The organism is Bradyrhizobium sp. CSA207 (assembly GCF_029051685.1).
In the GTDB taxonomy this organism is placed as follows: Bacteria; Pseudomonadota; Alphaproteobacteria; order Rhizobiales; family Xanthobacteraceae; genus Bradyrhizobium.
In genome coordinates, this window is the sequence record NZ_JAACFT010000040.1 from 1 (window position 1) to 57,671 (window position 57,671).

General features: G+C 63.4%; 48 protein-coding genes and 2 pseudogenes (1 of these 50 running past the window's edge). 30 read left to right on the forward strand and 20 right to left on the reverse strand.

The annotated features are described in order from the left end of the window. Positions 1-199 precede the first annotated feature (199 nt). A complete protein-coding gene (locus GWG65_RS33470; protein ID WP_275199756.1) occupies positions 200-826 on the reverse strand; it encodes a glutathione S-transferase family protein in 627 nt (208 codons plus the stop codon). A gap of 211 nt (positions 827-1,037) precedes the next feature. On the opposite strand from GWG65_RS33470, the gene pyrE reads away from it, so the two are divergent. Further along, entirely contained in the window at positions 1,038-1,601 is a 564-nt protein-coding gene (gene pyrE, locus GWG65_RS33475) for an orotate phosphoribosyltransferase (RefSeq protein ID WP_275199757.1), read from the forward strand. A gap of 178 nt (positions 1,602-1,779) precedes the next feature. Then, positions 1,780-2,553, forward strand: a complete 774-nt coding sequence (locus GWG65_RS33480) for a DUF2865 domain-containing protein (RefSeq protein ID WP_275199758.1) — start codon at positions 1,780-1,782, stop codon at positions 2,551-2,553. 126 nt (positions 2,554-2,679) lie between these two features. Here the strand turns inward: GWG65_RS33480 and GWG65_RS33485 are convergent, their stop codons facing one another. Further along, positions 2,680-3,111, reverse strand: coding sequence for a hypothetical protein (locus tag GWG65_RS33485; protein ID WP_275199759.1), 432 nt, complete (start codon positions 3,109-3,111; stop codon positions 2,680-2,682). Between the two features lie 183 nt (positions 3,112-3,294). Here GWG65_RS33485 and GWG65_RS33490 point away from each other — a divergent pair, with 183 nt between their 5' ends. After that, positions 3,295-3,588, forward strand: coding sequence for a GIY-YIG nuclease family protein (locus tag GWG65_RS33490; protein ID WP_275199760.1), 294 nt, complete (start codon positions 3,295-3,297; stop codon positions 3,586-3,588). Positions 3,589-3,651: 63 nt separating this feature from the next. On the opposite strand, the gene GWG65_RS33495 is transcribed toward GWG65_RS33490, so the two are convergent. Beyond that, positions 3,652-3,909 carry a hypothetical protein gene (locus GWG65_RS33495; RefSeq protein WP_275199761.1) on the reverse strand — a complete coding sequence of 86 codons (258 nt, stop codon included), beginning with the start codon at positions 3,907-3,909 and terminating at the stop codon, positions 3,652-3,654. Between the two features lie 205 nt (positions 3,910-4,114). Here GWG65_RS33495 and GWG65_RS33500 point away from each other — a divergent pair, with 205 nt between their 5' ends. Both GWG65_RS33500 and GWG65_RS33505 read left to right on the forward strand, forming a co-directional pair. Beyond that, positions 4,115-6,631 carry a glycogen/starch/alpha-glucan phosphorylase gene (locus GWG65_RS33500; RefSeq protein WP_275199762.1) on the forward strand — a complete coding sequence of 839 codons (2,517 nt, stop codon included), beginning with the start codon at positions 4,115-4,117 and terminating at the stop codon, positions 6,629-6,631. 226 nt (positions 6,632-6,857) lie between these two features. Then, positions 6,858-7,673 (forward strand): thioesterase family protein, encoded by an 816-nt coding sequence (locus tag GWG65_RS33505; RefSeq protein ID WP_275199763.1) that lies wholly within the window; start codon positions 6,858-6,860, stop codon positions 7,671-7,673. A 216-nt stretch (positions 7,674-7,889) separates the two neighbouring features. On the opposite strand, the gene GWG65_RS33510 is transcribed toward GWG65_RS33505, so the two are convergent. The 3 genes from GWG65_RS33510 to GWG65_RS33520 all read right to left on the reverse strand — a co-directional run bounded on the left by GWG65_RS33510 (position 7,890) and on the right by GWG65_RS33520 (position 13,192). After that, entirely contained in the window at positions 7,890-9,506 is a 1,617-nt protein-coding gene (locus tag GWG65_RS33510; protein WP_275199764.1) for a phosphoenolpyruvate carboxykinase, read from the reverse strand. A 283-nt stretch (positions 9,507-9,789) separates the two neighbouring features. Then, entirely contained in the window at positions 9,790-12,384 is a 2,595-nt protein-coding gene (locus GWG65_RS33515; RefSeq protein WP_275199765.1) for a CHAT domain-containing tetratricopeptide repeat protein, read from the reverse strand. A 73-nt stretch (positions 12,385-12,457) separates the two neighbouring features. Continuing rightward, on the reverse strand, positions 12,458-13,192 hold the full coding sequence (locus GWG65_RS33520) for a DUF2470 domain-containing protein (protein WP_275199766.1): 735 nt from the start codon (positions 13,190-13,192) through the stop codon (positions 12,458-12,460). Positions 13,193-13,446: 254 nt separating this feature from the next. On the opposite strand from GWG65_RS33520, the gene GWG65_RS33525 reads away from it, so the two are divergent. From GWG65_RS33525 to GWG65_RS33545, 5 genes are all read left to right on the forward strand, one after another. Further along, on the forward strand, positions 13,447-14,148 hold the full coding sequence (locus GWG65_RS33525; protein ID WP_008542552.1) for a response regulator transcription factor: 702 nt from the start codon (positions 13,447-13,449) through the stop codon (positions 14,146-14,148). Positions 14,149-14,263: 115 nt separating this feature from the next. Continuing rightward, on the forward strand, positions 14,264-16,069 hold the full coding sequence (locus tag GWG65_RS33530; protein ID WP_275199767.1) for a sensor histidine kinase: 1,806 nt from the start codon (positions 14,264-14,266) through the stop codon (positions 16,067-16,069). After that, a complete protein-coding gene (locus tag GWG65_RS33535) occupies positions 16,066-16,590 on the forward strand; it encodes an HPr kinase/phosphatase C-terminal domain-containing protein (RefSeq protein ID WP_275199768.1) in 525 nt (174 codons plus the stop codon). The genes GWG65_RS33530 and GWG65_RS33535 overlap by 4 nt, the downstream gene beginning before the upstream one ends. 134 nt (positions 16,591-16,724) lie before the next feature. Next, on the forward strand, positions 16,725-17,126 hold the full coding sequence (locus GWG65_RS33540; protein WP_024339151.1) for a PTS sugar transporter subunit IIA: 402 nt from the start codon (positions 16,725-16,727) through the stop codon (positions 17,124-17,126). Further along, a complete protein-coding gene (locus GWG65_RS33545) occupies positions 17,123-17,449 on the forward strand; it encodes an HPr family phosphocarrier protein (protein ID WP_275199769.1) in 327 nt (108 codons plus the stop codon). The genes GWG65_RS33540 and GWG65_RS33545 overlap by 4 nt, the downstream gene beginning before the upstream one ends. 57 nt (positions 17,450-17,506) lie before the next feature. Here the strand turns inward: GWG65_RS33545 and GWG65_RS33550 are convergent, their stop codons facing one another. Next, on the reverse strand, positions 17,507-19,132 hold the full coding sequence (locus GWG65_RS33550; protein WP_275199770.1) for a glycosyltransferase family 39 protein: 1,626 nt from the start codon (positions 19,130-19,132) through the stop codon (positions 17,507-17,509). 114 nt (positions 19,133-19,246) lie between these two features. Between GWG65_RS33550 and lepA the strand changes: the two genes are divergently transcribed. Beyond that, positions 19,247-21,058 carry a translation elongation factor 4 gene (gene lepA / locus GWG65_RS33555; RefSeq protein ID WP_275199771.1) on the forward strand — a complete coding sequence of 604 codons (1,812 nt, stop codon included), beginning with the start codon at positions 19,247-19,249 and terminating at the stop codon, positions 21,056-21,058. Positions 21,059-21,580: 522 nt separating this feature from the next. Beyond that, positions 21,581-22,138, forward strand: a complete 558-nt coding sequence (locus tag GWG65_RS33560; RefSeq protein ID WP_275199772.1) for a hypothetical protein — start codon at positions 21,581-21,583, stop codon at positions 22,136-22,138. A 213-nt stretch (positions 22,139-22,351) separates the two neighbouring features. On the opposite strand, the pseudogene GWG65_RS33565 reads toward GWG65_RS33560, so the two are convergent. Next, a pseudogene (locus tag GWG65_RS33565) lies at positions 22,352-23,224 on the reverse strand (adenylate/guanylate cyclase domain-containing protein); the annotation flags it as partial. Positions 23,225-23,596: 372 nt separating this feature from the next. Continuing rightward, positions 23,597-24,754, reverse strand: coding sequence for an FIST N-terminal domain-containing protein (locus GWG65_RS33570; protein WP_275199773.1), 1,158 nt, complete (start codon positions 24,752-24,754; stop codon positions 23,597-23,599). A gap of 361 nt (positions 24,755-25,115) precedes the next feature. Here GWG65_RS33570 and GWG65_RS33575 point away from each other — a divergent pair, with 361 nt between their 5' ends. From GWG65_RS33575 to GWG65_RS33590, 4 genes are all read left to right on the forward strand, one after another. Beyond that, entirely contained in the window at positions 25,116-25,415 is a 300-nt protein-coding gene (locus GWG65_RS33575; RefSeq protein WP_275199774.1) for a hypothetical protein, read from the forward strand. A 613-nt stretch (positions 25,416-26,028) separates the two neighbouring features. Continuing rightward, positions 26,029-29,070, forward strand: a complete 3,042-nt coding sequence (locus tag GWG65_RS33580) for a GAF domain-containing protein (RefSeq protein ID WP_275199775.1) — start codon at positions 26,029-26,031, stop codon at positions 29,068-29,070. Beyond that, a complete protein-coding gene (locus GWG65_RS33585; RefSeq protein ID WP_275199776.1) occupies positions 29,067-29,456 on the forward strand; it encodes a response regulator in 390 nt (129 codons plus the stop codon). The genes GWG65_RS33580 and GWG65_RS33585 overlap by 4 nt, the downstream gene beginning before the upstream one ends. Positions 29,457-29,579: 123 nt before the next feature. Continuing rightward, a complete protein-coding gene (locus GWG65_RS33590; RefSeq protein ID WP_275199777.1) occupies positions 29,580-30,419 on the forward strand; it encodes a universal stress protein in 840 nt (279 codons plus the stop codon). Positions 30,420-30,743: 324 nt separating this feature from the next. On the opposite strand, the gene GWG65_RS33595 is transcribed toward GWG65_RS33590, so the two are convergent. Both GWG65_RS33595 and GWG65_RS33600 read right to left on the reverse strand, forming a co-directional pair. Then, positions 30,744-31,787 (reverse strand): medium chain dehydrogenase/reductase family protein, encoded by a 1,044-nt coding sequence (locus GWG65_RS33595; protein ID WP_275199778.1) that lies wholly within the window; start codon positions 31,785-31,787, stop codon positions 30,744-30,746. Between the two features lie 362 nt (positions 31,788-32,149). Next, complete coding sequence (locus GWG65_RS33600) at positions 32,150-33,058, reverse strand: LysR substrate-binding domain-containing protein (protein ID WP_275199779.1); 909 nt, start codon at positions 33,056-33,058, stop codon at positions 32,150-32,152. Positions 33,059-33,165: 107 nt separating this feature from the next. Here GWG65_RS33600 and GWG65_RS33605 point away from each other — a divergent pair, with 107 nt between their 5' ends. Both GWG65_RS33605 and GWG65_RS33610 read left to right on the forward strand, forming a co-directional pair. Then, positions 33,166-34,542 carry an FAD-binding oxidoreductase gene (locus GWG65_RS33605; RefSeq protein ID WP_275199780.1) on the forward strand — a complete coding sequence of 459 codons (1,377 nt, stop codon included), beginning with the start codon at positions 33,166-33,168 and terminating at the stop codon, positions 34,540-34,542. A 95-nt stretch (positions 34,543-34,637) separates the two neighbouring features. Next, on the forward strand, positions 34,638-35,537 hold the full coding sequence (locus GWG65_RS33610) for a GNAT family N-acetyltransferase (protein ID WP_275199781.1): 900 nt from the start codon (positions 34,638-34,640) through the stop codon (positions 35,535-35,537). Between the two features lie 36 nt (positions 35,538-35,573). On the opposite strand, the gene GWG65_RS33615 is transcribed toward GWG65_RS33610, so the two are convergent. Genes GWG65_RS33615 through GWG65_RS33635 form a run of 5 tightly spaced genes read right to left on the reverse strand, consistent with a single transcriptional unit; the run spans position 35,574 to position 40,868 of the window. Next, complete coding sequence (locus tag GWG65_RS33615) at positions 35,574-36,812, reverse strand: HlyD family efflux transporter periplasmic adaptor subunit (protein WP_275199782.1); 1,239 nt, start codon at positions 36,810-36,812, stop codon at positions 35,574-35,576. Between the two features lie 2 nt (positions 36,813-36,814). Next, positions 36,815-39,178 carry an FtsX-like permease family protein gene (locus GWG65_RS33620; protein ID WP_275199783.1) on the reverse strand — a complete coding sequence of 788 codons (2,364 nt, stop codon included), beginning with the start codon at positions 39,176-39,178 and terminating at the stop codon, positions 36,815-36,817. A gap of 4 nt (positions 39,179-39,182) precedes the next feature. Further along, positions 39,183-39,890: an ABC transporter ATP-binding protein gene (locus GWG65_RS33625; protein WP_275199784.1), complete on the reverse strand. Its 708-nt coding sequence runs from the start codon at positions 39,888-39,890 to the stop codon at positions 39,183-39,185. A 49-nt stretch (positions 39,891-39,939) separates the two neighbouring features. Beyond that, positions 39,940-40,614, reverse strand: coding sequence for an isoprenylcysteine carboxylmethyltransferase family protein (locus GWG65_RS33630; protein WP_275199785.1), 675 nt, complete (start codon positions 40,612-40,614; stop codon positions 39,940-39,942). Next, the gene (locus GWG65_RS33635) at positions 40,614-40,868 is read right to left on the reverse strand and encodes a DUF2933 domain-containing protein (protein ID WP_275199786.1); all 255 of its coding nucleotides are present in this window, start codon (positions 40,866-40,868) and stop codon (positions 40,614-40,616) included. The genes GWG65_RS33630 and GWG65_RS33635 overlap by 1 nt, the downstream gene beginning before the upstream one ends. Positions 40,869-41,099: 231 nt before the next feature. Between GWG65_RS33635 and GWG65_RS33640 the strand changes: the two genes are divergently transcribed. Next, positions 41,100-41,306 (forward strand): hypothetical protein, encoded by a 207-nt coding sequence (locus GWG65_RS33640; RefSeq protein ID WP_342760691.1) that lies wholly within the window; start codon positions 41,100-41,102, stop codon positions 41,304-41,306. A 201-nt stretch (positions 41,307-41,507) separates the two neighbouring features. On the opposite strand, the gene GWG65_RS33645 is transcribed toward GWG65_RS33640, so the two are convergent. Together GWG65_RS33645 and GWG65_RS33650 are read right to left on the reverse strand one after the other, a co-directional pair. Then, positions 41,508-42,908 carry a TAXI family TRAP transporter solute-binding subunit gene (locus GWG65_RS33645; RefSeq protein WP_275199821.1) on the reverse strand — a complete coding sequence of 467 codons (1,401 nt, stop codon included), beginning with the start codon at positions 42,906-42,908 and terminating at the stop codon, positions 41,508-41,510. Positions 42,909-43,122: 214 nt separating this feature from the next. Further along, positions 43,123-44,766: an amidase family protein gene (locus GWG65_RS33650; RefSeq protein ID WP_275199787.1), complete on the reverse strand. Its 1,644-nt coding sequence runs from the start codon at positions 44,764-44,766 to the stop codon at positions 43,123-43,125. 132 nt (positions 44,767-44,898) lie between these two features. On the opposite strand from GWG65_RS33650, the gene GWG65_RS33655 reads away from it, so the two are divergent. Together GWG65_RS33655 and GWG65_RS33660 are read left to right on the forward strand one after the other, a co-directional pair. Continuing rightward, positions 44,899-45,372: a GNAT family N-acetyltransferase gene (locus tag GWG65_RS33655; protein ID WP_275199788.1), complete on the forward strand. Its 474-nt coding sequence runs from the start codon at positions 44,899-44,901 to the stop codon at positions 45,370-45,372. A 33-nt stretch (positions 45,373-45,405) separates the two neighbouring features. Continuing rightward, positions 45,406-45,678, forward strand: a pseudogene (locus GWG65_RS33660) (acyl-CoA dehydrogenase); the annotation flags it as partial. A 213-nt stretch (positions 45,679-45,891) separates the two neighbouring features. Here the strand turns inward: GWG65_RS33660 and GWG65_RS33665 are convergent. Further along, on the reverse strand, positions 45,892-48,057 hold the full coding sequence (locus GWG65_RS33665; RefSeq protein WP_275199789.1) for an EAL domain-containing protein: 2,166 nt from the start codon (positions 48,055-48,057) through the stop codon (positions 45,892-45,894). A gap of 466 nt (positions 48,058-48,523) precedes the next feature. On the opposite strand from GWG65_RS33665, the gene mepA reads away from it, so the two are divergent. From mepA to modC, 4 genes are all read left to right on the forward strand, one after another. Next, the gene (gene mepA / locus GWG65_RS33670; protein WP_275199790.1) at positions 48,524-49,468 is read left to right on the forward strand and encodes a penicillin-insensitive murein endopeptidase; all 945 of its coding nucleotides are present in this window, start codon (positions 48,524-48,526) and stop codon (positions 49,466-49,468) included. 283 nt (positions 49,469-49,751) lie between these two features. Continuing rightward, positions 49,752-50,534, forward strand: a complete 783-nt coding sequence (modA, locus tag GWG65_RS33675; RefSeq protein WP_275199791.1) for a molybdate ABC transporter substrate-binding protein — start codon at positions 49,752-49,754, stop codon at positions 50,532-50,534. A 43-nt stretch (positions 50,535-50,577) separates the two neighbouring features. Then, positions 50,578-51,273, forward strand: coding sequence for a molybdate ABC transporter permease subunit (gene modB / locus GWG65_RS33680; RefSeq protein WP_275199792.1), 696 nt, complete (start codon positions 50,578-50,580; stop codon positions 51,271-51,273). 2 nt (positions 51,274-51,275) lie between these two features. Continuing rightward, positions 51,276-51,938 carry a molybdenum ABC transporter ATP-binding protein gene (modC, locus tag GWG65_RS33685; RefSeq protein ID WP_275199793.1) on the forward strand — a complete coding sequence of 221 codons (663 nt, stop codon included), beginning with the start codon at positions 51,276-51,278 and terminating at the stop codon, positions 51,936-51,938. Positions 51,939-52,111: 173 nt separating this feature from the next. Here the strand turns inward: modC and GWG65_RS33690 are convergent, their stop codons facing one another. Continuing rightward, the gene (locus GWG65_RS33690) at positions 52,112-52,855 is read right to left on the reverse strand and encodes a GntR family transcriptional regulator (protein ID WP_275199794.1); all 744 of its coding nucleotides are present in this window, start codon (positions 52,853-52,855) and stop codon (positions 52,112-52,114) included. Between the two features lie 197 nt (positions 52,856-53,052). Between GWG65_RS33690 and GWG65_RS33695 the strand changes: the two genes are divergently transcribed. The 5 genes in view from GWG65_RS33695 to GWG65_RS33715 are tightly spaced (at most 3 nt apart) and all read left to right on the forward strand, a layout consistent with a single transcriptional unit that may run on beyond the window. Next, positions 53,053-54,087 (forward strand): extracellular solute-binding protein, encoded by a 1,035-nt coding sequence (locus GWG65_RS33695; protein WP_275199795.1) that lies wholly within the window; start codon positions 53,053-53,055, stop codon positions 54,085-54,087. Beyond that, positions 54,084-55,163 carry an ABC transporter ATP-binding protein gene (locus tag GWG65_RS33700; protein ID WP_275199796.1) on the forward strand — a complete coding sequence of 360 codons (1,080 nt, stop codon included), beginning with the start codon at positions 54,084-54,086 and terminating at the stop codon, positions 55,161-55,163. Before GWG65_RS33695 ends, GWG65_RS33700 begins: the two co-directional genes overlap by 4 nt. After that, positions 55,160-56,023, forward strand: a complete 864-nt coding sequence (locus tag GWG65_RS33705) for an ABC transporter permease (RefSeq protein ID WP_275199797.1) — start codon at positions 55,160-55,162, stop codon at positions 56,021-56,023. Before GWG65_RS33700 ends, GWG65_RS33705 begins: the two co-directional genes overlap by 4 nt. Next, on the forward strand, positions 56,023-56,820 hold the full coding sequence (locus GWG65_RS33710) for an ABC transporter permease (protein WP_275199798.1): 798 nt from the start codon (positions 56,023-56,025) through the stop codon (positions 56,818-56,820). Before GWG65_RS33705 ends, GWG65_RS33710 begins: the two co-directional genes overlap by 1 nt. Positions 56,821-56,823: 3 nt before the next feature. Continuing rightward, a protein-coding gene (locus GWG65_RS33715; protein WP_275199799.1) for a polysaccharide deacetylase family protein crosses the window boundary here: on the forward strand, positions 56,824-57,671 show its 5' portion. The gene runs 79 nt beyond the window's last position; 848 of the gene's 927 nt are visible here — the first part of the coding sequence; the start codon lies at positions 56,824-56,826; the stop codon falls past the right edge of the window.

Genomic DNA, 57,671 nt, shown 5'->3' on the forward strand with positions numbered 1-57,671 from the left:
AACAGCATCTCTGTCAAATCGTGCTGTGCTTGGTTCTTCCGAGGATCGACCAACGACGAAAAGCATTCCGTGAAGCGCTCCAAAATAGTCCCCTCTCGAGTCAGGAGACACTGTCAGAATCAAATTTCCTCGCCTTGGCAATAGCTTGGACGCGCCGACATGCGATTCCCCTGCCCCTCCAGGGGAGGGTAAGCGTCCCTCAATCCAGCTTCGCCTCCATCCCCCGCTTCACCGCGGGGCGCGCCATCAGGGCTTCGTACCAGCGCTTGACGTTGGGGAAATCGGCCAACTCAACCTTGTGGCGAGGATGGCGCCAGGCCCAGCCCAGGATGGCGAAATCGGCCACCGAGAGATCGCCGGCGACGAAATCACGCCCATCGAGGCGCCGGTCCAGCACGCCGTAGAGCCGGCGCGTCTCCGCCATGAAGCGCTTCAGGCCATAGGCGCGGTCCTGCTCGTTCTCCAGCGCGATGAAATGATGCACCTGGCCCGGCATCGGCCCGAAGCCACCCATCTGCCACATCAGCCATTCGTAGACGGGAATGCGGCCCGCCAGCGGCTTCGGCAGGAATTTGCCGGTCTTTTCGCCGAGATAGAGCAGGATCGCACCGGATTCGAACACGTTGACAGGCTTGCCGTCCGGCCCGTCGGGGTCGACGATGGCGGGGATCTTGTTGTTGGGGGACAGCTTGAGGAACTCGGGCGCCATCTGCTCGCCCTTGGTGATGTTCACCGGGATCACCTTGTAAGGCAGCCCCATCTCCTCCAGCGCGACCGAGATTTTCCGGCCGTTCGGCGTGTTCCAGGTGTGCAGCTCGATGGTCATTACCTTATTTCCTTGCCCAGTTTTCTTGCCCGGTTTTCTTGCCCGACAGACCTGCCGCCTCACCTACTCCAGAAGGTTGCACCCCTACAACCGGCGGACCGGGATGGCCGACCGTCAGCCGATCCCTGTTGACTGGACTTGTCTCCTCTGGAATGTCGCGGCCGTGGCGGATAAATTCCGCCACTTCCAAAAATGCTCCCGAGGGACCGCCGTGTCGAAATCAGCCTCCCGCGCCCGCCTGTTCGAAATCATCCGCCGCCGCTCGTTCGGCCGCGGTGACGTGACGCTCGCGTCGGGCCGCAAGAGCGATTTCTATTTCAACCTCAAGCCGACCATGCTGGACCCGGAGGGCGCCACACTGCTCGCCGAGCTCACCTATGAGACGCTGAAGGACGACCAGCTCGATTTCATCGGCGGGCTCGAGATGGGTGCGGTGCCGCTTGCCGGCGCGCTGGCGCAGATCTCCTGGATCAAGGGCCATCCCATCGCGGCGTTCTTCGTCCGCAAGAAGCCGAAGGAGCACGGCGCAAAGCTCGCGATCGAGGGGCTTCCCAAGGGCGAGACGCTTCAAGGCAAGCGTGTGGTGATCATCGAGGACGTCACCACCACCGGCGGCTCGGCGATGAAGGCGGTGGAATCCGTGCGGGAGACCGGCGCCGAGGTGGTGCTAGTGCTGACCATGGTCGATCGCGAGGAAGGCGCCACCGACACGTTCGGCGCGGCCGGCCTGCCGTTCCGCTCGCTGTACAAGGCGTCGGAGTTTTTGAAGGCGTAATTTTCTCTCCCTCCCCGCAAGCGGGCGAGACGAAGCGCCCCCAGTCACCGCTCATTTACCATCACCCTTTATGGTGAATCGGAAGCTGAGACGCGTTTGCTCTCGGCGGGTTGCGTTGCGTCGGGTGGAGTGAGCGTTGCGTACAGTCGTGTCCCATGCGCGCCGGCGGCGTCGCGCGATGCTTGTGGCTGCCATTCTTGCAGCACCGCTGCTCGCGGATCCGGCCCCGGTTTCGGCCGAAGGCCTGTTCGACTTCTTGTTCGGTGGCGCGCAGCAGCAGCGGCCGCAGCGCGAGGTGCCGCAGGCGAGCTCCTACGCTGATCCCTTCACCGGCCAGCAGAATGTCGCAAGCCCGCAATATGTCCCGCCGACGCGCGCGGCTGCCGCCGGCGGATCAGGCCCGGCGTTCTGCGTGCGCAGCTGTGACGGGAAATATTTTCCGCTGATGCGCGGCCTCGCCTCGCCGGCGCAGATGTGTCAGGCGTTCTGTCCTGCCAGCGCAACAAAAGTGTATTTCGGCTCCAGCATCGACGGCGCCACCGCGCAGACCGGCGAGCGCTACGCCGACAGCGAGAACGCGTTCGCCTACCGCAAGGCGCTGCGTTCGGATTGCACCTGTAACGGCCGCGAGCCGGTCGGGCTTGCCCCGATCGATCTGGCGCTGGACTCGTCGCTCAAGGCCGGCGACGTCATCGCGACCACCGACGGCCTGGTCGCCTACACCGGCATTCGCGTCGGCAACGACCAGACCGCAGATTTCACCCCGGTCGCCTCCTATCCCGGCCTCACCGCGCAGGTCCGCGCACGCCTCGGCGAAATGAAGGTGGCCCCGGTGCGCGCAGAGACCGTGGCGGCGGATGCGCCGTCAGCGGAGATTGTGCATGGGGCGTTGCCTGATGTGACGGTGCCGAAGACGCAGGCGAAGCCAGCGAAGCGGGCAGGGCTGGATTAGCTCAGTCTCGTGTCCCGGACGCGGCGCGGCATGAAATGACGCGACGCTGAGCCGGGACCCAGAATACCGCAAAGATGGGCCCCGGCTCTGCAGCGCACCGCGTTGCGCTTTGTCCGGGGCACGAGACTACCTTACGATGATCACCCCGATCACGTTCGGCGCCGCCAGATATTTCTCCTCGATCGCGGCGCGCGCGGCGGCGCGGTTGTCCGGGGTCAACAGGCCGCGCTTCTCAGCCAAAATCATCCAGCAGAAACCCCACCAGTCCGTCAGCATGCCCGCCTCGTCGATAAGGTCATAGCCCTGCTCGGCCGCGAAAATCCGCGCATGTGCTTCGTCCAGCGTGTCGAGAAACAGATGGTCCTCGGACGAGAACAAATCGTCGCTGACGTCGTCGATGGTGTAGCCCCAGATCGACTGGCACACCGCGTTGAACTCGCGGTCGAATTGGTCGTCGTCCACCGCGTAGCGCCGCGCCGTCCGATGCAGCCGCGACAGCGACCGCGCGAAATCGGCGATCCTGGTGAGGGCAAATTGATCGAAGGCAATGGTGGACATGTAGACCTCGCGACGTCTGACAGACCCTAGATATTGTGTCGGCAACGCACCGAATCACAATGATATATCAGAGACTTGCTAAAGTGTTCCTAATTTGTTCCGATGCCTCCACAGAGTCGTCCCGGCGAAGGCCGGGACCCATAACCACCGCTGTCGGACGTTTTCGGAAACGGGCGCCCCGCAATGAATGCACCAGCCGCATACTATGTCTACATTCTCGCGAGCCGACGTTATGGCACGTTGTACATCGGTGTTTGCAACAACCTTAGCAATCGACTGGCGTTACATCGCTCCGGACGCGGTTCAAAGTTCGTCACGAAGTATGGTGTGACGCGGCTCGTCTATGTCGAAACATATGCGACGCCGTCCGAAGCGATCGCACGTGAGAAGGCGCTGAAGGAGTGGCAGCGTGACTGGAAGATTCGCTTGATCGAGAAGGAAAATCCGGATTGGCGCGATCTGTCGCATCTTCTTTGACGGCGGTGGTTATGGGTCCCGGCCTTCGCCGGGACGACACCAATTTTGTGGCGAGCGATTCCCTCAATTCACCGCCGACATCAGCCTATCCCCGCATGCGCTCGCGTAAAACTTGCCGCCGCATTGGCGCTTGATGGCGGTGCAGCGGGCGGCGGGGGAGGCATTTTGCGGGACGGTGAAACCGCAGCTCAGGCCGTCGGCGCTGCGGCCCGGCTTGCCCGCGGCAAATGCAGCGCTGGAAGCGGTGATGCAGACGACGAGCAGGGCCGCGGTGGCGATTTCGATCAGCAGTCGCATCTGCTGTTTCACCCGCAATTTCATGGGCATCTCCTCCACACTGATGGCCGAATTGGCCTCTAATGTAGCACTGAATCCACGCTTTCCCGTGCTGATCCGGGTTCCCAAACCGGCCCATTCCTTGCATAAATTTGCGCCAGTGCAATGCACGGCGGCGCCTGTGATGGTTTCGGTCCGGAAGCATGACGCGTAGGGTTAGTGGTGTTCTCGCGACCAGGAAGTAACGGCCTTGCAAGATTCATCGTTCCAGCCAAATTTTCCTGCCCCCGACCAGCCCATCGACGAACTCGCGCTGGCCGAGATCAAGGGCGCGATCCTGGCGAAGCTGCGTCTTGCCATCGGCAAGGACGCAGGCATGGCGACCAAGCACGACTGGTATCAGGCCGCGGCGCTGGCGCTGCGCGACCGCATCGTGCATCGCTGGCTCAGCGCCGAGAAGCGCAGCTACGACGCGGGCCGCAAGCGCGTCTACTATCTCTCGCTCGAATTCCTGATCGGCCGCCTCTTCACCGATGCGCTCAACAACATGGGCCTCTTGAAGATCTTCGAGGTCGCGCTCGGCGATCTCGGCGTCTCCTTGCCTGAGCTGCGCAAATGCGAGCCGGATGCGGCGCTCGGCAATGGCGGCCTCGGTCGGCTCGCCGCCTGTTTCATGGAGAGCATGGCGACGCTGTCGATCCCCGCGATCGGCTACGGCATCCGCTACGATTACGGCCTGTTCCGCCAGATCATCAATCAGGGCTGGCAGCAGGAATATCCGGACGAATGGCTCGGCTTCGGCAACCCCTGGGAATTGCAGCGGCCCGAGGTGATCTATGACGTTCGCTTCGGCGGCGGCGTCGAGCATGTCGACGACAAGGGCCGCGACCGCGCGATCTGGCATCCGTCCGAGACCGTGCAGGCGTTGGCCTATGACACGCCGATCGTCGGCTGGCGCGGCCAGCACGTCAATGCGCTGCGGCTATGGTCGGCGCGCTCGCCCGACCCCTTGAAGCTCGACGCCTTCAACACCGGCGATTATGTCAGCGCCAGCGCCGAGCAGTCGCGTGCCGAAGCGATCTGCAAATTCCTCTATCCGAACGACGAGAGCCCGGCCGGCCGCGAACTGCGCCTGCGCCAGGAATATTTCTTCGTCTCGGCCTCGCTTCAGGACCTGGTCAAGCGCCATCTCGCCTCCGACGGCCAGCTGCGCAGCCTGTCGAACAAGGTCGCGGTGCAGCTCAACGACACCCATCCGAGCCTTGCCGTCACCGAGCTGATGCGGATCCTGATCGACGATCACAATTTCCGCTGGGACGAGGCCTGGAAGATCACGGTCGCGACGCTGTCCTACACCAACCACACGCTGCTGCCGGAAGCATTGGAGACCTGGCCGGTCGAGCTGTTCGAGCGCCTGCTGCCGCGGCATCTCGAGATCATCTACCGCATCAACGTCCAGCACCTCGCGCTGGCGGAAGCGCGCGCCCCCGGTGACATCGACTTCCGCGCCTCGGTCTCGCTGATCGACGAGAAGAGCGGGCGCCGCGTGCGCATGGGCCAGCTCGCCTTCGTCGGCTCGCACCGCATCAACGGCGTCTCGGCGATGCATTCGGACCTGATGCGCGAGACCGTATTCCACGATCTCAATCATCTCTATCCCGGCCGCATCACCAACAAGACCAACGGCATCACCTTTCGCCGCTGGCTGATGCTGGCGAACCCGAAGCTGACCGACCTGTTGCGCGAGGCCTGCGGCGAAGCCGTGCTCGACGATCCGACGCAGCTCAGCCTGATCGAGGCGCGTGCCAGCGACGTCGAATTCCAGAAGAAATTCCGCAGCGTCAAGCTTCACAACAAGACGGCGCTGGCGCGCCTGATCGGCGAGCGGCTCGGCATCAAGGTCGACCCGAACGCGCTGTTCGACGTGCAGATCAAGCGCATCCATGAATACAAGCGCCAACTGCTCAACGTCATCGAGACGGTGGCGCTGTACCAAGCGATCAAGGACGACCCCAACGGCAATTGGGTACCGCGGGTCAAGATCTTCGCCGGCAAGGCGGCGGCGAGCTACCGCTACGCCAAGCTGATCATCAAGCTGATCAACGACGTTGCGGAGGTCGTCAACAACGATCCCTCGATCGGCGGCAAGCTCAAGGTCGTGTTCCTGCCCGACTACAATGTCAGCCTCGCGGAAGTGATCATTCCCGCGGCCGACCTGTCCGAGCAGATCTCGACCGCCGGCATGGAAGCCTCCGGCACCGGCAACATGAAGCTGTCACTGAACGGCGCCCTCACCATCGGCACGCTCGATGGCGCCAACATCGAGATCCGCGACCATGTCGGCGCAGAGAACATCGCCATCTTCGGCATGGAGGCCGGCGACGTGATGATCCGGCGCAAGCAGGGCCTGGATGCCTCCGACGTGATCCGCAGATCGCCAAAGCTCCAGCGCGCCATCAACTCGATCGGTGGCGGCGAGTTCTCGCCCGGCGATCCCGGGCGTTTCGAGTCGATCGCGCATGCCCTGCGCTATCTCGACCACTACATGGTCAGCGCCGATTTCGATTCCTATTACGAGGCGCAGCGCAGCGTCGATGCGCGCTGGCAGGTGGCGCCGGCCTGGACGCGCGCCAGTATCCTCAATGTCGCGCGCATGGCGTGGTTCTCGTCGGACCGCACCATCCGCGAATACGCCGAGGAGATCTGGAACGTGCCGGTGAATCCGTCCACGCCCTTGCTGCCAAACCTGCGCGACGTGGCGGGCTGATTTCCCACGCGACGAAATCGGCGTTACCTGCGAGGTTATTGCATCTCGCAGGATGGATGATGATATGATCGCCATCATCCCCAAGGCGGGGTCGGCGATATGGACGCCGTAACCTCGAGCACCGTCATTGCGAGCGCAGCGAAGCAATCCAGATTCTTTCCGCGGCGACAGTCTGGATTGCTTCGCTGCGCTCGCAATGACGGTGGGGTCGGTATCGAGGACAGCAATGCACGCCAAGCTCCCGCACCCTTTCGACGATGCCACGCGCGTCACCGCCGGCGACAGTAGCTGGCAGGGGCACACCAGCGACGATTACTGGGCCTTTGTCGGTCCGTTCGGCGGCGTCACCGCCGCAACCATCCTGCGCGCGTTGATCGACCATCCGCAAGCCGTCGGCGATCCGCTGGCGGTCACCGTCAACTATTGCGCGCCGATCGCCAAGGGACCATTCGATCTCGACGTCCGGCTGGTGAAGGCCAACCGCTCGAACCAGCACTGGAGCGTCGAACTGTCGCAAGGCGGCGGCGAGGTCGCAACGCTCGCCACCGCCGTGTTTGCCGAGCGCCGACCGTCCTGGGAGCACGGGGTGGCGAAATGTCCGGACGCCAGTTCGTTCGAGAACACACTGCCTTTCCCGAAGATCTCGGCGTCCTGGGCCAATCAGTATGATTTCCGATTCGTCGAGGGCGAGATGCGCGTCGGGCCGCCGCAGGTCGAGCTCGCCAGCACCTATTCGAAAGTCTGGATCGGCGACCGCACGCCGCGCAAGCTCGACATGCTGTCGCTGATGGCGATGTCAGACGCATTCTTCGGCCGCATCTTCCATGCACGGCGCGAGCTGGTGCCGTTCGGCACGGTGTCGCTGACGACATATTTCCACACCGACGCGGAAGAGCTCGCGGCCGAAGACATCACCCGCGTGCTCGCGACAGCTGACGCAAAGATCTTCCACAAGAGCTATGGCGATCAGAACGGCGAGCTGTGGTCCCCGAGCGGCCGCCTGCTCGCGACCACGACGCAGATCGCGTATTTCAAGGCGTGAACTTCTTTCCCTCTCCCCTTGTGGGAGAGGGTCGCTCGCCGCGCTAGCGGCGAGACGGGTGAGGGTCTCTCTCCGCACGTCACTGTCGCGGTTGAGTTCGCGGACACAACCCCTCATCCGGCGCTTCGCGCCACCTTCTCCCACAAGGGGAGAAGGGACAACCCAAACAAAAAGGGCGGCCTCACGGCCGCCCCTTCGCGTTTCAAGTAGGAAAAATTACTCCGCCGCGAGCTTGACGTCCGGCGCGGCTGCACGCACCTCGGCGTCCACCTGGGCTTCGAACTTTGCAAAATTCTTCTGGAACATGCCGACCAGCGCGCGGGCGGTCTTGTCGAACTCGTCCTTGTCCTTCCAGGTGTTGACCGGGTTGAGGATCTCAGCCGGCACGCCCGGCAGCGCGGTCGGGACCGCGAAGCCGAAATACTTGTCGGTGCGGAATTCGACGTTGCGCAAGGAACCGTCGAGCGCCGCGGTGAGCAGCGCGCGCGTCACCTTGATCGGCATGCGCGAGCCGACACCATACTTGCCGCCGGTCCAGCCGGTGTTGACCAGCCAGCAGTCGACATTGTGCTGGGCGATCAGGTCGCGCAGCATGTTGCCGTAGACGGATGGATCGAGCGGCAGGAACGGCGAGCCGAAGCAGGTGGAGAATTCCGGCTGCGGCTCGTTGCCGAGACCGCGCTCGGTGCCGGCAACCTTGGCGGTGTAGCCGGAGAGGAAGTGATACATCGCCTGCGCCGGCGACAGCTTGGCGATCGGCGGCAGCACGCCGAAGGCGTCGGCGGCGAGCATCACTACGTTCTTCGGCTGCGGCGCGCGGCCGGTGCGCGAGGCGTTCGGGATGAAGTCGAGCGGATAGGCCGAGCGCGTGTTCTCGGTCTTGGAGCCGTCGTCGAAATCGACCACGCGGGTGTCCTCGTCGAGCACGCAATTCTCGAGCACCGCGCCGAAGCGCGTCGAGGCGGCGTAGATCTGGGGCTCGGCTTCCTGCGACAGTTTGATGCACTTGGCGTAGCAGCCGCCTTCGAAGTTGAACACGCCGTTCGGGCCCCAGCCGTGCTCGTCGTCACCGATCAGCGTGCGGTTGGGATCGGCGGATAGCGTCGTCTTGCCGGTGCCTGACAAGCCGAAGAAGACCGCGGTGTCGTCCTTGGCACCGACATTGGCCGAGCAATGCATCGGCATCACGCCGCGCTCGGGCAGGTAGTAGTTCAGCGTGGTGAAGACCGACTTCTTCATCTCGCCGGCGTAATAGGAGCCGCCGATCAGCACGATCTTGCGGGCGAAGTCGATCGCAACGACGTTCTCTGAACGCACACCGTGGCGCTTGGGATCGGCGCGGAAGCTCGGCATGTCGATGATGGTGAGCTCCGGCACGAAGCTCGACAGCTCGATCGCCTCGGGGCGGATCAGGAGCGTGCGGATAAACAGCGAATGCCAGGCCAGCTCGGTGAAGACGCGGGTCTTGATCCGGTAGGCGGGATCGGCGCCGCCATAGAGGTCTTGCGCGAACAGCGACTTGCCTTCGGCGTGCTTGAGGAAGTCCTGGTAGAGCGTCTCGAACTGCTCGGCGGTGATCGACTGGTTGCCGGCCCACCACATCTTCTTGTCGGTGGTGGCGTCACGCACCGTGAACTTGTCCTTCGGACTGCGGCCGGTGAACTCGCCGGTGTCGGCGCAGAGCGCGCCGTCGGCGGACAGCACCGTCTCACCCTCGGAGAGCGAATATTGATAAAGCTGTGGCGCGCCGAGATTCCAGTGAACCCGTTTGAGATTCTTTAAGCCGAATTTGTCGGCGCCGAAGGCACCGTTGCGCACGCCCGTCTCTTGCACGAAAAATCCTCCTCGAAGCCGCGACACTCAGCGCGATCATGGTTTGGCGCCGCCGCGGTCACCGTGAATAATAGGCCATCCGGCCTCGGCTGGACGACCTAATAATGATGAACGCTGGCGTTGCCAAGCTGATCCCGCAGGATTTGGTTTATTCAAGGACCGCGCCAAACGTCGCGCATGTCTGCTCTGAGCAGGCGCATCGAGAAATTGCGGATGATCGCGCAACCAAATGCGCGATTCAGCGTTACATGTGGTTATTGCGACGCACAATCGCGAGACCGGTCTAGCGTACTGCACCTTCACCGATGAGCGCGAACGGCGCCCAGATGGCGGGATAAGCATTGCGCGGTGACGACGTGTCCTCGAGATAGGCCAGCATCGCACGCCGCAACGCTTCAGCACGACCCAATCCAGGTTCGTTTTTGAGCAGATCGAAAGTCGACGTGGTCAAGCGGGTGGCAGCTTCCGAATCCACGGCCCAATGCGAAGCCAAGAGCGCGCGCGCACCGGCATAGAAGAACGACCGCGCCAATCCCGACAGGGCCTCGGCGCCCGGCTTGTCGCCGGCGATGGTGTTACAGGCCGACAGCACCACCCAATCCGCATTGAGCTTGAGCTGGGCGACTTCGCTTGCTGTCAGCAGGCCGTCGTCGAGCTCCGAGGGCTGATCGGGAATGGACAGCGCGAGCGACGGCTCGCCAAGACCCTTGACGTCGCCGGCGACGAGGCCGTGGGTCGCAAAGTAGATGATGCCGTATTGAGCAAGCGCTGCACGCTTGAGCGTCGTTTCGCTGGCGTCGCGGCCGAGATGAATATCGGCCTCGGCCGCGCCGACATCCCTGGCCACCGCGATCAGCTCGTCCGCGGTATCGGGCAGTTGCGGCAACGCCTGCGCAAGCCGCGCGCGATCGACACCCGCGCCCCGCCAGAAATCCGTATAGGCCACGGTCGCGATGCTGCGCACGGCCATCTTGCTGTTTGCAGCACGCCGGTCGGCGGGACCTTCCTGCGCGGGGTTGAACACGGGATCGCCAAAGCCCGTCATCGGCTTGGCGCCTTGGTCCTTGCGCGCGAACGCGCGGAGCGATTTGAGGCTGACGACCGACGGCAGCACCGACACGGCCTGACGCCGCAACAGCCAGGCGGCGTTGCGATAGCCTTCGAGCTTGTCCGGGATGGCAGCTTGCGGTCTCTCCGTGACAAGCAAATGAAACGGCAACGCGGTCAGCGCACCGGACGGCACGACCAGCAGGCTGCGTTTCTGCCTGGTCAGCGTCTCGACCGGGCCAAGCAGCGCGACATAGAGCTCGCTCGCGAGCGCAAGATCGAACAACCCCGATTTGTCGGAGGCGTCGCGCGCCTTGCCGACGTCGAGCCCTCTGCGGAATGCAGACAGTTTCTGTGCCAGCGCATCCGCACCCAGCGGGATTTCCTTCCAGTCGACACCCTCGCGCGTGATCGCGATGACATAGCTTTGCTTGTCCACCACGGAGTAGAGCACCATCGCTTCGTCGGCCGACAGCAGCGGCTGGATGTCCTTCACCGTCAGCGGCAGCGGGTTCGAGAGCGAGGCATAGTCTGGAAACTCGACGGCGAGCGTCTTCTGCAAGCCCGCGCGCTCGTTTGCGATCGCCACGAGCCGGGCGCGGCTGCGTTGCTCGGACGCGACGTCGCGCTGTGCCGATTGCCTCGACACGGCAGTGATGATCGCCTTGTCGAGCGCCTCGGTCTCGGCCGCCAGATCCTGGTCCCGGCGCACGAGCTCGGCGAGCCGGTCGCTGCCGGCGGCGAGCCGCACCGCCAGCTTGTTCACGGCAGATGCGGCGGAGGATTGCGTGCCGCGCTGGATCGCCGCCAGCGCCTCATCCAGCGCTTTGTCGTCGGGTAACAGGTATTGCTCCCGCGCAGCCAACAGGACAGGCAGCACGACGCGCAACTGCGCCCGATTGCTGGCGAGCGTCTTTTCGGCGAACGGCAAAGCAGCGGCGTTCCGCCCAGATGCATAGAGAAAATAGGCGAGGTTGCTGGTCGAGGTCGCAACGTCAGGATGATCCGGCCCGAGCGCGCGCTCGCGAATGATAAGCGCGCGGCGATAGAGCGGCTCGGCATCGGCATAGCGCAGCTGGTGCTCGTAAAGCCCGGCAAGATTGTTGAGGGAGCGCGCGACGTCGGGGTGATCCGGCCCCAGCACCTTCTCGCGGATCGCGAGCGAGCGCTTGATCGGCGCTTCGGCATCCGCATCGCGGTTGAGATCGCGATAGAGCTGGCCGAGATTGTTCAGGAGCGTCGCGACCGCCGGATGCTCGGGGCCGCCGGCCTTCTGGTAGATCGCGAGCGCGCGCTGAAACAGCGGCTCGGCGTCCGCATAGTGCTCCTGCTTCACATAGAGCGTGGCGAGATTGTTACGGGACTGACCGACATCGGGATGCTCGCGCGACAGCGCCCTTTCGCGAATCGCGAGCGCGCGCCTGAACAGCGGCTCAGCCTCGGCGAAGCGGCTTTGCCGCTGATCGAGCGCGGCGAGATTGTTCAGCAGGGGCGCGATTTCGACGCTGTCGAGACCGACCGCCTTCTCCATCAGCGCGATGGCGCGCTTGTACAGCAGTTCGGCCTGATCGTCGTGACCCTGGTCGGCGTAGATCTGGGCAAGGTTGTTGAGCGCGGCGGAAAGATCGCGGTTGTTGCTGGTCTTCTCGAGGCTCGCCACCATGGCCTGCGCCAGCGGCAGCGCCTCCGAATATTTGCCGGCGCTCCTAAGCCCGTTGATCCGCGCGCTCTGCGCCGAGAGATCGCCCTTCTGGGCACGGCTGGGCGTGACCTGCGATGCGGTGATCGCAAGCGCCAGACCCGCGACCAGTGCCAAACGACGACGCGTCATGAATCCTCTCGCTGCCAATCAGACCGGCTACGGTCTTGGGTCGCGGCGATGCACGGGAGCGTTCAATTTATCGCTAGTCGGCTTTTGCGCGCGCTTCGCCCGCCAGGCGGACCAACATCTTCCGCAGCGCCGTGCCGCTGGTCACCCGCTCCGGGAACTCCAGCCGCAGCGCGGTCTGGCCATCCTGCATGTCGAGGCCCTCGGGGTCGCAGCCTGTGCAGCGCCAGTCGCCCTCGGCCGCGCCGAGGAGCTTTGTCGCATAGAGGCCCATGGTGTCGCGATGGTCGGCATTCATGTGCTCGACTGCTCCCTCCTCTGCCGCTAGCAGATCCTCGGCGCCCGTGAGGTCCGTCAGGAATTGCTCAGGCTTGAGATCGACGATGCGGCCAAAGCCGGCGACCAGATGGGTTGCCGTGGGCCGAACCCGGAAGAAAGAGAAATCCTTAAAAGAAACAAAGGCTTCTGCCGACGGATGGGCATTGAGATACCGCCGCTGCAGCAGGTCCGTCTCGGCGTCGGCCTGTTCCGCCCGGCCGGACAGCATGATCCGGGCGCCTTCAAGCGGATCGCCCGCCGCCCGCTCGTCCAGCATCAGGGAGACCCTGGGGTCGGCCAGGATATTTCTGGTGTGAACGGCCAGGCGCGAGATCAGGAGGATGGGAGAGCCGTCGGGGTGGCTGGCCAGATTGACCAGGGAACAATAGGGATCGCCGCTTCCGGCCATCAGAGTGGCTAAGGCCCCCTGCCGGGAACGCCTGAGCAGCGATTTGGCGAGCTTTCCAGGGTCGAAATCGGGGGTCGGTTCCATGGCTTTCTCGGGTCAGGTGGTTGCAAGGGGGGTCTTTTTTCGGGTAAACGGGGATCCGGTTATGGGTCGACATGCGGCGGATCTGCCGTGTTTCGCGGAACTTGGTCACACTTCAGCCCAGCTTGCATTGCTCGGTGACAAAGTTCGAACTCCAAGTTCGGGACCACTCCAAGTTCGGGACCCATGTATGCGGCGCATCACTGGATTGCTCGCCGTTTAAGCCACGATCCAAACGGAAAGCAGAAAGCAGGCTCATGCCCACAATCGCTTTGGTCGACGACGACCGCAACATTCTCACATCCGTCTCGATCGCGCTGGAAGCGGAAGGCTACCGCATCATGACCTACACCGACGGCGCCTCTGCGCTGGACGGTTTCCGCACCACCCAGCCCGATCTTGCCATCCTCGACATCAAGATGCCGCGCATGGACGGCATGGAGACGCTGCGCCGGCTGCGGCAGAAATCCGACCTGCCGGTGATTTTCCTCACCTCCAAGGACGAGGAGATCGACGAACTGTTCGGTCTCAAGATGGGCGCCGACGATTTCATCCGCAAACCGTTCTCGCAGCGCCTGCTGGTCGAGCGTGTCAAGGCGGTGCTGCGCCGCTCGGCGCCGAAGGACCCGACCGTCGCCCCGAAGGAGAACGACGCCAAGGCACTCGATCGCGGCCTGCTGCGCATGGATCCGGAACGGCATACCTGCACCTGGAAGAACGAGCCGGTGACGCTGACCGTTACCGAATTCCTGATCCTCCAGGCGCTGGCGACCCGGCCCGGCGTGGTGAAGAGCCGCAACGCGCTGATGGACGCCGCCTATGACGACCAAGTCTATGTCGACGACCGCACCATTGACAGCCACATCAAGCGGCTGCGCAAGAAGTTCAAGGTGGTCGACAACGAGTTCGAGATGATCGAGACGCTCTACGGCGTCGGTTACCGTTTCAAGGAAGCCTGAGGCGCGCGCCTTCACGAACCACGAGGGCATCGCCGGTTCTGATTCCATCGGAACCGGGATGGCTCTAGGATGCGGGGACTTGATCGCACGAGCTGTGCCAACGCGGGCGTAAGCATTGCTTGACCGAACGCAGCCTCATTCGAACCGGAACGCCCGGGATGTCGCATCCGATGGCGGCCCGGAGCACGTGGCCGAGGACAAGCCGGTCGCGCAGGGCTGGCGGCCGCTCAACTGGCTGAAGCGCGCCGGGCAGTTCTTCTTCGCGCTGTCCTTCTCGAGCCTGACCCGCCGTATCGTCTCGCTCAACCTGGCGGGCCTCGTCGCGCTGGTCGCGAGCATCCTGTACCTGTCGCAGTTCCGCGCCGGCCTGATCGACGCGCGCGCGCAGAGCCTGCTGGTGCAGGCCGAGATCATCGCCGGCGCGATCGCGGCCTCCGCAACCGTGCAGACCAATGCCATCACCATCGACCCGGACCGGCTGCTCGACCTCAAGCCGGGCGAGACCTATGGCGGGCCGGACGACTATTCGCCGCTGGACTTCCCGATCAATCCGGAGCGCGTGGCGCCGGTGCTGCGCACGCTGATCTCGCCGACCAAGACGCGCGCCCGCATCTACGATCCCAACGGCAGCCTGCTGCTCGACAGCCGCAACCTCGAAAACGTGCTGCGCTACGATCTGCCGCCGCCCTCCGCCGAGAAGCCCGGCATCGTCGAGCGCGGCATGGTCGCGGTGCGCACCTGGCTGAACCGCGGCGACCTGCCGCTCTATCGCGAGCTCGGGCCCGAGAACGGCAACGGCTATGCGGAAGTGGGCGATGCGCTCCAGGGCCAGAAGCGCTCGATGGTGCGGGTCAATCCGCGCGGCGAGGTGATCGTCTCGGTCGCGGTCCCCGTGCTGCGCTCGCGTGCCATCCATGGCGCGCTGATGCTGTCGACGCAGGGCGACGATATCGACCAGATGGTCACCGCCGAGCGCCTGGCGATCCTCAAGGTGGGCGGCGTCGCCGCCGCCGTCATGATCATGCTGTCGCTGCTGCTCGCCAGCACCATCGCGGGCCCGGTGCGCCGGCTCGCCGACAGCGCCGAGCGCGTCCGCCGCCGCATCAAGAGCCGCGTCGAGATCCCCGACTTCACCCGCCGCCGCGACGAGATCGGCCATCTCTCCGGCGCGCTGCGCGACATGACCAACGCGCTCTACAAGCGGATCGAGGCGATCGAGATGTTCGCCGCCGACGTCGCCCATGAGCTGAAGAACCCGCTGACCTCGCTGCGCTCCGCGGTCGAGACGCTGCCGCTTGCCCGCAACGAGAACAGCCGCGCCCGCCTGCTCGAAGTGATCGAGCATGACGTCAAGCGGCTGGACCGGCTGATCTCCGACATCTCGGATGCGAGCCGGCTCGATGCCGAATTGCAGCGGCAGGACGCCATTCCGGTCGATCTGCGCCGCCTGCTGACGACGCTCGTGTCGGTCGCCAACGAGACCAAACTCGGTCACGACGTTGCGGTCGAAGCGCGCTTCGAGGGCCGCAGCCCGACCGACATTTTCGCCGTGACTGGTCATGATTCACGGCTCGGGCAGGTCGTCTCCAACCTGCTTTCCAACGCACAGTCCTTCTCCGAGCCCGGCAGCAGGGTGCGCCTCACCTGCCGCCGCGTGCGCGGAGAAATCGAAATCGTGATCGACGACGACGGCCCCGGCATCCGCGACGACGCGCTGGAGCGCATCTTCGAGCGCTTCTACACCGACCGTCCGCATCAGGGTTTCGGCCAGAACTCCGGCCTCGGGCTGTCGATCTCCAAGCAGATCGTCGACGCCCATGGCGGGCGCATCTGGGCCGAGAATCGCGCAGGTCCCGCGGACGCTGACGGCGCGCCGACGGTTGCTGGCGCGCACTTCGTGGTGAGGCTGCCGGCGCTATGAGCGAAGGCGGCCCCAGCGTTCACGCCTCCGCCGTCAGGGTCGGGAATCTGGCGGTGCTGATCCGCGGGCCCTCGGGCGCCGGCAAGTCGCGGCTAGCCTTCGATTTGATCATGGCAGGGCGCGCGGGGGTGGTCGAAAGGGCCGTTCTGGTCGGCGACGACCGTGTCCATCTTGCGACAGTCGGCGATGAAATTGTGGTTCGCCCCGTCCACGTGTTGGCCGGGCTGATCGAGGTCCGGGGGCTGGGAATCCGGCGCTGCGACTTCGTGGAGCATGCGACGGTCGGCCTCGTTGTCGATCTGGACGCGGACGACGCGGAGCGCCTGCCGCCGCCCGAATCGCTGAAAATAAGCCTCTCCGGTGTCGAAATACCGCGAATCCCGGTCGCTCGCGGCTATTCGCCCCTCCCACTGGTTGTTGCGGCCTTGACCACTACCAAGAGTTCATCTTCGGTTAACGCTCCCGGCGATTGTTTGAAGGGAAATGGTAACCATATGAACCCCACTATCGCGACCGAGTAGACCGGCGCAGCTCCCCTCATCCATCCGTCTAGATTCAGGGAGATACGCAACATCCCCTCTTGCGCGGGGGCTCTGGATGGTCAAAGTGGCGCGTTCGTGCGGTGCACCAAAAGCGCCCGCGAGGAGTTTTTCCGATGATTGGTCTAGTACTTGTGACCCACGGGCGCCTTGCCGACGAATTCAAGGCAGCGCTTGAACATGTCATGGGCCCGCAAAAGCAAATCGAAGCGATCACGATCGGTGCCGAGGATGATTCCGATCTCTGTCGAAGCGACATCATCGAGGCGGTTAACCGCGTCGATTCCGGCGACGGGGTTGCGATCCTCACCGACATGTTCGGCGGCACCCCATCCAACCTTGCAATATCCTGTATGAGCCGGCCGAAGGTCGAGGTGCTCGCGGGCATCAACCTTCCCATGCTGGTGAAGCTCGCCAAGGTGCGCGAGGAGCGTTCGCTGCCCGATGCGATCGCGATGGCTCAGGAAGCGGGCCGCAAATACGTCACCATCGCCAGCCGCGTGCTCGCCGGCAAATGAGCGACGACGCGCCGCTCGGAAACCAGACCGGGACAGGCGTGCCCGCGGGCGCGATTTCCAAAGAGCTCCTGATCATCAACAAGCGCGGCCTGCACGCCCGCGCGTCCGCAAAATTCGTCCAGGCGGTCGAGCGCTTCAATGCGCAGGTCTGGGTGACGCGCGGCGGCGAGACCGTCGGCGGCACCTCGATCATGGGCCTGATGATGCTGGCCGCTGGGCCCGGCACCACGATCACGGTGGCGGCCGCCGGCGATGATGCTGAAGCCGCACTCGCGGCGATCACCGAGCTGGTCGAGAGCAAGTTCAACGAGGAAGGCACCTAGCGCCTCGGATACAGGTGCGTGCCCTCGCCCCGCGCTTCGCGCAGCGAGCCGAAGCGATCACTTCTGCGGCGGCGCGATGTAGATGTTCCAGGTCATCGACGGGCCGGGCTTGCCGTGGGTGAAGCGGCGCGTCGTCATGACGATACGCTCGGCATTCGGCGCGGTCTCGGAGATCCACTTCTCGAACGCAGGCAGGCGGCCGTCGGTTGGATCGAACACGCCGATGAAGCCGAGCGTGTTGACGTCCTCGAGCGAGGTCAGCCCTGAATTCCAGGCCTCGTTCGGCGTGAACGCGCCGGGATGATCCGGGCTGTAGAACACCATCGGCTGAATCGATTCCATGGTGCCGGCGACGACTGCCCAGCGCGAGGCGAAGCGCGCATGCCAGGCCTGCGTCAGTTCGCGTGCGAGCTCCGAGCGCGCGCCATAGGTCGCGGTATTGTCGGCATTGACCGCCATCTCGCGCGCGGCGATCCAGGGCGAAGCGGCGAGCGTCGCGGCGCTGAGCACGAGCCAGATCGCGGCGATGTTGAACAGGACCGCACTCTGCACCCGCAACGCGGGGATCGCGACCAGCGCCAGCGGCACCAGGAAGAACAGCGAGATGCCCCAGTCGGTCTTCAAGTAGATGCTGAAGACCAGCGCACCGAGCGGCGGGCCGACCGCGACGATGATCTGGACGATCCAGACATTCAGCGCCTGCGAAAGGTTGACGCCGGGATTGGTGCCGCGCGCCCAGTCCCGCGTGACGATGCGCAGCGGCGCGCGCAGCAGCAGCGTGAACCAATGCGGCACCAGCGCCATCGCCAGCGCTGCGAGCGCCACCGGCAAGGCCAGCAGCGCGACATTGTGCAGGACATAGCCGAGCACGAGCTGATGCACCTGGCCGCGGTCCTCGATGCTGTAGGTGTCGCCGGCATAGGTCAGCGGCACGAAATGCGCGTCCGCGAGCCAGACGATGTGCGGGATCATCGCGACGCCAAGCGTCGCGATCGCGAACCAGGGCGCGGGCGACAACAGGAATTTCAGCCGCTCGGGATGCATCAGCGCGGCAAGCCCGATGGCGCCGATCATGGTCAGCACCCAGTATTTGGTCATCAGCGCCAGCGCGCCGGCGAGCCCGAGCAAGATTCCGGACTGCCAGCTGCGCTTCTCGAAGGCGTTGAGATAAGCGAGCACGAGCAGCGGCAGGGTGACGAGCTGCAACAGGTCCGGATTGTACTTGAAACCCTTGAAATTGAAGATCGGGTAGAGCGCGACCATCACCACGACCAGGAACGCGCGACGTGCGTCGACGACGCGCAAGCTCACCAGCCAGCAGATCACCATGCCGACGCCGACCGTCGCCATCGCGAGCGCATAGGTCGCCCAATCCGCCGCAGGGAACACCTTGAACCAGAGGCCGGCGATCCAGCCCGACAACGGCGGATGCTTGCCGTAGCCGAGCAGGAATTTCTGGCCCCAGCCATAGGCTTCCGCGACGTCCATATGAACGTCCTGCGCTGCCTTGAGATTGATCAGGATGAAGGTCCAGAGCACCGCATGCAGGATGGCAAGCTGGATCACCAGCCAGAGGCGGGCCTCCGGGCGGGTCGCGCAGGCGACCAGCCAGGCCCGGAAGCGGCCAAAGCTCACCCGGGTCTTCGCGCGCGCCCGGGCCGATGGGATCGAAGTGATGGACATGGGCCGTTGCGTAGCGCGTTTTGGCCTTTCGTGGAATCAGCTTGGCGTGAAGAAAGCCCCTGAAAATACAGCAATATGGTTGCCGCACGGGGATGTGAGTGGTATCCCGCGCCCATGACGACCGTCCCCATTTCCAACATCCGCAATTTCTCCATCGTCGCCCATATCGACCATGGCAAATCGACGCTGGCCGACCGCCTGATCCAGATGACCGGCGGGCTCACCGACCGCGAGATGGCGGGCAAGGAGCAGGTGCTCGATTCCATGGACATCGAGCGCGAGCGCGGCATCACCATCAAGGCGCAGACGGTCCGGCTCGCCTACCGCGCCAAGGACGGCAAGGATTACATCTTCAACCTGATGGACACGCCCGGCCATGTCGACTTCGCCTACGAGGTCTCGCGGTCGCTGGCGGCGTGCGAAGGTTCCCTGCTGGTGGTCGACGCCAGCCAGGGCGTGGAAGCGCAGACGCTCGCCAACGTCTACCAGGCGCTCGACAATAATCACGAGATCGTGCCGGTCCTGAACAAGGTCGACCTTCCCGCCGCAGAGCCCGAGAAGGTCAAACAGCAGATCGAGGACGTCATCGGCATCGACGCCTCCGACGCGGTGATGATCTCGGCCAAGACCGGCCTTGGCGTGCCCGATGTGCTGGAAGCGATCGTCACCCGCCTGCCGCCGCCGAAGGGCGACCGCGAGGCGACCTTGAAGGCGCTGCTGGTCGACAGCTGGTACGACGTCTATCTCGGCGTCGTCGTGCTGATCCGCGTCGTCGACGGTGTCATGAAGAAGGGCAGCCGCGTCCGCATGATGGGCACGGGCGCTGCCTACGACGTCGAGCGCGTCGGCTTCTTCACGCCGAAGATGCAGCAGGTCGACGAGCTCGGCCCCGGCGAGATCGGCTTCATCACTGCCGCGATCAAGGAAGTCGCCGACACCCGCGTCGGCGACACCATCACCGACGACAGGAAGCCGGTCACCGACATGCTGCCGGGCTTCAAGCCGGCGATCCCCGTGGTGTTCTGCGGCCTGTTCCCGGTCGACGCTGACGACTTCGAGACGCTGCGCGCCGCGATGGGCAAGCTGCGCCTCAACGACGCCAGCTTCTCGTTCGAGATGGAGACCTCGGCCGCGCTTGGCTTCGGCTTCCGCTGCGGCTTCCTCGGACTGCTGCACCTGGAGATCATCCAGGAGCGGCTGTCGCGCGAGTTCGATCTCAATTTGATCGCGACCGCGCCGAGCGTGATCTACAAGATGAAGCTGACCGACGGCAGCGAGCTCGAGATCCACAATCCCGTCGACATGCCCGACGTGGTCAAGATCGCCGAGATCCAGGAGCCGTGGATCGAGGCGACGATCCTGACCCCCGACGATTATCTCGGCAGCGTCCTGAAGCTGTGCCAGGACCGCCGCGGCTCGCAGAAGGAGCTGACTTACGTCGGCGCCCGCGCCATGGTGAAATACGATCTGCCGCTCAACGAAGTCGTGTTCGATTTCTACGACCGCCTCAAGTCGGTCTCCAAGGGCTACGCCTCGTTCGACTATCATCTGACCGACTACAAGCCGGCCGATCTCGTCAAGATGCAGATCCTGGTCAACAACGAGCCGGTCGATGCGCTCTCGATGCTGGTGCATCGGACCCGCGCGGAGGGGCGCGGCCGCGCCATGGTCGAGCGGATGAAGGAGCTGATCCCGCCGCACATGTTCCAGATCCCGATCCAGGCGGCGATCGGCGGCAAGGTGATTGCCCGCGAGACCGTGCGCGCGCTGCGCAAGGACGTCACCGCGAAGTGCTATGGCGGCGACATCACGCGCAAGCGCAAGCTTCTGGAGAAGCAGAAGGAAGGCAAGAAGAAGATGCGGCAGTTCGGCAAGGTCGACATCCCGCAGGAAGCTTTCATTGCCGCGCTGAAGGTGGATAGCTGAGGCGAAGGCTCAGTCTGCGCTCGGCGCGGCGGGAGTGGATCCGGCCCGGGACTTCGGCAACCGACAAACCAAAAGCGCGAAAACAACCCCATGCACAGTAGCCAGGGGCTTGGCGGGATTGATCTTTTTCGATTTTACGAAATCCCGTTTGCTCCGTCGGGCAAAACAGGGGCATGATGGCATGGTCGCCGGGCCGTGGATGGAAGGACCGGCAGCAAGCTGATCCGCGTGCGCCTCCAGGAAGCACGAATCCGCAGCGGGAAACACAACCGGCCAGACGCCAAACACCCAAGCGGAGCAATTCGCCCCGGGCGGGTGTTTTTGTCGATTCCGCGGCACCTTGCTTCGGCTTGTGCCCGCGCGGCGAACATCTCCGGGGTGAGAACCCGGAAGTTGGTAGCGCGCAACCAAAAACGACGCGAATGACGCGGAACGGACGTACTGAGGAGGCTTGCCTCCGCTAACTTGGTCAGTTTGAATTGCCTGCGGCCAAGTCGCGCCCTGACGTGCAGGGGTAAACGAATGAACCAATCCAAAGCCATCAATGCCGCCGACGCAATACGGACCTACGTATTTGCAAAGGATGGAAATCGACCGGAGGTGATGAAAGATGCCTTCGCCGGGGATTGCGAGTTAGAGATGGTCGTAAGGACTGACGTCATCTCGTTTCCAAGATCTGCACAGGGACTGGAGCAAGTCACCAAAGTACTGGTCACGAACTTCGGTGATCAATACGAGAATGTCCGCACATTTTGCTTTTCCCGCCCCGAGTCGGAGCACCTACCACATTTCCGTTGCGACTGGCTCGTCGGAATGTCGGCAAAGGAAGGGGGCGCAGTTCGTGTCGGGTGCGGCCACTACGACTGGCATTTCGGCTCCGACGATCGTGGCCGTGTGAAAAAGCTCGCGATCGACATCGAAATTATGTGTCTTCTTCCAGTCAAGATGTCGGAGCCGATCATGCAATGGCTCGCCGCTTTGCCGTATCCCTGGTGTTCACGCATCCAAGCCTGCCAGAGTATTCCAGCCATTGATGCCTTGGCGCCCATCAAGCAGTTCTTTGGATCAACGGAAGAGTAGGGCAGCATTGTTTGAAGATGACGACGTTTGGCTTCTTACGTCCGGAAGAGGCCCCTTTTGAGACATGCCGACCAGCACTGCGGATGTCTGTTTCCGCCAACCTGGCTCTACCCGACGATAAGCCGATAGAGTGGTCGAACCGCCGCCCTTCTGGTTTGCTGGTGTGGCAGCAAAGGCTGCCTGATGGCCGTGCCGAAGCCGACGGCGTAAGGCTCAGGCTTCCGCTTGGAGGCGGACCGGCGACAGAACGGGGACACTGTCAATGGACAGTCGCGCCAACATCTCGCGCAGCAGCAAAGTAGCTTCCTGCCGTTCGTCGTCGGACATCAACTTGAAATTGGCGTCGAGTTTGAAATGGGGCATCTCAGCGCGAACCGCGTGCTTTTCCTTCAAGTTCTCGTGGAGGTCGATCACGCGGTAGGTGTGGATTGGATGGGCGATGCCCTTCACTTTGATCAGGTCGCACTCCTCGCAGTAGACCTGATCCTTGACGTGCGCGAAGGTCTCGTAGGCAACGAGGATCTCGCCCGGCGCAGCAGCAGTCTCCAACCGCGCAGCGAGATTTACGCCGCTGCCGATGATGGTGTATTCCATGCGATCCTCGCTGCCGAAGTTCCCGACGGTGCAGTAGCCCGTGTTGATACCGATCCGGCACTCCAGCGGCTTTTCGACGCCCGCATCCCGCCAGACGTGCTTTAGGTCATGCAGCCTTTCACGCATGGCGATAGCCATCTTAACGCAGGCGAGGGCATCCTCCTTGACGCCCTGCGTCTCCGGGTCACCGAAGAATGCGACAATGGCGTCTCCAACGTACTTGTCGACGGTCGCACCGAAGGACAGCGCGATTCTGGACATCTCTGTCAGGTAGTGGTTGAGAAGCTGCGTCAGATCCTCGGATTCGAGCCTCTCCGCCGTCTCGGTGAAGCCGGCGATGTCCGAGAAGAAGACTGTCAGCCGCTTGCGATCGCTCGTAATTCTAACTTCCTGTTTGCCGGAGAAGATCGAATCATAGACCTGCGGCGATAGGTATTTGGCGAGCTTGCTCGATAGCGCCTCCAGCCTCTTGTTCTTGAGAGCGATCTCCTCGGATGCCAGCCGCACCCGCTCGTTGGCCTCCGACAGTTCCTGCGAGCTGAGCTCGAGCGAGCGCTCGAGCAGTGCGCGTTGATTGTCCGCACTGCTATAGCCGGCATCGACGGCAGCGATGAACGCCTTCAGCTCCTCCGGAACTTCGTCCTTGATGCCGAGATGCTTCCGAAGCTGGCGACTGAGGAGGCTATGCATTCCGAACTCCCCCGTAGAAGCGGGACGCCAGCTCTGCAGAGCCGTCGTCCCGCCGTACAGTACGTGCCTGAGTAGGATCGTTCCTCGAAATTGCTACGCGTTCTTGAACCCTGCTCTATGCTTTGACGCATTTTTTTCACGCGAACCGGCGTCCCATTTTCGCTCGGAGACGCTCTAGTGCTCCGAAAAAACGGTTATCGTCATCGTCTGATTATGCAGCCGGCAGGCTTCGCCCTGGCTGAACGGCGCGAGCTCACCGTAGGAGTAGAACCCCGCGATGGTGGCATCGTCGCCGAGCACCTCCCGCACGGCTTCGGTCTCTTCCTCGGTGCGCTGATCCATCACGAGCTTCCGCCCGACGCAGCTGACCAGCAGCGCCAGATCCGGCTTCTGTCCCCCGAGTCCCTTCATGCTCGTCTCGGCCGCGGCCCTGGCGCCCTCAACCAGATCGTCAACGTTGGTCTTCATAAGCTGAGCGGTTCCGCCCTGGGGGATGTCGCCGGCGAAGGTCATGGATTTGTTTTGCTCGTCGACCGACAGGATGGTGCGCACCACGCTCACCTTGGAGTTGGCCTCGGTGACTGCGATGGGAAACAGAAGTGCGGATGCCGGCAGCTTCTCGGCATGCTGACCCAGATACGTCTTGTAGAGATCGAGCGCGCTCCGTCCATCGAGCTCGTAGAGCACGTTCCCTTCGGCTCGCGTGATCTCGCGGATCGGCCCGAACGACTCCCAGCCTCCCATCGAACCATACCCAATTTTGAGATGGTCGCCGTAGAAGCCGATGGCGGCCACGCATTGCGGGCTGGCGCCGCTTTCGTCGACCACCAGGGTTTCGGCGAAGTTGGCGCCGTCTCCGGACAGCCCGCCGGTCACCGACACGGTCGAGGCGACGCCGCTGGCGATTCCCTTCGCGAGTTCGGATCCGTTGACCTTCAAGCCGTCCGACATGACGAACACGTGGCGCAGCGTGTCGTCGTTCAGCTGTCGGGCAAGCTCCTTTCCAACCTCGAAGCTGGCCTGTCCCTCGCCAATCGTCGCGTGGGCTGCCCGGAAGTTCGTGTGATCGAAGCCTATAACGGTCGCCACCAACGAGTCGTCCGTCACTTCATCCCCGGCAATCTCGCCTGAGGTCGAGCCCCCGATCAGCATCGCCCCGGGAAAATGATCCTGAAGCTCGCCCGTCAGCACTCTGTCCTTCAGCAACTGCTTTGCACCGAATGTAAATATCAGCCTCTGCGAGCCTGCCTCGGCAGCCGGCAATTCCGGAGTCCAGCCGCGGCTTTGAATCCATTGGTATTGCGCATGTTGCATGACCTTTTGCTCCTGCAAGAAAGGTGATCATGCCGAGTAAAATGTCTAACGAGTCAGGGTCTCTGCACGACCACCTTCACCAATGACCATTTGCGGCGCATCTGAAATACGACTTCGCCACATGGAAGTCATTTAGCCTACTCTGAAGTGGTTTGATTTAAAAGGACTACTTCCTCTTTACTCGACCACGAGTAGGACGGCTGGGGGCTTGTCAGGCGATCGACTAGAGCAACCCGCAGCATACGTGGATCGCCCATCTGAAGCTGCAGATCGAGACCGTTTTCAACCCAACTCGGACCCTGCATCATAGGGCCATCCTGTGAACCTCTGCGGCCACGCCTAGACCTAATCTGTGGGGGGTCAACGGAGGAATTAGGTCATGGCCATTGTACAATTTACACGCTTCAAGAGCGACAAGCCTGAGGAAATGATCAAGACCGCCAAGCAGGCGAAGGCAATCTTCGAAAAACATGGCGCAGAATTTCTTCGGCTTTCTCGGTTTCACACTGGTACGTGGGCCGGGGAGTTTCTTATCGCTACGCGCTATTCCAGTTGGGAAGTGTACGGAAAGGTACAGGAAGCATTGGCAAAGGACGAGGCATTCGCAAAGCTGTACGCGCACACAGTTACCTTTGCCGAATTGATGGGCCGTAACATCGCGGTCGGCATCGATCTCTGAGGCCCCGCTGAGAGTTGCCGGCGTTGCTTTCGAGTATTGAGGTACTGTGAGCCGCATCGGCCGCGGAGTGCTCTCTTTCAGTTTACGATCCCAGCTGACTGAGCCGCCATCCGTGGTCGATGTCGCTTCTTGGCCCATCAGCGAATTAGCAGCACGCCTCAGGGAGGTCCGCTCGCCGAGGCACAGCAGACCAGACTTGCTCACGTTGAGTTCTTCGCATTTTGACCCTAAGCGGAAGTGACGTGTCCGCAGGATGTCCGCTTTGCGCCAGAAGCCGCTCTTCCAGCTCGGTGGTTGATTGGGAGCGGTCATCATCGAACACCGGGTGCCGGGAATTTGCGACGGCCATTGCACTTAGCACAGCACATGAAACAAAGTCGGCGTGCAGCGGCAGTTTGCGGAAGTCTCCCAGTTCGGCAGATCGCGGACGCGCAGAGCTGCATATTACTCTCGCAAGCGCGAGCTATTCCCGCGGATGGAGTTGACGCGAACTCGAGTGAGAATCAACTGACGATACGTCTGGCCGGAAGGACCTGACAGTGGAATAATCCCGACTCTTTCCTGATCAGATTTTGACGTCGCCCCCGAACCGTCGGGCGTTTGGATTTTCATGATGGCCGCGCTTCCTCAGGACGTGGTGGCGGATTTCCAGCAAGAAAACGCACGGCTGCTGGCCGAATTGCGCGCCGCACAAGATCGCGAGAGCGCCACAGCGGACATTCTCAAGATCATTGCCAGTTCGCCACGGGAGGTGAAACCAGTATTCGATGCAATCGCGAGGCGTGCCAATGCCTTGCTCGGCGGCTTTTCGACTACCGTATTCCGCTTCATCGACGGCACTGCCCACTTGGCGGCGTTCACGCCGACGAATCCTGCCGCCGATGTCGCCTTGAAGAATATGTTTCCGCGGCCGATTGCCGATTTCGAGACTTTCGCACTAACACAGGCCGGTAACATCGTGCCGACCCCCGATACCGAAGCACTAACGAACGAAATAAAATATATCGCGCGCGCCCGCGGCTTTCGCAGCATGTTATTCGTTCCGCTCGCGACCGGCGGCGTGGTGATCGGAATGATCAGCGTAACGCGAGTCGAGCCGGGTACCTTCGCCCCACGCCATGTGCAACTTCTGCAGACCTTTGCCGATCAGGCCGTCATCGCCATTGAGAATGTCCGGCTATTCGATGAGGTCCAAGCGAAGACGCGCGATCTCGCCGAATCGCTCCAGCAGCAAACCGCGACTGCCGATGTGCTGAAGGTGATCAGCCGCTCGACCTTTGATCTGCAAACCGTGCTCAACACGCTGGTCGATTCGGCGGCACGGCTGTGCGAAGCGGAGATGGCATTCATCATGCGCCGCGAAGGTGATGAATATCAGGCCGGAGCAGCGGTAGGGTTTTCCGAGGAATACATCGAGTTTCTGCAGGCTCACCCGATTAGTCCCGACCGGAGCACGGTTACAGGTCGTGCCGTACTCGAACGCCGTCCGGTGCAAATCCTCGACGTCGCTGCCGATTCCGAATATGGGCTGCGCGCGTCGATCACCATGGCTGGTCAGCGCACGGCGCTCGGCGTTCCCCTCCTGCGCGAGAATGAGCCGATCGGCGCGATCGTAATCGCTCGCAAGCGCGTGCAGCCTTTCACGGAAAAGCAGATCGACCTCGTTGCCACGTTTGCCGACCAGGCCGTGATCGCAATCGAGAATGTACGGCTCTTCGAACAATTGCAAAGCAGGACGCGAGATCTGTCTGAGGCGCTGACGTACCAGACCGGTAGTGCCAATATCTTGAGAGTTATCGCTTCCTCGCCGACTGAAGTCGGTCCGGTGCTCAAGGCGATTGTGGAAAGCGCATGCGGGCTTTGCGAGGCATACGATGCGCTGGTCGTTCTGAGAGATGGCGACGATATCGTCATCCAGGCGCACCATGGACAAGTTCCCGTGGTGTGGAGCCGACGATCAATCAGCGTCCAATCGCCCACCGGACGGGCCATTATCGATCGCCGCACCGTTCATGTGCACGACCTGCTCGGGCCCGAAGGGGAGGAATTCCCGACAGGACGGGAATATGCGCTCCGCTCCAACGTTCGGACCGTACTGAGCGTGCCGCTGTTGCGCGAAGGCGAGAGCATGGGTGCGATCGTGCTCCGTCGCACGGAGGTTCGTCCATTCGGCGAGAAGCAGATCAACCTGCTTCAGACTTTTGCAGATCAGGCTGTTATCGCCATTGGCAACGTGCATCTGTTCGAGCAATTAAATGAATCGCTGGAGCGGCAGACTGCAACGTCGGAGGTGCTGGAAATAATAAGCGCTTCATCGGGCGCACTGACCCCGGTCTTCAACAAAATGCTGGAGAATGCGACACGTATCTGCGGTGCCGGCTTCGGGACCATGAATCTCTACGAGGAGGGCGGCTTTCGCACGGTCGCACTTCACAACGCGCCGCAAGCCTACGTTGATACCCGACTATACCAGAGCATTCGCCCACATCCCGCGAGCGGGCTCGGCACGGTCGAGAAAACTCATCAGACGGTTCATATCGACGATATCAGAACTCAGCCGCCCTACGTCGAGGGCAACCCGAACGTTCGCGCGCTTGCCGACCTTGCTGGCGCAAGGACCCTCGTCATCGTACCCATGCTCAAGGAAGACGAGCTGATCGGCACCATCACGATCTTCCGTCAGGAAGTTAAACCCTTCACGGACAAACAGATCGAGCTCGTATCCAATTTCGCACACCAGGGCGTGATCGCGATCGAGAATGCACGCTTACTGAATGAACTGCGCGAGCGCACTATGGAATTGTCGCAATCGCTCGAGGAATTGCGAAACGCGCAGGATCGGTTGATCCATACTGAGAAGCTTGCCTCGCTCGGGCAACTTACCGCCGGCATTGCACATGAAATCAAGAATCCGCTCAATTTCGTCAATAATTTTGCTGCGCTTTCCTCTGAACTGATTGACGAGCTCGGCGACGGGCTGCGCTCAGCCGCACTCGGTGAGGCGGCAAGGCAGGAAATCGATACGCTGATACACATGCTACAAGGCAATCTGGAAAAGATCGTGCAGCATGGAAAGCGCGCCGATTCCATTGTCAAGAATATGCTCCTGCACTCGCGCGAAGGTTCTGGCGAGCGCCGTTCGGCCGACATCAACGCGGTCGTCGAGGAAAGTCTTAACCTTGCCTATCACGGCGCACGCGCTGAAAAGCCGGCATTCAATATCACTCTTGAAAGGCATTTCGATCCATCTGCTGGGGCGCTCGATTTGTATCCGCAGGAGATCACGCGGGTGTTCCTCAATCTCATTGCAAATGGATTCTACGCGACCAGCAAACAAAAGGACGCCGTCGGCGACAGCTTTGAGCCGAGGCTGCGCGCGATGACCACAAATCTTGGCCGCGCCGTGGAAATCCGGATTCGCGATAACGGCGCCGGCATCCCGGCCGACGTGAGGGAGAAAATATTCAATCCATTCTTCACAACCAAGCCCGCGGGCGAAGGAACCGGGCTTGGCCTTTCAATCTGCCACGACATCATCGTGAAGCAACACGGCGGTAGCATCGAGCTCGATACCGAGCCTGGCGATCATACAGAGTTCATCATTACGTTGCCGCGTACGCTGCCGGCACCATTGCAGACCGGAGGCCGCAGGTGAGCGTCTATATATTGGTCGTCGACGACGAGCCCGACTTCGAGGTATTATTCCGTCAGCAGTTCCGGCGCGATCTGCGCGAGGGTCGTTTTCTTATGGAGTTTGCATCGTCGGCACCCGCGGCGCTGCAGCGCGCGGTCGAGATCGGGGATGCCACCCTGATCCTCATCCTGTCTGACATCAACATGCCCGGAATGAGCGGGCTCGAGATGCTACCTATCGTGCGCTCGGCCCGCCCCGATGTGCCGGTCATCATGATCACAGCCTACGGTGATGCCGAGACCAAGCGCAAGGCGCTGGAGAACGGCGCAGCCAACCTACTGACCAAACCGATCGACTTCGCGGCGCTGCGCCAGGAGATCGATACGAGGCTTGAGCAAGCCGCATGACCGCAACCATTCTCGTGGTCGATGACGAACCGCAGCGGGTCGCAAGGTGGAATCATCTTGGCCGCTATCCCATGGGAGATGAGGCATCCTACGTTAATGTTCACCCGAAAATAGGGGTTGAGAATGAAAACGATCTTGGTGCCACTTCAAAACATTTCGATGATGACATCTACGCTCGATTTCGTCGTGCGCCTCGCGCAACGGACCGGCGCGTATATCGAAGGCTTTCCGCTCCGGTTAGGAATCCCTCAATATGTAGTCGCAGAATTGGCCGCCGGGTTTCCTTTAGAGTCGTATCAGACCAAGAGCGAAGCCGAATTGAACGAAATGCGAGGCTTCTTCGAAGCGTTCATGCTGGAGCACGATATTCCTCGAGCCGCCGGGGGATCGAGTCGACCATGTTTTGACTGGTTGACGACGGCGCCTGAGGGCGAAGACTTCGTCGGAAGTTATGGGCGCGCTTTCGACCTCATCGTGATGGCACGGTCCGACGTTGATGCTGCTGGCCCTCACCGGCGCGCGATCGAATCCGCATTGTTTGAGGGCGGTAGACCCGTTCTCCTGACGCCATTGAACGCGCCAAGAAGCATCGCGACAAACATTATGATCCATTGGAACGGTAGCACGGAACAAGCTCGGGTAAACGCATTTGCCATGCCGTTGCTTCATCTGGCCGAAAGAGTGTCGATCCTGACCGTTGTTGGGGGGCAAGGGGTACCAGGACCGTCTGCCGATCGGATCGTTCGGCAACTGCAATACAATGACATTGCAGCCAATTTGATAAGGGTTGAACTGGAGGGTCGCGACACTGGCGAGGCGGTCCTCGATGCCGCCAGAGCACAAGGCTGCGATCTGTTAATCAAAGGAGCTTTCACCCGCACCAGGCTGCGGCAACTGATGTTCGGAGGGGCGACCAGCTATATCATGGAGCACGCGGATTTACCTGTCCTAATGGCTCATTAAAGCTGCGAGGGTCCCCTTCCGTTAGAGATCCCTCTGACAAGCCTGCGGACGGTCGGACCGACCTTGTCAACGGAATCGGCCTTCTCAGACAGCGCCTCCGTCGGAACATGCACTTTGCGCCAACAGCTGCCGCTTCTCGCAAGTCAGCCTATGGCCCCCAAGGCGAGGAGCGCCTCAGCCGCCGTGATGTCCGCTGTCGCTGCTAGATCGGACGCTGAGCTGCACCTTGCCTGGACCAACGCTTGTCACCCAAGGCGGAAGTTGATTGTCTCTTTGGATCGTTTGCGCGCATTGAAAGTGGGGACCTCCAAGTCGCGCGCCATGTCAGGCGGCACGTCGGTCGTGTCGGCGCGCGAGATCCGGGCACAGCACGAGCTTGCCCTCGAGCCCCCCCGCCTCAAGGCGGCGGTGAGCCTCGGCAACCTCGTCGAAGGAGATCCGCTCGGCGACGCGCGGCCGGATGGCGCCAGTCGCCAAGAGCCCGAACAGCCGCTCCAAGTCCTCCTTGAACCAAGTCGGATGTCGCGCCCGCATCGCATTGACTGAGTAAAAGCGAGCCCGCTTGCCGCTCGGCAACAGTCTCCACAGGTATAGGCGCATGATCTCCATCATGATAGGGAACATGCGACGCTGTGCCTGCACGCTCGCCGAGAAGCCGATGGCGCAGAGCAGGCCGCGAGGTTTGAGCGCTGCGTATGAACGGCGATAGCCATCTTCGCCAATTCCGTCGACGACGACGTCAAATCCGCCCGGCACAACGCGCGTGAAGTCCTCATGTTGGTAGTCGATCGGCGTTGCCCCTAGCTCTCGGACGAGCGCCATGTGCTCGCCGCGCACGGTACCCCACAGCTCGAGGCCGGCCGGCCTTCCAAGCGCGAGCAGCGCCTGGCCGACGGCGCCAGCGGCGCCGTGCACCAGGACGCGCTGGCCTCGCTGCACCCGGGCCGCACGGTGCAGAAGCTGGTACGCGGTCGTCCAGCTCAATATCAGCGTGGCCGCTTCCGCCGCGTCTACGTCTATCGGCACGTGGGCCACGTCGTTCGCGCGAAGCGTACGATAGTCGGCGTTTGACCCGACCACGGTCATGTCGGCCACGCGGTCGCCAATCTGAAGATCATGCACGCCTTCACCGAGCTGATCGATTTTCCCGACGACGTCGTAGCCCATTACGAACGGCGGGTGGAGACGCATCGTTTGCGGGTATAGGTGGCGCCTGATCAACACTTCCGTGTAATTGAGGCTTGACGCGAGTACACGGACCCGCACCTCTCCCCGACCAGCGGTCGGCAGGGGAGCGTCGATCACCTCCAGCCCCTCGGGATCACCGAAGCGGCTGACTTGAACAACTCGATTGCGCGGCTCGATCATGGTGGTCTCCCTGCAATCTCGTAATTCAGCGCAAGGACAGGCCCCGATCCGCAGCTATTGCTGTCGCATCGCTACGTGACAGAGAGTATTTCTGACCTGAAGGTCTGCCTTGATCTGGCTCAAATCAGCCGGTCGGCGTTGTCGGACCATGTGGACGTTCGCGACAGCATTCCCAGATCCGTCTAATGGAGCCGCTCATCGACACGAGCCTCGATAGTCTCTGGCCGAAGCAACAGCTATTGAGTGGGATCGTTGACTGCAGCGACTTCCGCTTACGGCCCATCGCCGGCCTGCGGAGTGTTCTTCGTCGAAGACCGCAGCTGAGCCCCGAGCGGGCGTTTCGAAGATGCAACAGAAGCGGATCAGGCACCCGACTGCAGCCACGCCGAGAAGGCTCGGATGGTCCTCGCACGCGGATGGCTTGGCCTGCTGACCACATGGAAGCTGTAGCCAGGCAAACTCAGCTTGAACGCTTTCACGAGCGTACCGGCGGCGAGGTCGCGTGCGACGAGCACATCACTGAAAATCCCGACTCCCTGCCCGGCGATCACCGCTTCGATGGCGTGCAGCTCCTCCCGGAAACTCAAGTGCTGCATGTCCTTGAATTGGGGCACTTCGCGCCACCTGCGCTGAGCCGCGGCAAGCCAGCTCTGCCATGTGGGCGGCTCACGATCGGCCGGCGACCAGTAAGAGTGGATCAGAACGTGGTTTGCGAGGTCGGCTGGTCTTTTCAGCCGTCCCGTTGAAAGCAGGCGCGGATTACAGACGGGCCAGAAAGTATCGCTGAAGAGATCATCGACGATGCCGTCTGTCGGACGTACCCGGCTGGTCGCGTAACGAATGGCGACATCGCCATCTCCGGCCTGCAGATCGAGCACCGAGTCCGTGCCGATGACGTCCAGCGGCACGTCGGGATGCAGCTTTCGCCACACGGGCAGGCGGGGCACGAGCCAGCGGCTGGCGAAGGCGTTGGTTGTCGTCACCCGAAGAGGCTGTTGGTCGCTTTCCTGCTTGACGGCCGCAATTGCAGCGGCAAACACCTCGAGCCCGCCGCGGATGGCGGGAAACAGTCGCGCTCCGGCATCGGTCAGCGAAAGCGGCCGTGGTCTGCGGCGGAACAGGGCGCGACCGCAATACTGTTCGAGCAACCCGATCTGGTGGCTGATCGCCGTTGGCGTCACGCCGAGCTCTGCCGCGGCCTTCTTGAAGCTCAGATGGCGGGCGGCAGCTTCAAAAGCGCGAAGCTCGATGAGGGGCGGCAGCTTGTGCATGCGGCCAGTCTAGGTGAAATCAATTCATCGTCACCTGAATTCTTCGGATTTGCTCCGCGACTGCGCAGGATTGAGGATATGGCGGGTTGAACCGAGGAGACCGTGTCATGTCGTCCATCGCATCTGTCGCCAGCGCTGCCGCCGATCTCAGCGCCTCCTTCGCAGGACAACTTCTCAAGCCAACCGACGAGGGCTACGAGGAAGCCAGAAAGGTCCACAACGGGCTGGTCGACAAGCGGCCGGCATTGATTGCCAGATGCCGCAGTGTGGCCGACGTCGTCGATGCCGTCGCTCTTGCGACCAAGCTCGGCCTCGAGGTCGCGGTTCGTGGCGGCGGCCATAATGTGGCAGGACGCGCGACCATCGACGGCGGCATCATGATCGACCTGGCGCCAATGAAGGGCATCCACGTCGATGCTGTCGGCAAAACCGTACGTGCACAGGGCGGGGTCACCTGGGGCGAGGTCAATCGCGAGACGCAACTTCACGGTCTTGCGGTCACCGGCGGCGTGGTCTCGACCACGGGGATCGCCGGGCTAACTTTGGGCGGAGGATTGGGCTGGCTGATGGGCAAGTACGGCCTGGCGCTGGACAATCTGCGGACTGTCGAACTCGTCACTGCCGATGGCAAGGTCTTGCGGGCCAGCAAGCAGGAGGAGCCCGATCTGTTCTGGGCTATTCGCGGCGGCGGTGGAAACTTCGGAATCGCCACCAGTCTCGAATACGACCTTCATACGGTAGGGCCAGTCATCACCGGCGGGCCAATCGTCCACCCCATCGAACGCTCCCGTGACGTGCTCGAATTCTTCCGGGCCAGCACGCGGTCGCTGGCGGACGAACACACGCTGTTTGCAACGCTGACCCACGCGCCCGACGGGTCCGGTACAGATGTAGCCGCCCTGGTCACCTGCCATTGCGGCCCGGCCGCCGACGCGGAACAGGCCATGCGGCCTCTGAAGCAGTTCGGCGCTCCGCTCCTGGACGCAGTCGGGCCGATGCCCTACTGCCAGCTCAACAGCATGCTCGACGCCAACTTCCCGAAAGGCGCTCTCAACTATTGGAAATCGAACTTTCTCACGGAGTTGAGTGACGCTGCCATTGCGACCATGATCGAATGTTTCGCGCGCTGCCCGACCCCGATGGGCCAGCTGCTCCTCGAGCACATCCACGGCGCCGCGACCCGTGTTGACGCGGGGGATACGGCATTTCCGCATCGGCAAGAGGGTTACAATTTCCTGGTGCTCGCGCAATGGATGCAGCCGAGCGAGACGAGCCGCTGCATCGCCTGGGCACGCGAAACCTATCAAAGCATGCAGCCCTTCTTCGCCTCTGGCCGGTACGTCAATTACCTCGATGACGACGAGACGGGCGATTCCGTCGCTGCTGCGTATGGGCCCAACTACCGGCGTCTGCAGCGAATCAAGGCGAAATACGATCCGAAGAACTTCTTTCGCATGAACCAGAACATCCGGCCGCTGGCCTGATCACCAAGGTGAAAATTTTGGTCCTCTTGTCCTGATTCAGGATGTGACCGGAGGGCCTTTGGCCGGGCCTGCTGATTCCTGAGGAGGACTCGAAAATGGCCGTCGTATTCCGACCCGCGCGCATCGACGACTTGACGCGGGCCGATGAGATCGTCGTCGCCAGCATCAATGAACTCACCGAACGGCGGGGCTTTGGAAAGATGGCATCCGCTCATCCTCCGAACTTTCAAGCTTTCTCGCTAAGCGACGATACCGAGGGTCTCTGGGTCGCCGATGACGGCGGAGAAATTGTCGGTTTCGCCTGGAGCTGGGTTTGTGGCGAGCTTTGGTTTTTGGCCCAGCTGTTCGTGGCGCCTGACCGCCAGAGCGACGGCATTGGCAATCAGCTTATCAGCAAGACATTCGCTCACGCAGAAATGCGCGGAGCATCGATTCGAGCGCTGATTACCTTCACGTTCAACAACGTGTCTCAGGGCCTCTACATCCGCCACGGACTATTCCCGCGCTTTCCGATCTACATGGTCAGCGTGCCTCGTGACCGCCTGGCATCGCGGTTGGCTGCGCCACGGCTCCGTCTTGAATCTCTCACGGCCCAGACAGCCAGGTTCGATGAGCTGGCGCTCGTCGATGTCAGTGCTCTCGGCGTGTCCAGAGAGAAGCATCATCGATATCTGCTGGGCGACAGCACGACGAGCGGGTTCACCATCCACGCCGGCCGTGAGTGCGTCGGGTATGTCTATATGTCCGAAGGACACATCGGCCCGCTTGCGGTCCGCCGGCCAGATCTCGCGGGCCCCGCGTTTGCTGCCGCGCTGTCCTTCGCGGCACAGAGCAATTCTCCAAACATTTCGGCTTTCGTACCCGGCGCGAGCGAGCCAGCGCTGAAGGCGGCGACGGACCACGGGATGCGTCTGACGTTTCCGATGTTGCTGATGTCGAATCGACAGTTCGGAAATTGGGCCAGCTACCTCCCCCGCAATCCGGGCTTCATGTAGCCCAATCCAGGTGAGCCGAAAGCAGAGGCCCTCTGTCTATTCTGCGTGTCGTTGCGCGATCCTGGCGCCATCGGCGATCCGGTCACTCGGGTGCAGCACGACGAGGTCCCCGGCGGATAGTCCCGAAAGAACCTCGGCCATGCGAGAGTTGCGGTGGCCGATCTGGACAAGGGCCGTTCTGGCGTAGCCGCCCTGGTCGACAAAAACGGCCCACTGGTCGCCTTTTCGGAACAAGGCGCTCACCGGGACGGTCACGGCGTCCGGAGCGCTCCAGGTGGTGACGTGGACGATGACGCGATAGTCGTGTCCCAGCGAGGCCCACGTCTCCGACGGATCCGCGAAGTCGATGGTCACCCGGACTCGCTGCTCCTCGATGCCGAGCGCGGAGACCTTGAGGAAGCCCGCCGGGTCGATCCGGACCACCTTGCCCTTGATCGGCGGCCCGCCCCAGCCGTCGACCCGGACGGGCGCGCCGACCTTGATCTGGACCGCGTCGGTCGAGAGCAGGTCGGCCACGATCTCCAGATCGAGCGGGTTGCCGATATCGACCAGCGGCGTACCGGGCAAGACCGTCGCCTCGCTGTCCTGAATGATCTTCAGCACCCGCCCGCCCGCCGGCGCGAGCACCCGGACACAGCACGTCGCCTCCGCCGTCGGTGCGGCGTTGGCGGGCTCCATCAATCGGGCCGCCAGGCTGGTCCGCACCGCGCGGCGCATGTCGACCTGAGCCTTCGCGCTCGCCAAGGCGGCCTCACTGGTCGCGACCTCGAACTTGGCCTTGTCGAACGCCTGGGCCGAGATGGTTTGGGTTAGCGAGAGCTTTTGCGCTCGCTGGAATTCCGTCCTGGCAAAGTCCAAGGCCGCTTCGATCCGCTGCACCTCGGCTTCCTGCTGCTGGATGGCAGCGTCCGCAGCCAGGACTTCGGCCTGCAGCTGGTCGCGCGAGCGCACGTCGATGAATCCCGGCAACGTCGGCTGCATCAGGGCGACGATGGTCTGGTTGGCCACGACGTCATCGCCGACGTGAAGCGACGGTCCCTGCTCGCCGAGCGGATGCGAAATCCTCAGGACCTTGCCTGCGATGGGCGCCGAGACGGTGTAGATGTGGCGCACGTGGGTCTTGCCGTCATCGTCGGCCGTGACTTCGATCGGCCTCTTCGCGACGGTCGCGATATCCACCAAAACCGGCTGCGGCCAGGCGAACCAGGCCAGCCCTCCCACGATCGCGGCCAGGGCCGCAGCGCCGACGATACGTCTGGTCCAGTTGGCTGGCATGACTAATCTCGCGTCTTGAGGACCGCGACGAGGTCCAGTTTGTCGATGCGTTGGCGAATGACCGCCGCAGAGGCGATGGCAGCCAGCACCACCACGGACGTCGCAATGACGTAGGTTGAATGCTCGACCACGAGGCGGACGCGCATCAGTTCGCCGGCGAGGTTGGTCTTCATCACCCAGGCAAGCCCGTAGCCCATCACCCAGCCGGGCGGCTGGGCGATCAGCGTCAGGATGGCGAGCTCGAGCAGCAGGATCCGCAGGACTTCGCCACGGGTGAAGCCAAGCACGCGCAGGCTCGCCAATTCGCGGGCCCGTTCGGAGAGCGATATCCGGGCGTTGTTGTAGACGACGCCGAACGCGATCACCGCGGCAAGCCCGGTGTAGATGCTCGCCATCGTGGTGACGAGCAGCGCGACGGTCTTACGGAAGTTCGCTCGAGAGACGCGCTGCAGCGCCACGCCGGCAACCGTCGGCATCGACTTCACCGCCGCGTAGAACTCCTCCTTCCGGTTATCGTCGAGACTGAGGTTCACGCCGTTCACAACGGGTGCCTCGCGCATCAGCTCGCGGAGCGCTTCGATGTCCATCATTCCCCTGATGCCGAAATAGTCCTCGACGGTCGCCACGATCGGCATCGTGACCGTTCGCCGGGCGCCCTCCAGCAGATCGAGCTCGACCGTGTCGCCGGCACCGACGCCGAGGATGTGGCCGAGCATGCTGGAGATCGCGAGGCCGCTTTCCGGAAGCGCTATCGGGCGAAGATCGACGTCGATGATGCGCCTCAGATCGGCATCGGCGGGCCGGCCGCTGATCGTGATCCGCCGTTCGACGTTGCCATGTCGGATCCGGACAGGCACGTCGCGGCCCGGTTCAACCGCAAGAACGCCCGGAAGGCGGTTGACCTGCTCCACGACGTTCTCGATCCGCCTCTCGGCGAAGCCGATGGTCGCGTCCTGCCGGTCAGCGAGGAAGTAGGTCACCTCGATCAGTTGCGCCATCGTGTCCCGGGTGAACAAGGAGACGACCAGGATCGCGGTGGCCAGCGCCATCCCAAGCGCCGTGAACGCAGCCCGGACCGGGTGCCGCGCGATGTTGCGGATCATCATCAATGTCGGCTGCGACACGATCTGGTCGAGCTGCACGCTCGCCGGCAGCAGCCGCCGATAGATCGGCGGGGCCGGAGGTTGCATGGCGACGGCCGGCGGCAGCTTCACCACCTCGCGTAGCGCCCGCAGCGCGCCGATTGCGGCGGCGGCCGCGCTGAGCGCGCCTGCGGTGACGTACAGGTCCGGCGCCTTCGCAAACACCAGGAATGGGAAGTGGAAGAAGTCGCCGAACAGGGCGGTTACGCGCAATCCGAGCCACGTGCCGGCCACGCCGCCCAGGATAATTCCGAGCACGACGATCAGCGCCACGAACTTGAAATAGTGACCGACGATGCTGCTGTCGGCGTAACCCAGTGCCTTCAGCAGACCGATCTGCTCCCGCTCGAGCGCGACGAGCCGGGTCAGGGTGAGGTTGACCAGGAACGCGGCCACCAGCAGGAAGATCGGCGGGAGCGTGCGGCTCATATTGTTGAGCATCTCGAGCTCATGATCGAGCCAGGCGTGCGAGGTCTGGTCCTTCCGGCCGTGGGCCGCCTGCCCGCCATACGGGTCGAGCAAGATGTCGAGCCGCGCGATCACCTCGCGCTCGGAAGCGCCGGGCTGCAGCTTGACCGAGACCGCCGAGAAGGCGCCGTCGAGATCATAGACGCCTGCGAGCGCCTTTTCCGACATCCAGACGATCGCGTAGCGGCGGTCATCCGGCATCAGGTCGCCCGGCCCGACGGTGTAGACGAACTCGGGTGACAGTGCGGTGCCGACGATGACGAGCTCTCGCTTCCTGCCGTTCAGGATGGCCGAGAACCGCGCCCCCTCGGCGAAGCTGTGAGCCCGGGCGAACGGCTCGTTGACGACCACCTCCTCTGCCCGTCCACGTTCGGGAAGCCGGCCGGAGCGCATGTAGAGCCGATTGAGATGCGGCTCGCCGTCGTCGGGCAGCGAAACAAATTGCCCGCTGGCGGGCTCGGAGAAGCCGGGCACATCGAGCAAGGCCAGTTTGGCGATGCGGGTGTCGACGGCGGCGACGCCGGGTATCTCGCCTATTCGGTCGGCCAGCGCCTTGGGTGCCCGCTTTGCCTGAGCGAACACGTCGCCGAAGCCGTAGCGTTCGTAGTACGCAATTCGCGTCTCTTCCAGGGAGCGATGCGATCCGACGGCGAGCACCAGCGTCGCGACGCCCCCTCCGATGACCAGCGCGACGGCGAGCACCTGCGCCCAGAGCCTGCTGACGTCGCGGAAAAGCTTGATGTCCAGCGCCGTCATGCCATCACCAGGTGAGCTCGGCGGCCTGCCGCCGGGACTCATTCTTCTGGATCCGGGAGATCCGACCGTCGGCGAAGAACAGGACGCGGTCCGCCACCTCCTGGATGCTCGCATTGTGGGTGATGATCACTGTCGTCGTGCCGAGCTGCCGGTTGACCCCGAGCAACGCCTCGATGACGCGAATGCCGGTCTTCGAGTCCAGCGCTCCCGTCGGCTCGTCGCACAGCAGCACCGCCGGCCGCTTGGCGATGGCGCGAGCAATGGCCACGCGCTGCTGCTCACCGCCGGACAGCTGGGCAGGAAAGTGATGCATCCGCTCTTCGAGGCCTACGAGCGCGAGGGCATCGGCCGGCCGCATCGGGTCCTTCGCGACCTCGGTGACCAACGCCACGTTTTCGTAGGCGGTGAGGCTGGGCACCAGATTGTAGAACTGGAAGACGAAACCGACGTGGTCGCGGCGATATTTCGTGAGCTCGCGGTCTTCGAGATCGGTCAAGTCCAGGTCGCGGAAGAGCAGCCTGCCGCTGGTTGGCCGGTCGAGGCCGCCCATGATGTTGAGCAAGGTCGTCTTGCCGCTGCCGGAGGGGCCGAGCAGCACGACCACTTCCTTCGCGGCGATTTCTAGGTCGACCTCGTTGAGGGCATGCACCATCACCTCGCCGGAGACGTAAGTCTTCGTCAGGGCTTTCGCGGTGAAGACAGGCTCTCTCATTGCCTTCCTTTCAGGCCGCAAGGCTTCCGCCTCCCTCCCGACGCGAACGTCAGCCGTGTCGATAGCCCCGGGAAGAACCCAGACTGAACAGCCGCCTGACATGGGGAATGAATGCCGGGACCGCCGCGGCGTACGTCGTGTAAGCCTCGCCGAACTCCACGTTGGCGTCCCGCTCCTCGCCTCGCGCGAGCTTCACATACATGATGGTCAGCACCGGAAACATCGCCAGGGTGAGGATCGTCGGCCATTGCAACAGGAAGCCGAACATCACCAGGACGAAGCCGACGTATTGCGGGTGCCGGACATAGCTGTAGGGGCCGGTGGTTGCCAGGCTGCGGGTCTGCTGCGCATCGTACAGCACCCTCCACGCCGCGGAGATCAGGACGAAGCCTGCGCCGATGAAGATGAAACTCAGGATGTGGAACGGTCCGGCGTGGGGATTGGCCTTCCAGCCGAACATCATCTCGAGCAGGTGGCCGGCGTCATGGGAGAGCCAGTCGACGTTCGGATAGTGCGACTGCAGCCAGCCCGAAAGGAAGTAGATGGTGAGCGGGAAGCCGTACATCTCCACAAACAGCGCTACCAAAAATGCGCTGAAGGCGCCGAAGGAGCGCCAGTCGCGGGATGTCTGCGGCTTGAAAAAGCTGTAGGCGAACAGGATGAACACCACCGAATTGACCAGGACGAGGCTCCAGAGGCCGTAGGCGGGCGCGGTGTCATGCATCACACGCTCCCTGGATCGTTGGGTCGACCGCCGCCATGATGGTGGCCGTGTCCTCCATGCATGAAGACGTGCATCAGCGGACAGGCGAGGAGCGGCAGCCAGATGAGCAGCCCGAGCACGTGGGCCCTGTGCTCGGTGAACAGGAGCACGCCGGCGATCAGCAGGAACCCGGTCAGAACCAGGCCGGCCTTGGCTTTGGCGGACATGCCCGCCTGAGGCCGTTCTTGATATCCGGAATGGTCCTGGACCGACATCGGCACGTTCCTATGGCTCGTGGGAACATAGAGCCGGAGGCGCCGTGATGATTGATCCACGTCAACGACGGGCACGCCGCCCGTTGCCTGCCCGTCCATACCTGATTGCCAGGGTACCCCGGCTTGACGCCGGAAGCGGGCCAATTGCGACCTCTGTGTCCGGCACCGGACAGACGAAATCGAACGGAAGGGTAAAAAATAGGCATGGGAAGGATGTGAGAGGGCTTACCCATGATCAAGAGGCGGAGGCGTATCAAACACACATCGACGTTCGAGGAACGGCTGGCAGAAGAAGCCAGACGATTCAAGGAAGCGGCCGAGAAGGAACTGCCTGGCAGCACGGCCCGCGAGTTGCTCTTGCGGCGGGCGCGCCAAGCCGAAACAGTCTCGCACCTGAGCGAATGGCTCCGCTCGCCGGGCCTGGCCGCACCGAAGTGAACGAGCATTGCGCGTGAATCTTACGCCGGAGGGCACCATCCAGCGGCGCATTGATCCGATCTGCTGAGACGATGACGCGGCCAAAGAACGCGCCGAGTAGTTGGCGGACCGCCACGACGTGGAAGCCGAGGCTCAGTCGAAATTGGCCCTTAGCAGACACGGTATCGGGTCGAGCCGAGATGTCCATTTCGTACCCATCGCCTACCGCCGCGCCGCGAGCACATTCAAAGGAGCCGCTTGCAACGCTGCGCGCCTCTCGACGAGGGCATGATTGAACAGTTCGAGCACCAAGCCAAAGGCGGCCAGTTCCTCCTCCTCGATGGCGCCATCATCGTAGCAGTCGAGCGTTTCCTCAATGATCGCGTCGACCTCCTGCTGCATGGCCAGCAGTTCGTGGTCGAATTCCGCGGTGCGCACCTTGGAAACCAGGGCCAAAATCCTGTTGCGATGACTGGTATTCTCGTCCCTTTCGTCCCGATTTAGATATTGACGCAGCCAGGCGCCGGCCGAACCAATGCCGGAGAGAAGCAGGAGCGCAAACCAGAAGTAGTCGCCATACCTGTCAAGGAAGGTGCGCTCGGTCCCGTCGATGACGGCCGCCGCTCCCCGATGTACCGGCAGTTCGGCTTCTTTCTCGGTGTCCGGCTTCGTGATTTGCGCAGCGCCAGGCACTTGCCTGGCAATCGCCTGCCGCAGGGCGAATTGTTGGCGGTAAAATGCCGCCACTGTCGTTTCGGACAAAGCGTTCCGTGCCAGGATCAAATGACTGACGCTGATAGTCTCCACCTTGTCATCCGGCCAGGCTGGACTCGCATTGAAAATGCTTGGTGGAATTTCCTCCGATTCGTAACGCGGATGCTTCAAGGCGATGGCTTCCGATGCGTCGATCGCGAGGAATTTCGGCTCGCCACGGGCCCGAGCCGTCGCGGCGACCGCATCGGCGGTTATCTTGCTGTCGAGCGGACCGACCGCCATGAATGCATCGAGGGTCCGGTCGCGCGCCAGTTCCTCGATTTGGCCCGTGCCGAACTGCGTAACCGTGACCTTGTCCGCCTCCACGCCAGAGGCGCTCAGGATGAGCCTTAGCAACGCGGCGTTCGCCGGAGTCCCGCCGATCACTCCCACCCTGCGCCCTGCGAGATCGGCGACTTCCTTGATTTTCGGCCCGGACTTTTTCTTCGAGCCCTTGCCCGCAAGTCCCGAGGGAGACCACAGCACGACGAAGTTTTTGCGCAAGATGACGACCGTTTGCGCGTCGGCCGGCATCTCCAGATCGCCACGACCGACTGCAAGGTCGGCCTTGCCGGCACCGAGCAGAGCGAGAGCTTCGGCCGCCCCGGCAGCCGTGATCGGGGACAGCCTCCCAGTCCTGCTTTCGTTGGCAAAGGCCTCGGTCATCGCCTCGATCACTTTGTGATCGTTGCTTCCCGGTGGTCCGACGGCAATCCGCAGAGTTATCGGCCGCAGCGCGTAATACAGCGTGCCCGCAGCGGCTCCGAAAACGAGAAATCCGATGGCCAAGACCAGCAGTAGGGTCTTCGTCCTTCTCCGTCCCCGGCGGGCTGCGTCAATGCGTTTCATTTGGGCATCAGACGAGGACATTTGCCGCTGCCGGTCGGAGACCAAAATTGCTGCCCGCTTTTCAGAAATACCACGTTTTTCTGGAGGATGATAACGTTCGAGCCGCGGGACTTGTTTCTTGGGGCCAGCGAGCTTTCGACTCTTGCGCCATCGTCTCTGGATTCCGCACTTCACGCTTTGCGATTCTACCAGCTCGCACGTCCGCTTTGCGCCGAAAGCCCGCGAGCAACAACATCTAAAGCGTCAGCAAGCCGGGCGGCGGTTTGCGCATCTGCGAAGCCTGCTCGTAGGCGTAGGCCAGACGCAGAAGCTTGTGCTCGCTCCAGGCTCTCCCTGCGAAGGTGACGCCGAGCGGATAGTCGGGCGTGTCCTTGCCGTCGGTCGTTCCCGAGATGAAGCCTCCGGGCACCATGACGCTGGGATAGCCTGCCTTGGCGGCAATCGCGCCGCCCATGGCGCCTGCGAACAGCACCGCGTCGAGCTTGTGCTGGTTCATGTAGGCGTCCATGCCGCGCGTCCTGGCGGAGAGCAGGTCCATGGCGCGCGCCGACTTGTACTCGCGCTCGCTCAGATCGCCCCTGGTCAGGTCAGCCGCGAGAAAGTGGTCCTGGCCGAAGCGCAGCGCCTTCCCCGCGTTCGCGTTGTTGAAGGCAATGATGTCGGCAATGGTCTTGACGTCAGTGTTGGTCGCCCAATCCTTCAGATAGAGGTTGAGATCGCGCTTCAGCTCGTAAAGGAAGACGACCGGCGGCCTCGCGACCGTGCCTTTGTGGCTGCTCAGGGGATTGCGGTTGAGCACGGCCATGGTTGTGCCGGGCCCCCCGATCCAACCGGCCGTCGGCATGTTGGCGCGCACGATGACGGCGCCGAGATCCTCCAGCACCTTGATCGTCTCAGCCATCAGCTTGGCCGATTTCGGCGGCAGCTTGCCGTAATAGCAATCGTTCAGCGGGTCAGCGGGGTCGCTCGGCACGCCGATGCGCGCGCCCTTCATCGCGTCGGTGGCGAGGCCGGCGGTGTAGTCGGCCGGGCGCCGCTGCTCTTGCGTCGCTGGGTCGAGCGGGTCCTTGGCAGCCAGCACATTCAGCAGCATCGCGGCATCGCGCACCGTGCGCGTCATCGGACCCGCGGTGTCCTGGCTGTGCGCAACAGGCAGGATCCCGGCACGGCTGATCAGCCCGACGGTCGGTTTCACGGTGACGAGGCCGTTCAGGCCGGCGGGGTGCAGCAGCGAGCCTGAGGTCTCGGTGCCAATTGAGGCAGCGCAGAGGCCGGCTGCCACGGCGACTGCCGAACCCGAGCTCGATCCCCCTGGAGACACCACCGGAATCTCGCGATCGTCCATCAGCGCCGGCGCATAGGGGTTCTTCACTTGGCCGCCCAGCGATGAATAGCCCGCGGGCATGTCAATCGCGAGCATGTTGGCGAACTCCATCAGGTTCGCCTTGCCCAGGATCACCGCGCCGGCGCCCCGCAGCAGCTTGACAATGGTGGCGTCATCCCTGGCGCGCGCGCCCTCCAGCGCCAGCGAGCCGGCTGTCGTCGGCTGCCTGTCGCCGGTCGCGATGTTGTCCTTCACCAGGATCGGGACGCCAGCCAGCGGCCGCTTGGCCGATGGCAGGATGCCATCTAACTTGCCGGCGATCGTGAGCGCGTCTGGATTGAACGCGCGTACGGAGTTGAGCATCGGGCCATCGCGGTCGTAGGCCTCGATCCGCGCGAGATAGAATTTGGTCAGCGCCGTGGCCGTGACCCGCCCATTGGCCAAAGCATCGATGATGTCGCTCATCGGTGCATTCTCGAGCTTCAGCATGGTGGGCGCCTCGGCGCCGATGACAGCTGCGGAGAGGTGCGCGTCGCGGCGGGTTGGCTTCTTCATGGCGTGCCTCTTGAGCGGCTTCCTGCAAATATGCTACAGACGGTAGCATTAAGCTTGATCGCGCGACAAGCTGATTGCCAGTCCAATGGCGCGGGCTTCCAGTTGTTCTCAAGGGCTTCGGTGGAGCGGTTCATGGAATGCACGGTCCGGCCCGCGCTTGAAGGCGACGCCGATGAAATCAGCGCGGTCATTTTGCGTACACTGCGCGAAACGAACGCGAAGGACTATACCGTCGAGATCATCGAAAGGGTCGAGCGTAGCTTCAATCCAGGCGCCGTAAGACAGTTGATCGACAAACGCACTGTTTTTGTCGCCACCGTCGGCGACCGCGTCGTTGGAACAGCGAGCCTTGACGGCAGCATCGTCCGTACGGTCTTCGTCGCCCCTGACGTTCAGGCCCGCGGTATCGGCAAGCTGCTGATGGAAGAGATCGAGCGCACGGCGCGCGAACGCAACATCCCTTCCTTGACTGTCCCTTCGTCGGTCACCGCTGAGACATTCTACGCACGGCTCGGGTTCAATGCGGTGCGCGACGACTACTATGGCGACGAACGCACTATCATCATGGAACGCCTGCTCGATGGCCGTTCTAGGTCCGAGGCATAGAGATTGCGGCGCAAGATTCCGCACTTCACGCATTCGCGCGCCTATCTCTATGCGACAGCGAATGCGATGCGGCGCGATCTGTCCGCGACCGGCGAGTTCAGCGCGGTGCGGTTGGCGGCGACCTGGACCATCCATCAATCGGCCAAGGTGGTCGACGCCGCCTATCACATGGCCGGCGCGACCGCGGTGTTCCGTAGCAATCCGTTCGAGCGGCGCTTTCGCGACATGCACGCGATCGCGCAGCAGATCCAGGCGCGCGATACGCATTACGAGGATGTCGGGAAGGCGATTTTGTCGGACAAGTGACGCAGAAATGGTTTGAGGTCAATCTATTGGGATGCGGATTCCCTCGTGGCCCCATCCTTCGAGACGCCCGCTATGGGCGGGCTCCTCAGGATGAGGGCGTGTTTCGCGGCAAGATGTTAGACCCTCATGGTGAGGAGCCCGCCCTAAGCGGGCGTCTCGAACCATGCTGGCCGCGAAGGGCGCGGCTTTTGCGAGGTTACTCGGGCCGCGCAATCACGCCACCAGCGCTGCAGCCTCGCCGCCGTCGATGCCGCGCTGCGCCGCCAAGAGGCTGATGATCTCGGCATTGGGCCGGGCCTTGCTGAACAGAAAGCCCTGGCCTTCGTCGCAGCCTTCGGCCCGCAGGCAGCTCAGCTCGGCCTCGGTCTCGACGCCCTCGGCGGTGATGGTGACCCCCAAGCCTTTGCCGAGGCTGACGATGGAGCGGATGATCGCCTGCGCCTCGCGGTTGGCGCCGAGATCGCGCACGAAGGCCTGGTCGATCTTGATCTTGTCGAAGGGGAAGCTGCGCAGATAGCTGAGGCTGGAATAGCCGGTGCCGAAATCGTCCATCGAGATGCGCACCCCGAGCGCGCGCAGCGCATGCAGCGTCGCCAGCACCTGCGCGCTCTTCTCCAACAGCAGCGTCTCGGTGATCTCGAGCTCGAGCCGACGCGGCGTCAGGCCGGAATGCTTCAAGGCATCCGTCACCACCGAAAGCAGATTGCCGCTGCGGAACTGCAGCGGCGAGAGGTTGACGGCAACGCGGACGTCATCTGGCCAAGTCGCAGCATCGAGGCAGGCGCGGCGCAGCATCAGGCCGCCGAGCGGGTTGATCAGGCCGGTCTCCTCGGCGACCGGAATGAACTCGGCCGGCGAGACCATGCCGCGCTCCGCATGCGGCCAGCGCACCAGCGCCTCGAACCCGGTGATGCGCCCGCTGGAGAGATCGACCAGAGGCTGATAGTACGGCCGCAGCACGTCGTTCTGGATCGCGTCGCGCAGCTCGACCTCGATCTTGCGACGGCTCTGCGCCTTGGCGTCGAGCGCGGCCTCGAAGAAGGCGAAGCTGCCGCGGGCATCCAGCTTGGCGCGCGACAGCGCCATGTCGGCGCTCTTGAGCAGCTTTTCGGAATCATCGCCATCGCCGGGCGCCATCGCAATGCCGATCGAGGCATTGATCACCACGGAATGGCCTTCGAGCAGATAGGGATCGGCGATGGCCTCCAGCAGGCGCTTGGCCAGCAGCACCGCGTCCTCGGGGCGCGCCAGCCCGCTCTGCACGATCGCGAACTCGTCCGAATTGAGCCGCGCCAGCGCGTCGTCCTCGCGCAAGCTCGAGCGCAGCCGCTTGGCGACGCCGCGCAGCAGCTTGTCGCCGATCGCGTGGCCCAGCGTGTCGTTGACCGCCTTGAAATTGTCCAGTCCCAGCATCAGCAGCGCGACCTTGTCGGTGCTGCGGCGGGTATGCGCGAGCATTTCGTCGACCTGCTGACGCAGCAGGTTGCGGTTCGGTAGCCCGGTCAGCCCGTCGTGCTGCGCCATGAACGCGAGCCGCGCCTCGGCGCGCTTGCGCTCGGTGATGTCCATCAGCGCGAGCAGCACTGCCGGCTGCTCCGCATAGGTCAGCTCGCGCGAATAGATCGCCAGATCGATCAGGGCGCCGTCGGCCTTGACGTGCTTCCAGGTGCGGCCTGCCTGCTCTTCGCCGGAGCGATCGGTGGTCCAGGGTGGCTCGCTGTCGAAGGCCTGCAAGGAGCGAATGTTCAGCTTCGCGAACTCGGCGCGGCTGTAGCCGTAATGCGCGATCGCGGCATCGTTGACGCCGAGAATGCGCTCATCGTCCAGCGCGCAGACAATCATGGGAACGGGATTGCCGTCGAACAGCAGGCGGAAGGACGCCTCGCGCTGCTTCAGTTCGGTGATGTCGACGCGCAGGCCGACCACGCCGCCGTCGTCGGTCAGCCGCTCGTCGATCAGGATGACGCGGCCGTCCGCCAGTTTCTGCTCGTGACGCGCGCCGGGCTGATAGAGCTTTTGCAGCCGTTCGGCGATCCACTCGTCCTCGTGGCCGGCAGCCTCGGGATAGTCGCCGCGCGCAACGCCGATGCGCAGCGTGTCTTCGAGCCGCGCGCCTTCCTCGAACAGATCTGCGGTCTTGCTGTAGATCTCCGCGTATTTCTTGTTCCAGAGCACATAGCGGCCGTCGGAATCGAGAAACACGATTCCCTGCGGCAGGATATCGATGGCCTGGCGCAGACGCTCATGGGCCTTGTGCGCCTCCGCAATCGCGGCATCCGCCTCGGCGCGGCTCTGCACGAGCGCATTGATTTCGGCCGTCGCGCGAGGCGCGGGAGCGAACCTTGGCTTGCGCCGCTCTTGGCCGGCCCGAGCGAGCACGCTGCGCTTTCGCTTTTTTGGCTTTTGAAACCCCAAACTCAACTTGATACGTCCCAGTGGCGCCCGCCGGTCGCAAGTCTTGAAGCAAGTGTCTGAAAAAAGGGTAATTTCGATCGCTCGACGATCGGACGCACGGTCCTGTGGCCCACATCAAGCGGCCCTTATTGCTCGTTTGCGAGGCGCGGCAGCGCCAGCCGGCGCGCTAAACCTATCCGGTCGTCGCAATCAGCGCCCGGCTTGGCGCAAAATTGCGCGCTCGCTTGAATCCTTTCCGGATTGGCGCGCCAATGCATGCAGACGGGAGAGAATGCGCGTCCCACGCACGAAATTTGGTCAATGCAGGACAGGGTTATCGCAGCGTTAAAAAAAGGCCGGCGCGCGTGAAGACTTGCGACTTTTGAACGATATCCCGGCAGAAAGCCTGTTTCTTAACCCCGACGCGACGTTGGGCTATAAGAACGTCAGCATGAGTCGCCGCCGCATCATCCCTCTGCTGCTTGTTACGGCGCTCCTGACCGCCGGCGCCGCGCTGGCGCAGGACAAGGGCAGCGTCAATCCAAAAGCGCTGCCGCCGCTCGCCAATCCGAACGACCCCAAGCTCGGCGCCAAGGAACTGTTCGCGCGCAAGCTGTTGCCGTCGAAGGGCCCTGCGCATGTCATCGGCTCCTACGTCAAGGGCTGCATCGGCGGCGCCGAGCAAATGCCGCTGAACGGCGACAATTGGCAGGTGATGCGGCTGTCGCGCAATCGCAATTACGGTCATCCCGAGATGATCGCGCTGATCAAGCGGCTCGCCGCCAAAGCGCGCAAGGACGCCGGCTGGCCGGGCATCCTGGTCGGCGACATCGCCCAGCCCCGCGGCGGGCCTGCGCTGTCCGGCCACGCCAGCCATCAGATCGGCCTCGATGCCGACATCTGGCTGACGCCGATGCCGGACCATCGCCTCTCCCGCGAGGAGCGCGAGGAGATGTCGGCGGTAATGATGGTGCGCCAGGACCGGCTCGACATCGATCCGAAGGTGTTCACGCCAGGACACGTGCTGGTGCTGCGCGACGCTGCGCAGGAGCCGGCGGTGCAACGCATCTTCGTCAATGCCGCGATCAAGAAGGCGCTATGCCGCGAGGCCAGGGGCGACCGCTCCTGGCTGTCGAAGATCCGGCCGTGGTGGGGCCACGACTACCACTTCCACATCCGCATGCGCTGCCCGCCAGGTGCCGGCGAGTGCGAGAGCCAGCCGTCGCAGTCCGAAGACGAAGGCTGCAAGGAGTCCGATCTCGCCTATTGGTTCAGCGATAGCGTGCTGCACCCCAAGCCCCCGCCGGAGCCCCCAAAGCCGAAACCGCCGATGACGCTGGCGCAGATGCCGGCCGCCTGCAAGGCGGTGCTGCACGCGGCGGATGCGAAGCCGTAGCCGCTGCCGCCAAACTCCTTCCTGTGGCTCTATGGATCCCGGATCTGCGCGCGCTTGAGGCGCGCTTGTCCGGGATGACGAACTGGGTGGGGTACACCATGCGAAAGGTCGCCTTTGACCTGTTCCGCCAGCCTGTTATGGTCACCGCCGGCGATCGCCTGACGGACCGTAAGTCCATCGGGCTTGCCGGAACAGCGCTTCCGCCGGTCGCAGCCTAACTCAACCAACGCCGTCTTGCGCGCCGATCATGCGTGCGTCCGGGCGCGCGCATGGAGCGCTTCTGATGTCCCGCCTTTCCATAGTGTTCTCTGCCCTTGTCGTTCTGCTCGTAGCCGTCTCGCCTGCCGCCGCCGAGGACAAGACCATCACCGTGTTCGCCGCCGCCTCGATGAAGAACGCGCTCGACGAGATCGACGCGGCTTACACCGCCAGGACCGGCGTCAAGTTCAGTGTCAGCTATGCCGCAAGCTCGGTGCTGGCCAAGCAGATCGAGCAAGGCGCGCCGGCCGACGTGTTCGTCTCCGCCGACACCGACTGGATGGACTACGCCATCAGCAAAAAGACCATCAACGAGCCGAGCCGCGTCAATTTGCTCGGCAACAGCATCGTGCTGATCGCGCCAAAGGATTCAGCGATCGACAACGTCACCATCGCGCAGGGCTTTGACCTCGCAAAGCTCGCCGGTGACGGCAGGATCGCGACCGGCGACGTGAAATCCGTGCCCGTCGGCAAATACGCCAAGGCGGCGCTGGAGAAGCTGGGCGCATGGCAGGCCGCGGAGCCGAAATTCGCGATGGCCGAGAGCGTGCGCGCCGCGCTTACGCTGGTCGCCCGCGGCGAGGCCCCGCTCGGCATCGTCTATTCCACCGACGTCAAGGTCGAGCCCGGCGTCAAGATCATCGGCACCTTCCCGGCGGAGTCGCATCCCGCGATCATCTATCCGGTCGCAGCGACGGTGACCGCCAAGGGCGAGACCGGCGACTATCTCGCCTTCCTGCGCTCGTCCGCCGCCAAGACGATTCTGGAAAAGTACGGCTTCAAGTTCCTGATCAGCCCCACCACTTGAGAATTTCCGACTTGAGGTTCTGTAACTCGATGCTTGCGGCGTGATGTCCGAGATTTCTCCGGCCGAATGGACGGCGATCCTGCTCTCGCTCAGGGTCGCCGTCATCGCAACGCTTGTGGCGACGCCGTTCGGCATTGCGCTGGCGTGGCTGCTGGCCCGGCGCGATTTCTGGGGCAAGTCGGTTCTCGATGCGCTGGTGCATCTGCCGCTGGTGCTGCCGCCGGTCGTCACCGGCTACCTGCTGCTGCTCACCTTCGGCCGGCGCGGTCTCGTCGGTGGTTTTCTGGCCGACACTCTCGGCATCGTCTTCTCCTTCCGCTGGACTGGTGCTGCACTCGCCTGCGGCGTGATGTCGTTTCCGCTTTTGGTGCGCCCGATGCGGCTGTCGATCGAGGCGATCGATCGCCGGCTCGAGCAGGCGGCGGAGACGCTGGGCGCCGCTCCTTTCAAAGTGTTCTTCACGGTGACGCTGCCGCTGGCGCTGCCCGGCGTGCTCGCCGGCATGGTGCTCGGTTTTGCCAAGGCGATCGGCGAGTTCGGCGCCACCATCACCTTCGTCTCGAACATTCCCGGCGAAACCCAGACGATTTCCTCGGCGATCTACTCGCTGATCCAGACGCCGGACGGCGACGCGGCGGCGGGCCGGCTCGTGATCGTCTCGATCGTGCTCGCGCTCGGCGCGCTGATTGCGGCAGAGTGGTTCGCACGCCGCGCCACCGCGCGCCTGCACGGGAACTGATCATGCTGCGCGTCGATGTCGAAAAACAGCTTGGCGAATTCTCCCTCGCCGCGTCCTTCACCAGCGAGGGCCGCGTGACCGGGCTGTTCGGCGCGTCCGGCGCCGGGAAGAGCTCGCTGGTCAACATGATCGCAGGCCTGTTGCGCCCCGACCGCGGCACCATCGTCATTGACGGCGACGTCCTCGACGACAGCGCCGCCGGCCTTCACGTCCCGACCTGGCGCCGGCGCATCGGCTATGTGTTCCAGGATGCGCGGCTGTTTCCGCATCTCAACGTCGCGCAGAATCTCGACTATGGGCGGCGGATGAACCGGCTCGCCGACGACGCCGCGCAACGCAGGCGCATCGTCGACCTGCTCGATATCGGCGCCCTGCAGGATCGCCGTCCCGGAAAACTCTCCGGCGGCGAGCGCCAGCGTGTCGCGCTCGGACGCGCGCTGCTGTCGCGGCCGCGCCTGCTGCTGCTCGACGAGCCGCTCGGCGCGCTCGACGAAGGCCGCAAGCTGGAGATCCTGCCCTATCTGGTGCGGCTGCGCGACGAGGCCAATGTGCCGATGGTCTATGTCAGCCACGACGTCGCCGAGTTGCGCCAGCTTGCGACCCAGATCGTGATGCTGAAGCAGGGGCGGGTCGTGTCGTTCGGCGGGGTGAAGGTGTTGACGTGAGGATGATGGCGGCTTGCCGGAACACGCTTCCGCTCCACCATCGCTGTCATGCCCCGCCTTGTGCGCGCTTGCGCACTGGGGCGGGGCATCCAGTACGCCGCGTCCCCTCGATTCAATCACGACCGCCTCTGGAATACTGGATTGCCCGCCTTCGCGGGCAATGACAGCGGAGGCTAACGCGCCTTCCGCCGCTTCGGCTTCACCGCCGCGAACACGCTCGTCAAATCTTCCGCTGCCGGCGCCGCATCATCGTCCAGATGCAGGCGGCTTTCGACGTGGATGAAATGCTCGCGTGAGACGGCGATGGCGCGGGCGAGGTCGCGGGCGCGGAGCGCCTCGACGATGGCGCCGTGCTCGTCGACGGCACAGATCGAATCGGTTGCCGGCTCGTAGACCGAGACCATCACCGAGGACCGGCTGAGCAGATCGGCGAGGAAGCGCGAGAGCTCGGCGTTGCCGAGCGCCTCGACCAGATAGACATGGAATGCGCCGGACAGCCGCACGGAAGCTGCGCGGTCGCCGCGCGTGGCGGCGGCGCGCTCCTCGGCAAGATGGGCGTTGAGCCGATCGATCAAGGCATCGTCGACATGGCGGACGAGCTGGGTCAGCACGCCGGCCTCGAGCACGCGATGGGCCTCGTAGACGCTGCGGACGTCGTCGAGCGTCGGGCGCGGCACGCGGGCGCCGCGGTTGGGAATCATCTCCAGCCGCCGCTCCGCCCCCAACCGATGCAGCACCTTGCGGATGCGCTCGCGCGAGACGCCGAAAATCTCGGCGAGCGGCGGCTCGGCGAGCTTGGTCCCCGCCTTCAGCGTGCCCTCCAGCAGCGCGTGCAGGATGGCCTGATAGACCGCCTCGTCCTCCGCCGGATTGGCCTTACCGCTTCCTTGGCCGTTTCGTCTGCGCTGCGTCGCCATGGGCGTTAGCTAGGCCCAAAGGATGCGCAGCGTCACCTCCAAAAAATGTGCACATTTGCCGCGCGAGTGCGCAGACACAAATCTCGTACCGCCTCCATCCTATTGATACAACGATATAAAACAAAAATGTGCACATTTGGCATGACGCTTGCTGCGTGTTCGTTTCAAACTTTACGCACAACAAACGGGACATGCCCATGCACACCCCTTCCCGACGCAGCGTTTTGACATCCGGCGCGGCCTTTGCCGCGATCATCGCCGCCCCAGGGCGCCTGCGCGCCGCGCCCAGGGAGATCGTCATCGGCGGTCCCGCGGGCGCCGCGAAATATTTCAATGCCGATCTGTTTCCGGTGCTGGAGAAGAAGCTCGACTGCAAGGTGCTCTACGAGGGTACCAACTCGCTGACCAATCTGCAGAAGATGCAAGCCGACAAGGCGGCGCCGAAGATCTCGGTCGTCATCATGGACGATCCGGTGATGCTGCCGGCAGCTAGCGATGGCCTGATCACCAAGATGTCGGCCTCGTCGATTGCCAATCTCGGCAAACTGGTCGACGGCGCGGTGCATCAGGACGGCCTGTGGGCGAATTATCAGCGGCCCTGGGCCGGCATCGCCTATTCGACCAAGCGCATGAAGACCGCGCCGGCAAAATGGGCCGATCTGTGGGACGCGAAATATGCCTCCAAGGTGATCGTGCCGTCGCTGTCGAACACCGAAGGTTTCTGGACGCTGCTCGCGGCAGCCCATATCGAGACCGGCAAGCCGTACAAGGAAGCGCAGTACGAGATCGATGCTGCCTTCAAGAAGGTGAAGGAGCTGAAGCCGAACCTGCTCAACGTCTACACCAATGCGCCGCAGGCCATCAATCTGATGGAGCAGGGCGAGGCCTGGATGATCGGCGGCCAGTTTTCCGCCTACACGCTGATCCGAAAAGCGGACGGCTCGCCGGTCGATCTCGCCGTGCCGCAGGATGGCGGCTTCGCCATGCCCTCGGGCATCGCGAAGGTGAACGGCGCGCCGGCGGGCGACCTTGCGGATGCCGTGATCGACTTCTTCCTGAGCCCGGAGGCGCAGACCATTCTCGCCGACAAGGCCTTTGTCGCACCCACCAACAAGGGCATGCCGACGCCGGCAGGCTTTCCGGATCCCGCCTCGCTGTTCGCGCCCGACTGGGCGTTCGTCGCCAAGAATCGCGCCTCCTGGGTCGACCGCTGGAGCAAGGAGATGACATGAGCGAGGCCATCCCGCATCTCGTCGTTCGCAGCGTCTCCAAAAAATACGGACCGACCACGATTCTGGACCACATTGACCTGACCGTCCGCCGCGGCGAGCTGGTTACGCTGCTCGGCCCTTCCGGCTGCGGCAAGACCACGCTGCTGCGCGCCATTGCGGGGCTGGCGCAGCCCGACACCGGCAAGGTCGAACTCGCCGGGCGCGACATCACCAACGTGCCGCCGCACAAGCGCAATGTCGGCGTGGTGTTCCAGAGCTACGCGCTGTTTCCGCATCTCACCGTGGCCGGCAACGTCGCGTTCGGGCTGAAGGTGCGCGGCGCGGCCAAGCGCGAGATCGACGCCGCGGTCGAGCGTGCGTTGTCGCTGGTCAAGCTCGGCCATCTCGGCGGCCGGCGCATCTCCGCGCTGTCGGGCGGGCAGCAGCAGCGCGTGGCGCTGGCGCGTGCGATCGCGGTCGAGCCGGATGTGCTGCTGTTCGATGAAGCGCTCTCGGCGCTCGATCGAAAGCTGCGGGAGGAGATGCAGGTCGAGCTGCGCCGCCTGCTCCAGGAGGTCAAGGCGACCGCGATCTTCGTGACGCACGACCAGGACGAGGCGCTGACCATGTCCGACCGTGTCGCGGTCATGAACAAGGGTCGAATCGAGCAGCTCGCGGAGCCGCGCGAGCTGTACTTGCGCCCGGCCAGCCTGTTCGCGCTCAACTTCGTCGGGCTGTCGACGCGGATTTCCGGCACCGTGCTTGCTGCCGATAACGGCAAGGTCGATGTCGAGACCGGGGTCGGCCGCCTGTCGGCGCTCGGCAATTTTCAGGCAGGCTCCTCCGTCATCGTCGCCGCGCGCCCCGAGCAGCTTCGGATCAGTGAGCAAGGCGAGGCGAACTCGGCGGCCGGGCGCGTCCGCTCCGTGGTGTTCCAGGGCTCGCGCACGCTGGTCGAGGTCGATGCCGGCGCCGGCGAGAGCCTGCTTGCTGAACTTTCCGGGCGCGACGGCGCGGTTCCGCGCGTGCATGACGAGATCCGCCTGAGCTGGCCGGTCGCCGAGACCTTTGCGTTTCCGATGGAGGCGCAGGTATGACCGAGGCCGCGCTTCCCGCGCCGATGGCGGCGCCCTCGGTCGATCGCGAGCGGCTCGCCGCGTTTGGATTCGTGCTGCCGTCCGTCGTCATCATCGCCGGCGTGTTCGCATTGCCACTGGTGCTCCTGCTCGGCGTCAGCATCGTCGACGCCAACGGGCTGACCTTCGCCCACTACAAGCGCCTGCTCGGCTCGCCCTATTATCTCGGCGTGATCTGGAATTCGCTGCGGCTCGGGCTGCTGACGACGACGATCGCCTTCCTGATCAGCTATCCCGCCGCCTTCGCGCTGGCGCGTGCCCGCGGCGCGTTGCGCTCGCTGCTGCTGGCGACGCTGTTCCTGCCGCTCGCGGCCAGCGTCATCGTCAAGGCGTTCGCCTGGACCATCCTCTTGCGCAGCGACGGCATCGTCAACGAGACGCTGATCGCACTCGGCATCATCGAAGACCCGATTCGGATGATCTTTACCGAGACCGCGTTGATCGTCGGCGCCGTCAACATCTTCCTGCCTTTCATGATCCTGCCGATCTACGCGATCGTGGCCCAGCTCGATTCCCGCTACGCTGAAGCTGCCGCCACGCTCGGCGCTTCGCCGCTCGTGACATTTGTCCGCGTGATCCTGCCGCTGACCCTGCCCGGCATCATCGCCGGCGTGGCGCTGGTGTTCTCGCTCTCGGTCTCCGCCTATGTGGTGCCGACGCTCCTGATCGGCGAAAAATATCCGACGCTCGCGACCACGATCGCAAAAGCTTATCTTTTGACGCGCGAGCCCGGCTTCGGCGCCGCGGCCGGCGTCGTGCTGCTCGCCATCGCCATCGCCGTCGTCACGCTGAGCGCGCGGATGTCGCGGGAGCCGAAGTGATGGCGCGGACCGCGATCGTCGTCTGCTGGGCGATGGCCATCGCACTGGCGCTGTTCCTGCTCGCGCCGCTGCTGGTGATTGCGGCGGCGAGTTTCTCGCCGACGCCGGTGTTCGACCTGCCGCTGACCGGCGCTTCGACGCGGTGGTACGGCAAGATCGGCCGCCTCGACGGCTTCTGGCCGTCGCTGCTGCTGTCGCTTCAGATCGCGCTGCTGTCGACCGCGATCTCGCTGGTCTGCGGCACGCTCGCCGCAATAGCGATCGCGCGCGGAAAGCTGCCGGGCGCAGATATTTTTGCCACCGCGCTGGTCTCGCCGCTGATGATGCCCGGCCTCGTGCTTGGCATTGCGCTCCTGCAGGGCTTTCGCGCGGTCGGTTTCACCGCGCCCTGGGCGACGCTGCTGGTCGCGCATCTCGTCATCACGCTGCCCTACGTCGCGCGGACCATGATCGCGGGGCTGTCGCAGTTCGACTTCACGCTGATCGAGGCCGCGCGCACGCTCGGCTGCACCTATCCCGGCAGCGTGCTGCGGGTGATGGTGCCGGCGCTGGCGCCGTCATTCCTGATCGCCGGCATCTTCTCGTTCCTGGCGTCGTTCGACAACTACCCGGTGTCGATTTTCCTCGCCGACGTCCGCACCAAGACGCTGCCGATCCGCATGCTGCAATACATCGAGGAAGCGCCCGACCCGACGCTTGCCGCGCTGTCCACCCTCATCCTCGCCGGCACGGTGATCCTGCTGTTCGTCAGCGACCGCGTCGTCGGCCTGCATCGCATGGCCGGAACCTCGGACTGATCCATGAGCGAACCAAATTATCACGTCTCACAGCGCGACTTTACCGGCTATCGCGGCAAGCCGCCGAACCCGCGCTGGCCGAACGGCGCGCGCGTCGCGGTGTCGCTGGTGGTAAATTTCGAGGAGGGCTCGGAGTTCTCCGTCAACGACGGCGACGCGAACAACGAGGCGATCTACGAGGTCGTGCACCGGGTCGATGGCCCGGACTCCTGCATCGACAGCCATTTCGAATACGGCACGCGCGCCGCCTGGTGGCGGATCATGGACCTGTTCGACGCGCACGGCGTCAAGGTGACGGTGAGCTCCTGCGGCCGCGCGGTCGAACGCTCACCGGAGCTGGCGCGCGACGCCATCAAGCGAGGGCATGAGGTCTCGGCCCATGGCTGGCGCTGGCAGAGCCATGCCGAGATGGACGAAGCGAGTGAGCGCAAGGTGATCGCCAGAACCGTGGCGGCAATCGAACGCGCCACCGGGCAGCGCCCGGTCGGCTGGCACACGCGCTCGGCGACATCGCCGAACACGCGGCGCCTGCTAGTCGAGGACGGCGGCTTTCTCTACGACAGCGACGCCTATAATGACGACCTGCCCTACTACACGGAGGTCGCCAGCAAGCGGCACCTGATCCTGCCCTACGCCTTCGACACCAACGACATGCAGTATTACAACGCCGCGCGCTTCAACGGCGCCGACTTCGCCGACTATGTCATCGACGCCTTCGAATGGCTCAAGCGCGAGGGCGAGACCTCGCCGAAGATGATGTCGATCGGCCTGCATCTGCGCATAATCGGCCGCCCCGGCCGCATCGGCGCGCTGGAGCGGATCCTGGCGCACATCAGCGGCAGCGGCGCCAG

Coding starts and splice junctions, on each gene's coding strand:
- GWG65_RS33485 (WP_275199759.1), bottom strand. CDS start 3,111: ATGTCCACCATTGCCTTCGATCAATTTGCCCTCACCAGGATCGCCGAT.
- GWG65_RS33575 (WP_275199774.1), top strand. CDS start 25,116: ATGGCCATTGTACAATTTACACGCTTCAAGAGCGACAAGCCTGAGGAA.
- GWG65_RS33540 (WP_024339151.1), top strand. CDS start 16,725: ATGATTGGTCTAGTACTTGTGACCCACGGGCGCCTTGCCGACGAATTC.
- GWG65_RS33640 (WP_342760691.1), top strand. CDS start 41,100: ATGATCAAGAGGCGGAGGCGTATCAAACACACATCGACGTTCGAGGAA.
- GWG65_RS33480 (WP_275199758.1), top strand. CDS start 1,780: ATGCTTGTGGCTGCCATTCTTGCAGCACCGCTGCTCGCGGATCCGGCC.
- GWG65_RS33605 (WP_275199780.1), top strand. CDS start 33,166: ATGTCGTCCATCGCATCTGTCGCCAGCGCTGCCGCCGATCTCAGCGCC.
- GWG65_RS33595 (WP_275199778.1), bottom strand. CDS start 31,787: ATGATCGAGCCGCGCAATCGAGTTGTTCAAGTCAGCCGCTTCGGTGAT.
- modB (WP_275199792.1), top strand. CDS start 50,578: ATGTCCGAGATTTCTCCGGCCGAATGGACGGCGATCCTGCTCTCGCTC.
- GWG65_RS33525 (WP_008542552.1), top strand. CDS start 13,447: ATGCCCACAATCGCTTTGGTCGACGACGACCGCAACATTCTCACATCC.
- GWG65_RS33690 (WP_275199794.1), bottom strand. CDS start 52,855: ATGGCGACGCAGCGCAGACGAAACGGCCAAGGAAGCGGTAAGGCCAAT.
- GWG65_RS33635 (WP_275199786.1), bottom strand. CDS start 40,868: ATGTCGGTCCAGGACCATTCCGGATATCAAGAACGGCCTCAGGCGGGC.
- GWG65_RS33505 (WP_275199763.1), top strand. CDS start 6,858: ATGCACGCCAAGCTCCCGCACCCTTTCGACGATGCCACGCGCGTCACC.
- GWG65_RS33655 (WP_275199788.1), top strand. CDS start 44,899: ATGGAATGCACGGTCCGGCCCGCGCTTGAAGGCGACGCCGATGAAATC.
- GWG65_RS33710 (WP_275199798.1), top strand. CDS start 56,023: ATGGCGCGGACCGCGATCGTCGTCTGCTGGGCGATGGCCATCGCACTG.
- GWG65_RS33610 (WP_275199781.1), top strand. CDS start 34,638: ATGGCCGTCGTATTCCGACCCGCGCGCATCGACGACTTGACGCGGGCC.
- GWG65_RS33490 (WP_275199760.1), top strand. CDS start 3,295: ATGAATGCACCAGCCGCATACTATGTCTACATTCTCGCGAGCCGACGT.
- GWG65_RS33615 (WP_275199782.1), bottom strand. CDS start 36,812: ATGCCAGCCAACTGGACCAGACGTATCGTCGGCGCTGCGGCCCTGGCC.
- modC (WP_275199793.1), top strand. CDS start 51,276: ATGCTGCGCGTCGATGTCGAAAAACAGCTTGGCGAATTCTCCCTCGCC.
- mepA (WP_275199790.1), top strand. CDS start 48,524: ATGAGTCGCCGCCGCATCATCCCTCTGCTGCTTGTTACGGCGCTCCTG.
- GWG65_RS33560 (WP_275199772.1), top strand. CDS start 21,581: ATGAACCAATCCAAAGCCATCAATGCCGCCGACGCAATACGGACCTAC.
- GWG65_RS33470 (WP_275199756.1), bottom strand. CDS start 826: ATGACCATCGAGCTGCACACCTGGAACACGCCGAACGGCCGGAAAATC.
- modA (WP_275199791.1), top strand. CDS start 49,752: ATGTCCCGCCTTTCCATAGTGTTCTCTGCCCTTGTCGTTCTGCTCGTA.
- GWG65_RS33705 (WP_275199797.1), top strand. CDS start 55,160: ATGACCGAGGCCGCGCTTCCCGCGCCGATGGCGGCGCCCTCGGTCGAT.
- GWG65_RS33550 (WP_275199770.1), bottom strand. CDS start 19,132: ATGTCCATCACTTCGATCCCATCGGCCCGGGCGCGCGCGAAGACCCGG.
- GWG65_RS33545 (WP_275199769.1), top strand. CDS start 17,123: ATGAGCGACGACGCGCCGCTCGGAAACCAGACCGGGACAGGCGTGCCC.
- GWG65_RS33590 (WP_275199777.1), top strand. CDS start 29,580: ATGAAAACGATCTTGGTGCCACTTCAAAACATTTCGATGATGACATCT.
- GWG65_RS33495 (WP_275199761.1), bottom strand. CDS start 3,909: ATGAAATTGCGGGTGAAACAGCAGATGCGACTGCTGATCGAAATCGCC.
- GWG65_RS33700 (WP_275199796.1), top strand. CDS start 54,084: ATGAGCGAGGCCATCCCGCATCTCGTCGTTCGCAGCGTCTCCAAAAAA.
- GWG65_RS33630 (WP_275199785.1), bottom strand. CDS start 40,614: ATGCATGACACCGCGCCCGCCTACGGCCTCTGGAGCCTCGTCCTGGTC.
- GWG65_RS33620 (WP_275199783.1), bottom strand. CDS start 39,178: ATGACGGCGCTGGACATCAAGCTTTTCCGCGACGTCAGCAGGCTCTGG.
- GWG65_RS33535 (WP_275199768.1), top strand. CDS start 16,066: ATGAGCGAAGGCGGCCCCAGCGTTCACGCCTCCGCCGTCAGGGTCGGG.
- GWG65_RS33580 (WP_275199775.1), top strand. CDS start 26,029: ATGGCCGCGCTTCCTCAGGACGTGGTGGCGGATTTCCAGCAAGAAAAC.
- GWG65_RS33650 (WP_275199787.1), bottom strand. CDS start 44,766: ATGAAGAAGCCAACCCGCCGCGACGCGCACCTCTCCGCAGCTGTCATC.
- GWG65_RS33520 (WP_275199766.1), bottom strand. CDS start 13,192: ATGGAACCGACCCCCGATTTCGACCCTGGAAAGCTCGCCAAATCGCTG.
- GWG65_RS33625 (WP_275199784.1), bottom strand. CDS start 39,890: ATGAGAGAGCCTGTCTTCACCGCGAAAGCCCTGACGAAGACTTACGTC.
- GWG65_RS33600 (WP_275199779.1), bottom strand. CDS start 33,058: ATGCACAAGCTGCCGCCCCTCATCGAGCTTCGCGCTTTTGAAGCTGCC.
- GWG65_RS33515 (WP_275199765.1), bottom strand. CDS start 12,384: ATGACGCGTCGTCGTTTGGCACTGGTCGCGGGTCTGGCGCTTGCGATC.
- GWG65_RS33695 (WP_275199795.1), top strand. CDS start 53,053: ATGCACACCCCTTCCCGACGCAGCGTTTTGACATCCGGCGCGGCCTTT.
- lepA (WP_275199771.1), top strand. CDS start 19,247: ATGACGACCGTCCCCATTTCCAACATCCGCAATTTCTCCATCGTCGCC.
- GWG65_RS33645 (WP_275199821.1), bottom strand. CDS start 42,908: ATGTCCTCGTCTGATGCCCAAATGAAACGCATTGACGCAGCCCGCCGG.